Annotated in this window: 45 protein-coding genes, 3 tRNA genes and 1 pseudogene (1 of these 49 running past the window's edge); 33 read left to right on the forward strand and 16 right to left on the reverse strand. The window is 67.2% G+C overall.

Annotation, left to right across the window (positions count from 1 at the left end; translation table 11 throughout):
* Nucleotides 1-2,464 (reverse strand): ribonuclease R (rnr, locus tag N5D91_RS08715; RefSeq protein ID WP_180855156.1); only part of this gene is annotated, 2,464 nt, incomplete at its 3' end.
* A gap of 128 nt (nt 2,465-2,592) precedes the next feature.
* On the opposite strand from rnr, the gene N5D91_RS08720 reads away from it, so the two are divergent.
* Nucleotides 2,593-2,677, forward strand: a tRNA-Leu gene (locus N5D91_RS08720).
* Between the two features lie 204 nt (nt 2,678-2,881).
* Nucleotides 2,882-2,966, forward strand: a tRNA-Leu gene (locus N5D91_RS08725).
* A 56-nt stretch (nt 2,967-3,022) separates the two neighbouring features.
* On the opposite strand, the gene N5D91_RS08730 is transcribed toward N5D91_RS08725, so the two are convergent.
* Nucleotides 3,023-3,769 (reverse strand): sulfite exporter TauE/SafE family protein, encoded by a 747-nt coding sequence (locus tag N5D91_RS08730; RefSeq protein ID WP_180847692.1) that lies wholly within the window; start codon nt 3,767-3,769, stop codon nt 3,023-3,025.
* A gap of 99 nt (nt 3,770-3,868) precedes the next feature.
* On the opposite strand from N5D91_RS08730, the gene N5D91_RS08735 reads away from it, so the two are divergent.
* Together N5D91_RS08735 and N5D91_RS08740 are read left to right on the forward strand one after the other, a co-directional pair.
* Nucleotides 3,869-4,768, forward strand: a complete 900-nt coding sequence (locus N5D91_RS08735; protein WP_180855154.1) for a LysR family transcriptional regulator — start codon at nt 3,869-3,871, stop codon at nt 4,766-4,768.
* 50 nt (nt 4,769-4,818) lie between these two features.
* Nucleotides 4,819-4,903, forward strand: a tRNA-Leu gene (locus tag N5D91_RS08740).
* Nucleotides 4,904-5,077: 174 nt separating this feature from the next.
* Here the strand turns inward: N5D91_RS08740 and emrB are convergent.
* From emrB to emrR, 4 genes are read right to left on the reverse strand one after another with little or no spacing between them, the layout of a single operon-like run.
* Complete coding sequence (gene emrB, locus N5D91_RS08745) at nt 5,078-6,664, reverse strand: multidrug efflux MFS transporter permease subunit EmrB (protein WP_180854224.1); 1,587 nt, start codon at nt 6,662-6,664, stop codon at nt 5,078-5,080.
* Between the two features lie 7 nt (nt 6,665-6,671).
* Nucleotides 6,672-7,850 carry a multidrug efflux MFS transporter periplasmic adaptor subunit EmrA gene (gene emrA, locus N5D91_RS08750; RefSeq protein ID WP_014036529.1) on the reverse strand — a complete coding sequence of 393 codons (1,179 nt, stop codon included), beginning with the start codon at nt 7,848-7,850 and terminating at the stop codon, nt 6,672-6,674.
* Nucleotides 7,851-7,861: 11 nt separating this feature from the next.
* Nucleotides 7,862-9,355: a multidrug efflux transporter outer membrane subunit EmrC gene (gene emrC, locus N5D91_RS08755; RefSeq protein ID WP_164161665.1), complete on the reverse strand. Its 1,494-nt coding sequence runs from the start codon at nt 9,353-9,355 to the stop codon at nt 7,862-7,864.
* On the reverse strand, nt 9,352-9,795 hold the full coding sequence (emrR, locus tag N5D91_RS08760) for a multidrug efflux system transcriptional regulator EmrR (protein ID WP_005415875.1): 444 nt from the start codon (nt 9,793-9,795) through the stop codon (nt 9,352-9,354). Before emrR ends, emrC begins: the two co-directional genes overlap by 4 nt.
* 172 nt (nt 9,796-9,967) lie before the next feature.
* On the opposite strand from emrR, the gene N5D91_RS08765 reads away from it, so the two are divergent.
* Entirely contained in the window at nt 9,968-10,849 is an 882-nt protein-coding gene (locus N5D91_RS08765) for a helix-turn-helix transcriptional regulator (protein ID WP_180847695.1), read from the forward strand.
* Between the two features lie 60 nt (nt 10,850-10,909).
* Nucleotides 10,910-13,153, forward strand: a complete 2,244-nt coding sequence (parC, locus tag N5D91_RS08770) for a DNA topoisomerase IV subunit A (RefSeq protein ID WP_164161664.1) — start codon at nt 10,910-10,912, stop codon at nt 13,151-13,153.
* A gap of 325 nt (nt 13,154-13,478) precedes the next feature.
* Here parC and bfr read toward each other — a convergent pair whose 3' ends face one another.
* Nucleotides 13,479-13,967, reverse strand: coding sequence for a bacterioferritin (gene bfr / locus N5D91_RS08775; protein ID WP_005408763.1), 489 nt, complete (start codon nt 13,965-13,967; stop codon nt 13,479-13,481).
* 123 nt (nt 13,968-14,090) lie between these two features.
* On the opposite strand from bfr, the gene N5D91_RS08780 reads away from it, so the two are divergent.
* On the forward strand, nt 14,091-16,418 hold the full coding sequence (locus N5D91_RS08780; RefSeq protein ID WP_164161663.1) for a penicillin acylase family protein: 2,328 nt from the start codon (nt 14,091-14,093) through the stop codon (nt 16,416-16,418).
* A 78-nt stretch (nt 16,419-16,496) separates the two neighbouring features.
* Here N5D91_RS08780 and N5D91_RS08785 read toward each other — a convergent pair whose 3' ends face one another.
* Both N5D91_RS08785 and asnB read right to left on the reverse strand, forming a co-directional pair.
* Complete coding sequence (locus tag N5D91_RS08785; RefSeq protein ID WP_164161662.1) at nt 16,497-17,885, reverse strand: cation:proton antiporter; 1,389 nt, start codon at nt 17,883-17,885, stop codon at nt 16,497-16,499.
* A gap of 100 nt (nt 17,886-17,985) precedes the next feature.
* On the reverse strand, nt 17,986-19,677 hold the full coding sequence (gene asnB, locus N5D91_RS08790) for an asparagine synthase B (RefSeq protein ID WP_153857030.1): 1,692 nt from the start codon (nt 19,675-19,677) through the stop codon (nt 17,986-17,988).
* A 338-nt stretch (nt 19,678-20,015) separates the two neighbouring features.
* Between asnB and N5D91_RS08795 the strand changes: the two genes are divergently transcribed.
* The gene (locus tag N5D91_RS08795) at nt 20,016-20,894 is read left to right on the forward strand and encodes a tetratricopeptide repeat protein (protein ID WP_110714286.1); all 879 of its coding nucleotides are present in this window, start codon (nt 20,016-20,018) and stop codon (nt 20,892-20,894) included.
* 66 nt (nt 20,895-20,960) lie between these two features.
* On the opposite strand, the gene dapE is transcribed toward N5D91_RS08795, so the two are convergent.
* Genes dapE through map form a run of 6 tightly spaced genes read right to left on the reverse strand, consistent with a single transcriptional unit; the run spans nt 20,961 to nt 27,926 of the window.
* A complete protein-coding gene (dapE, locus tag N5D91_RS08800) occupies nt 20,961-22,097 on the reverse strand; it encodes a succinyl-diaminopimelate desuccinylase (RefSeq protein ID WP_180854222.1) in 1,137 nt (378 codons plus the stop codon).
* A complete protein-coding gene (locus N5D91_RS08805; RefSeq protein WP_170871724.1) occupies nt 22,094-22,465 on the reverse strand; it encodes an arsenate reductase in 372 nt (123 codons plus the stop codon). The genes dapE and N5D91_RS08805 overlap by 4 nt, the downstream gene beginning before the upstream one ends.
* Nucleotides 22,466-22,496: 31 nt before the next feature.
* Complete coding sequence (locus N5D91_RS08810; protein WP_180854221.1) at nt 22,497-23,363, reverse strand: hypothetical protein; 867 nt, start codon at nt 23,361-23,363, stop codon at nt 22,497-22,499.
* Nucleotides 23,364-23,365: 2 nt separating this feature from the next.
* Nucleotides 23,366-24,454: a 2,3,4,5-tetrahydropyridine-2,6-dicarboxylate N-succinyltransferase gene (dapD, locus tag N5D91_RS08815; protein WP_180854220.1), complete on the reverse strand. Its 1,089-nt coding sequence runs from the start codon at nt 24,452-24,454 to the stop codon at nt 23,366-23,368.
* Nucleotides 24,454-27,081, reverse strand: coding sequence for a [protein-PII] uridylyltransferase (locus N5D91_RS08820; protein ID WP_164161657.1), 2,628 nt, complete (start codon nt 27,079-27,081; stop codon nt 24,454-24,456). The genes dapD and N5D91_RS08820 overlap by 1 nt, the downstream gene beginning before the upstream one ends.
* Nucleotides 27,082-27,083: 2 nt before the next feature.
* A complete protein-coding gene (gene map, locus N5D91_RS08825; RefSeq protein WP_080355365.1) occupies nt 27,084-27,926 on the reverse strand; it encodes a type I methionyl aminopeptidase in 843 nt (280 codons plus the stop codon).
* A gap of 173 nt (nt 27,927-28,099) precedes the next feature.
* On the opposite strand from map, the gene N5D91_RS08830 reads away from it, so the two are divergent.
* The 24 genes and pseudogenes from N5D91_RS08830 (at nt 28,100) to N5D91_RS08945 (ending at nt 56,356) form a co-directional block, all read left to right on the forward strand.
* Nucleotides 28,100-28,636 (forward strand): spore coat U domain-containing protein, encoded by a 537-nt coding sequence (locus N5D91_RS08830; RefSeq protein WP_110711716.1) that lies wholly within the window; start codon nt 28,100-28,102, stop codon nt 28,634-28,636.
* Nucleotides 28,636-29,385 carry a molecular chaperone gene (locus N5D91_RS08835; RefSeq protein WP_110711715.1) on the forward strand — a complete coding sequence of 250 codons (750 nt, stop codon included), beginning with the start codon at nt 28,636-28,638 and terminating at the stop codon, nt 29,383-29,385. The genes N5D91_RS08830 and N5D91_RS08835 overlap by 1 nt, the downstream gene beginning before the upstream one ends.
* A 7-nt stretch (nt 29,386-29,392) precedes the next feature.
* Nucleotides 29,393-31,771 (forward strand): fimbria/pilus outer membrane usher protein, encoded by a 2,379-nt coding sequence (locus N5D91_RS08840; protein WP_180854219.1) that lies wholly within the window; start codon nt 29,393-29,395, stop codon nt 31,769-31,771.
* Entirely contained in the window at nt 31,768-32,805 is a 1,038-nt protein-coding gene (locus N5D91_RS08845; RefSeq protein WP_180854218.1) for a spore coat U domain-containing protein, read from the forward strand. The genes N5D91_RS08840 and N5D91_RS08845 overlap by 4 nt, the downstream gene beginning before the upstream one ends.
* Before the next feature lie 231 nt (nt 32,806-33,036).
* Complete coding sequence (locus N5D91_RS08850; RefSeq protein ID WP_110711712.1) at nt 33,037-33,255, forward strand: hypothetical protein; 219 nt, start codon at nt 33,037-33,039, stop codon at nt 33,253-33,255.
* Nucleotides 33,255-33,953, forward strand: a complete 699-nt coding sequence (locus N5D91_RS08855) for a molecular chaperone (RefSeq protein WP_153857023.1) — start codon at nt 33,255-33,257, stop codon at nt 33,951-33,953. The genes N5D91_RS08850 and N5D91_RS08855 overlap by 1 nt, the downstream gene beginning before the upstream one ends.
* Nucleotides 33,954-34,173: 220 nt before the next feature.
* Complete coding sequence (gene rpsB / locus N5D91_RS08860; RefSeq protein ID WP_005408748.1) at nt 34,174-34,980, forward strand: 30S ribosomal protein S2; 807 nt, start codon at nt 34,174-34,176, stop codon at nt 34,978-34,980.
* A 126-nt stretch (nt 34,981-35,106) separates the two neighbouring features.
* A complete protein-coding gene (tsf, locus tag N5D91_RS08865) occupies nt 35,107-35,982 on the forward strand; it encodes a translation elongation factor Ts (protein ID WP_088025411.1) in 876 nt (291 codons plus the stop codon).
* Between the two features lie 236 nt (nt 35,983-36,218).
* A complete protein-coding gene (locus N5D91_RS08870; protein WP_110711709.1) occupies nt 36,219-37,757 on the forward strand; it encodes a GGDEF domain-containing protein in 1,539 nt (512 codons plus the stop codon).
* A 121-nt stretch (nt 37,758-37,878) separates the two neighbouring features.
* Entirely contained in the window at nt 37,879-38,607 is a 729-nt protein-coding gene (pyrH, locus tag N5D91_RS08875; RefSeq protein WP_032127941.1) for a UMP kinase, read from the forward strand.
* A 96-nt stretch (nt 38,608-38,703) separates the two neighbouring features.
* A complete protein-coding gene (frr, locus tag N5D91_RS08880) occupies nt 38,704-39,258 on the forward strand; it encodes a ribosome recycling factor (RefSeq protein ID WP_032127942.1) in 555 nt (184 codons plus the stop codon).
* A gap of 5 nt (nt 39,259-39,263) precedes the next feature.
* Nucleotides 39,264-40,031 (forward strand): polyprenyl diphosphate synthase, encoded by a 768-nt coding sequence (gene uppS / locus N5D91_RS08885; protein WP_032127943.1) that lies wholly within the window; start codon nt 39,264-39,266, stop codon nt 40,029-40,031.
* Nucleotides 40,028-40,864 carry a phosphatidate cytidylyltransferase gene (locus N5D91_RS08890; RefSeq protein WP_010486331.1) on the forward strand — a complete coding sequence of 279 codons (837 nt, stop codon included), beginning with the start codon at nt 40,028-40,030 and terminating at the stop codon, nt 40,862-40,864. Before uppS ends, N5D91_RS08890 begins: the two co-directional genes overlap by 4 nt.
* A 2-nt stretch (nt 40,865-40,866) precedes the next feature.
* Nucleotides 40,867-42,057, forward strand: coding sequence for a 1-deoxy-D-xylulose-5-phosphate reductoisomerase (locus N5D91_RS08895; protein ID WP_049399539.1), 1,191 nt, complete (start codon nt 40,867-40,869; stop codon nt 42,055-42,057).
* 55 nt (nt 42,058-42,112) lie between these two features.
* The gene (gene rseP / locus N5D91_RS08900; RefSeq protein WP_032127946.1) at nt 42,113-43,471 is read left to right on the forward strand and encodes an RIP metalloprotease RseP; all 1,359 of its coding nucleotides are present in this window, start codon (nt 42,113-42,115) and stop codon (nt 43,469-43,471) included.
* A 74-nt stretch (nt 43,472-43,545) separates the two neighbouring features.
* Nucleotides 43,546-45,909, forward strand: coding sequence for an outer membrane protein assembly factor BamA (gene bamA, locus N5D91_RS08905; RefSeq protein WP_164161654.1), 2,364 nt, complete (start codon nt 43,546-43,548; stop codon nt 45,907-45,909).
* A gap of 433 nt (nt 45,910-46,342) precedes the next feature.
* Complete coding sequence (gene lpxD, locus N5D91_RS08910) at nt 46,343-47,365, forward strand: UDP-3-O-(3-hydroxymyristoyl)glucosamine N-acyltransferase (protein ID WP_180854217.1); 1,023 nt, start codon at nt 46,343-46,345, stop codon at nt 47,363-47,365.
* Nucleotides 47,362-47,820 carry a 3-hydroxyacyl-ACP dehydratase FabZ gene (gene fabZ, locus N5D91_RS08915; RefSeq protein WP_005408737.1) on the forward strand — a complete coding sequence of 153 codons (459 nt, stop codon included), beginning with the start codon at nt 47,362-47,364 and terminating at the stop codon, nt 47,818-47,820. Before lpxD ends, fabZ begins: the two co-directional genes overlap by 4 nt.
* Before the next feature lie 16 nt (nt 47,821-47,836).
* A complete protein-coding gene (gene lpxA, locus N5D91_RS08920) occupies nt 47,837-48,628 on the forward strand; it encodes an acyl-ACP--UDP-N-acetylglucosamine O-acyltransferase (protein ID WP_110711704.1) in 792 nt (263 codons plus the stop codon).
* A gap of 92 nt (nt 48,629-48,720) precedes the next feature.
* Nucleotides 48,721-49,884 (forward strand): annotated as a pseudogene (lpxB, locus tag N5D91_RS08925) (lipid-A-disaccharide synthase); the annotation flags it as partial.
* Nucleotides 49,881-50,549 carry a ribonuclease HII gene (locus N5D91_RS08930; protein ID WP_049461544.1) on the forward strand — a complete coding sequence of 223 codons (669 nt, stop codon included), beginning with the start codon at nt 49,881-49,883 and terminating at the stop codon, nt 50,547-50,549. The pseudogene lpxB and the gene N5D91_RS08930, both read left to right, overlap by 4 nt.
* Before the next feature lie 218 nt (nt 50,550-50,767).
* Nucleotides 50,768-54,358 carry a DNA polymerase III subunit alpha gene (gene dnaE, locus N5D91_RS08935; protein WP_110711702.1) on the forward strand — a complete coding sequence of 1,197 codons (3,591 nt, stop codon included), beginning with the start codon at nt 50,768-50,770 and terminating at the stop codon, nt 54,356-54,358.
* Nucleotides 54,359-54,413: 55 nt separating this feature from the next.
* Nucleotides 54,414-55,283, forward strand: a complete 870-nt coding sequence (locus N5D91_RS08940) for a hypothetical protein (protein ID WP_180854216.1) — start codon at nt 54,414-54,416, stop codon at nt 55,281-55,283.
* Between the two features lie 113 nt (nt 55,284-55,396).
* Nucleotides 55,397-56,356: an acetyl-CoA carboxylase carboxyltransferase subunit alpha gene (locus N5D91_RS08945; RefSeq protein WP_110711700.1), complete on the forward strand. Its 960-nt coding sequence runs from the start codon at nt 55,397-55,399 to the stop codon at nt 56,354-56,356.
* 139 nt (nt 56,357-56,495) lie between these two features.
* Here N5D91_RS08945 and N5D91_RS08950 read toward each other — a convergent pair whose 3' ends face one another.
* Nucleotides 56,496-56,951, reverse strand: a complete 456-nt coding sequence (locus tag N5D91_RS08950) for a CopD family protein (protein ID WP_110711699.1) — start codon at nt 56,949-56,951, stop codon at nt 56,496-56,498.
* 153 nt (nt 56,952-57,104) lie between these two features.
* Here N5D91_RS08950 and N5D91_RS08955 point away from each other — a divergent pair, with 153 nt between their 5' ends.
* On the forward strand, nt 57,105-57,671 hold the 5' portion of the coding sequence (locus N5D91_RS08955) for a class I SAM-dependent methyltransferase (RefSeq protein ID WP_032128334.1). Its footprint extends 24 nt past the window's final position; 567 of the gene's 591 nt are visible here — the first part of the coding sequence; its start codon is at nt 57,105-57,107; the stop codon falls past the right edge of the window.

Raw genomic sequence — 57,671 nt, forward strand, 5'->3', positions numbered from 1 at the left:
AATATTTCTCTTTCTTCCGCTTAGCCGGCTTGCCGCGCTCGGGCAGCGGCGGCAGGCCATCGCCCTCATCCTCACCCTTGTGCTCGACCAGGCGGAAGTCGATCTTGCGTTCTTCCATGCTGGCCTTCAGCACCAGGATGCGCACGCGGTCGCCCAGCCGGTAGCTGCTGCCGCGGCGTTCGCCGGTCAGCGTCTTGCGGGTGGCATCGAACTTGTAATAGTCCTGCGGCAGCTGGGTCACATGGACCAGGCCCTGCACCTTCGACTCGTCCAGTTCCACGAACAGGCCGAAGCTGGTCACGCCGCTGATCACGCCGTCGAACTGGCCGCCCACGTGCTTTTCCATCCACGCCGCGCGGTAGCGCTCGTCGACTTCGCGCTCGGCCTCGTCGGCACGACGCTCACGCTCGGAACACTGCAGCGCCAGGGCTGCCATTTCGCGCGCGTTGTAGGTGAACTTGTCCAGCGGCTTGCCGGACAGCGCGTGCTTGATCGCGCGGTGCACAAGCAGGTCAGGGTAGCGACGGATCGGCGAGGTGAAGTGCGCGTACGCCTCCAGCGCCAGGCCGAAGTGACCGTGGTTTTCCGGGCTGTAGATCGCCAGGCTCTGGCTGCGCAGCAGCACCGATTCCAGCAGCGTGGCATCGGGGCGGTCGCGGATCTTCTTCAGCAGCTTGGTGTAATCGCCCGGGCGTACCTTCGACCACGGCGGCAGGCTCAGCTTGAACTCCTTGAGGAATTCCAGCAGGTCGGCGTACTTGGTTTCCGGCGGCTTCTCGTGGATGCGGTACGGCGCCGGCACATGGCGCGACAGCAGGTACCTGGCCGCCTCGACGTTGGCCGCGATCATGCATTCCTCGATCAGCTTGTGTGCGTCGTTGCGCACCAGCATGCCGGCCTGGGTGACTTCACCGCGGTTGTCCAGCACGAAACGTACTTCACTGCTTTCGAACTCGATGGCGCCGCGCTTGGCGCGTGCCTTGGACAGCACCTTGTACAGCTGGTGCAGGCGCTGCACCTGCGGCAGCAGGTCGCCCATCCAGGCCTTGGTATCGGCATCGTCCTCGCCCACCGCCTTCCACACCTGGGTGTAGGTCAGGCGCGCGTGCGAGTTCATCACCGCTTCGTAGAAGCGCGAATGCGTGACCAGGCCGTCGCGGTCGATCTGCATGTCGCAGACAAAGCACATGCGGTCGACCTTCGGCATCAGCGAGCAGATGCCGTTGGACAGTGTCTCCGGCAGCATCGGCACCACGAAGCCCGGGAAGTACACCGAGGTGGCGCGCTTCTGCGCCTCTTCGTCCAGCGGCGTACCGGGGCGCACGTAGTTCGAGACATCGGCGATCGCCACCACCAGGCGGAAACCCTCGGCATTCGGCTCGCAGTACACCGCGTCGTCGAAGTCCTTGGCATCTTCACCGTCGATGGTGACCAGCGGCGTGCTGCGCAGGTCGACGCGGTCGCCGATCATCGCCGGCTCAACCACCAGCGGCACCGAAGCCGCTTCGTCCAGCACGTCCTGCGGGAACTCGAACGGCAGCTCGTGGCCGTGGATGGCGGTCTCCACCACCAGCGACGCGGTCAGCTTGTCGCCGAGCACGGCGATGATGCGGCCGATCGGCGGACGGCGGCTGTCCGGCGCCTGGGTCAGTTCGCAGACCACCAGCTGGCCGTCGCGTGCACCACCGGTCTGGTCCGGCGGCACCTGCACGTTGCGCTGCACGCGCTTGTCGTCGGGCACCACATAGTTGATGCCCATCTCGATGCTGAAGCGGCCGATCAGGCGGGTCATGCCGCGTTCGAGCACGCGGGCGATGCTGCCTTCGCGACGGCCACGGTGATCGATGCCGGTCACGCGGGCCAGCACCTTGTCGCCGTGCATGACCTTGCGCATCTCATATGGCGGCAGGAACAGGTCATCGCCACCTTCGACCGGACGCAGGAAGCCGAACCCTTCCGGGTTGGCGATCACCACGCCGGTGACCAGGTTCAGGGTCTGGATCGGGGCGAAACCGCCGCGACGGTTCTGCACCAGCTGGCCGTCACGGACCATGGCACCGAGCCGGCGCGACAGCGCCTCGGCCCGGTCCGGCGCGGTCAGGCCCAGGCGCGCGCCGAGTTCTTCAGCGGTCTGCGGCCCTTCGCAGCGCTCCAGCAGGGCCAGGATGGCCTCGCGGCTGGCGATGGGCTGTTCGTATTTTTCGGCTTCGCGGGCGGCATAGGGATCGTCGATCACCTTGCCGGTCGGCGGCAGCTTGCGGCCCGGGGCCGGGCCCGGGGCGGCGGCATCGGCGCTGCGGGCCTTGCGGCCACGCGGCGGTGCACCGCCTTCGTTCAATTCGGGGAACCAGCCCGGCAACGGCTTGCCCGGCTTGGTGGTGCGGGCCGTGCCCGCCTTGGCGCCCTTCTTCGGGGCCTGGCTGCGGGAGGTGCTCCCGCCCTTGCTTGGTTTTTTGGTAGTCATCGCCCTACATGGTAGCCGCTGACGGTGTGCATAACGGGTCAGCGGCAGTCTTGAAGGCCTTGCATGAAAAATATTCAGGAAGTCGTTGACAGCCTGCGGATTCATCTTCACAATTGCGCCTCTGGAACGCCCAGGTGGCGGAATTGGTAGACGCACTAGTTTCAGGTACTAGCGGGTAAAACCGTGGAGGTTCGAGTCCTCTCCTGGGCACCAACGAAAAAACTCCTCGCTTCGGCGGGGATTTTTTTTGCCTGCAATTCGGCGCGGGGCGGATCCCTTCCCACAGGAAAAGGCTCTGACACCAACGCGAGCCCCATGGGGTCAGAGCCCGTTTCGCAGGCGAAACGGGATTCGACCCCGGATCTGCAAGAAGTGTTGACACCCCCGTAACAACACCCCATAATCTCGCTCCTCGACGCCCAGGTGGCGGAATTGGTAGACGCACTAGTTTCAGGTACTAGCGGGTAAAACCGTGGAGGTTCGAGTCCTCTCCTGGGCACCACGTCGAGAATGAGAAAAACCCGCGAAAGCGGGTTTTTTCATGCCCGGAATCCGGCATCAGAACAGCGGTCGCAGCACCAGCTCCAACCCGAGCAGCAGCAGGAATCCCAGGAAGCAGACCCGGAACACCCGCGCACTGATGCGCTGCCGGATCACCTGGCCCAGCCACATGCCCAGCAGCGCCGGCAGCACCGCGAGCGCACTCAGCCCCAACTGCTGGATGCCGAATGCGCCGTGCAGCACCAGGCCAGTGGTCAGCGATATCGTCGACACAGTGAACGCCAGTCCCAGCGCCTGCACCAGCTCCTCGCGCTGCAACCCCAGCGACTGCAGGTACGGCACCGCCGGCATCACGAACACGCCGGTGGCCCCGGTCACCACGCCCGACAGCGCACCCACCAGCGGCCCCAGCCAACGCTCGCGACGCTGCGGCACGCGGAACAGCGGCGCGAGCAGCGCATACGCCGCGTAGACCACCAGCGCCACGCCCAAAGCCACGCGCGACCAGGTGCGATCGACCCGCACCAGCAGCGCTGCCGAGCCCAGCGTCACCACTACCACTGCCAGCATCATCGGCCACAGGCGCCGCACGATGTGGCCCAGTGAGGGGCCGGACAACAACTGCCATGCATTGGTGACGAAGGTCGGGATGAACAGCATCGACGCCGCCGCCACCGGCGACAGCGTGCTGCCCAGCAGGCCCATCGCCACCGTCGGCAACCCCATGCCGGTCACGCCCTTGACCACGCCGGCCAGCACGAACACCACCACCAGCAGCACGTAGAAGTACATCGATTCATTCATGCCTTCATTGGATCGAGCTACCGCTCGGCGCACAATGCGGTCTTCCCGGCCTCGCCTTCGGCTGATCCGAAGGCACAGGCGTTGCGATGAGGGCATCACATGCGGATGGATATCGCCGACCTGCGCCTGTTCCTGGCGATTGCCGAGGCGGGCAGCATCACGGCCGGTGCAGCACAGGCAAACCTGGCACTGGCTTCAGCCAGCGAACGCCTGCGCACGATCGAAGCCGATGCCGGCACTGCGCTGCTCAACCGTCATCCGCGCGGCGTCAGCCTGACCGAAGCCGGTGCCGCCCTCGCCCACCATGCACGCTTGATCCTGCAGCAGCAGGCACAGCTGCGCGGTGAACTACAGGCGTTCGCGCAGGGTGCGCGCGGCACCCTGCATCTGTATGCCAACACCGCAGCGCTGACCAACTACCTGCCCTCGCGGCTCGCGCCATGGCTGGCCGAACGCCCGCGCCTGCACGTGGAACTGCTGGAGCGCACCAGCCCTGAAGTCGTGCGTGCGATCAGTGCTGGCCAGGCCGAGGCCGGCATCATCAGCGATGCCGTCGACGCTGCCGGCCTGCAGCAGCATGTGGTCGCCGAAGATCCGCTGGTGATGCTGCTGCCCGAAGACCACCGCTTCGCATCGCGGCGCAGCGTGGCCTTCACCGATGTTGCCGGCGAGACCTTCGTCGCACTGGCCGATGGCAATGCACTGCAGACCTACATCGAGGACCAGGCGCGCGACATCGGGCGGCGCCTGGATGTACGCATCCGCATGAAGACCTTCGAAGGCGTATGCATCATGGTCGGCCACAGCATTGGTGTCGGCATCGTGCCGCGGACCATCGCCCGCCAGCATCGGCGCAGCATGCATACCGTCGCCGTACCGCTCGCCGATGCATGGGCACAGCGCCGCCTGTGTGCCTGTTTTGCCGAGTGGGCGCAGTTGTCATCGGCGATGCGCAGCCTGCTGCTTCACCTGGGCGTACAGCCGCAGAAAAAGGTGTGAAATGTTGTTGACACATCTTCTGTCGCTCCCCATAATTCATCTCCTGAGTCGCCCAGGTGGCGGAATTGGTAGACGCACTAGTTTCAGGTACTAGCGGGTAAAACCGTGGAGGTTCGAGTCCTCTCCTGGGCACCACGACTCAAGATGATCAAACCCGCGAAAGCGGGTTTTTTCGTTTCCGGGGTTTGCAGCGCCAACGCGATGGCGACGCCCATCCACGCATGGATGCACTCCGTCGACGCCTGAGCACACAAACAAAAACCCCGCCTTGCGGCGGGGTCAAAATACAGCACGTGTTTCCAGGGAGTTTCAGTGTCCGCCACCGGCGGCTGCACCCGCACCCGCGCCGAACGGCGGCTTGGCCAGCCACAGGAACGCGATGATCGCCAGGAAGATCCAGCCCAGCAGGAAGAAGATGTCGTTGAAGCCCATCTGCGATGCCTGGTGGTTGATCATGTTGTTCAGTACCGCTGCGCCGTGCTGCAGGTCGCCCTGCCCCATCGCCGTGACCTGGTCCTGCATGCCCGGCTGATAGGCCGAGATATGCTCGGTCAGGTCGGCATGGTGCACCTGGGTGCGCCGCGCCCACAGCCACGTCGTCAGCGACGCTGCGAAACTGCCGCCCAGCGTACGCAGGAACGTGGCCAGGCCGGAGCCCGCCGCGATCTCGCGCCCATCCAGGTCCGACAGCAGGATCTGCAGCACCGGCATGAAGAACAGCGCGACGCCGATACCCATGATCAGCTGCACACCCGCCACATGGTTGTAGTCCACCTGCAGGTTGAAGTTCGAACGCAGGAAGCTGGTCATCGACAACACAATGAACGCAATCGTAGCCAGCATGCGCATGTCGAAGCGCGATGCATACTTGCCCACGAACGGGGTCATGATCACCGGCAGGATGCCGATCGGCGCTGTCGCCAGGCCCGCCCAGATCGCGGTGTAGCCCATGTCACGCTGCAACCACTGCGGAATCAGCAACGCCACGCTGAAGAACGCCGCGTAGGCCACCACCATCGCCAGCGTACCGGCGCGGAAGTTGCGATGCCGGAACAGCTTCAGGTCGACGATCGGATCCTTGTCGGTCAGTTCCCAGATCAGGAACACCGTCAGCGTGACCACGGCCACACACGCCAGCACCACGATCTTCGTCGACGAGAACCAGTCCTCGTCGTTGCCCAGGTCGAGCACCAGCTGCAGCGCACCGACACCGATCACCAGGGTGACCAGGCCGACGTAGTCCATCTTCGGCTTCTCGATGTGCTCCGGGCGCCCCTTCAGCTGGTTGCCCACCACCAGCGCAGCGAAGATGCCCAGCGGCACATTGATCAGGAAGATCCATTCCCAGCTGTAGTTGTCGGTGATCCAGCCACCGAGGATCGGACCGCAGATGGGCGCTACCACCGTGATCATCGCCAGCAGCGCCAAGGCCTGTCCGCGTTTCTCGCGCGGATAGATCGAAACCAGCAGCGACTGCGTGATCGGGTACATCGGGCCGGCCACGAAACCCTGCAGCGCACGCGACAGCACCAGCATGCCCATGCTCTGCGCCAGGCCGCACAGCAGCGAGGTGATGACGAAGGCCAGCGTGGCCCAGACGAACAGCTTGCGTTCGCCGAAGCGGCGGCTGAGCCAGCCGGTCAGCGGCAGCGCGATGGCCGTGCTGACCGCGAACGAGGTGATGACCCAGGTCGCCTGCTGCGAACTGGCGCCGAGGTTACCGGCGATGGTCGGCAGCGAGACGTTGGCGATGGTGGTGTCGAGCACCTGCATGAACGACGCCATCGCCAGGCCCACGGTGCACAGGGCGACGCTGGGCGGCAGGAACCCGGAGGCCGCACCCGGCGCCGCCGGGGCGCCCGGAGCACCGGGCGCGGCTGGAGCTTGTGCGGACATGGCGACCTCAGCCCACCTTCGCCTGCTGCGGCAGGTTGCCCTGGATGATCGTGTGGATCACCTCATCGGCATCATGCAGCTGCTTGGCATACACGTCGGTGTCGAACACCGTGCCCTTGGCCGGGGTGCTCGGCAGCACTTCACCCTTCTGGTCGCGCAGGCTCACTTCCGCCTTCATCGACAGGCCGATGCGCAGCGGGTGTTCGGCCAGCTGCTTGGCATCGATGGCGATGCGCACCGGCACGCGCTGCACGATCTTGATCCAGTTGCCGCTGGCGTTCTGCGCCGGCAGCAGCGAGAACGCCGAGCCGGTGCCCAGGCCCAGGCTCTGGATGCGGCCCTTGTACTTCACGTCACCGGCGTACAGGTCCGACTTCAGCTCCACTTCCTGGCCCAGGCGCATGTGGCGCAGCTGGGTTTCCTTGAAGTTGGCCTCGACCCACATCTGCTCGGTCGGCACCACGGCCATCAGGGCATTGCCCGGCTGCACGCGCTGGCCCACCTGCACCGAACGACGGGCGACGTAGCCGGTGACCGGCGCGACGATGCCGGCGCGGGCGTTGTTGAGGAAGGCCTGGCGCAGCTGCGCAGCAGCGGCCTGCACGTCCGGCTGGGTGGCGATCACGGTGTCGTCGACCAGTGCGCGGTTGCGCTCGACGGTCTCGCGCGAACCGGCCACGGCCGCTTCGGCGGCGGCCAGCTCATCGCGGGCATGGGCCAGTTCTTCGTTGGAGATGGCGCCGGTGGCGGCCAGGTCCTTGCGGCGGGCGAAGTCGTCGCGCACGCGCTTCAGGGTCACCTGGCGGGCGTTCAAGTCCGCCTGCGCGCCTTCCACGCTGCGGTACAGGCCACGGGTCTGGCGCACGGTCTTGGCCAGGTTGGCTTCGGCCTGCTGCAGCGCCACCGACGTGTCGGACGGGTCCAGCTGCACCAGCAGCTGGCCGCGCTCCACGCGCATGCCGTCATCGGCGTTGATGGCGACCACGGTACCGGCCACCAGCGGGGTGATCTGCACCTGGTTGCCCTGCACGTAGGCGTCGTCGGTCTCTTCGAACCAACGGCCGAACATGAAGTACCACAGCGCCAGTGCGGCAAGCAGCAGCACGACGATCACGAACAGGCCGCGCAGCAGGTTGCCGCGGCGGTTGGGGGCGGCCGGGGCCGCGGTGTCTTGGGTCTGGCTCATGGCGGGCGTCTTCAGGAATGCGAGGAATCGGAATGGGAGGCAATCGGTGCGCGGTCGGCGTCAGCGGGCTGGAAACCACCGCCCAGTGCCTTGCTCAGGCGCACCGAGGTCTGCACCTGCTGCGACTGCAGGCCGGCCAGCTGCTGCTGCGATTGCAGCAGGGTGGACTGCGCGGTCAGCACGTCCAGGTAGCTGCCGATGCCGGCGCGGTAGCGCTGCTGGGCCAGGTCGAAGGCCGAACGTGCGGTGTCCACTGCCTGCTGCTGCGCGTGCGCCTGCTGTGCCAGCGAGCGCACCGCGTTGACCTGGTCGGCGACGTCGCGCAGTGCATCGAGCACGGCCTGGTTGTAATTGGCCACCGCCAGGTCGTACTGCGCGTCGGTGTTGGCCAGGTTGGCGCGCAGCTTGCCGCCTTCGAAGATCGGCAGGCTCAGCGCCGGGCCGATGTAGGCGAAGGTGGAGCTGCTCTTCAGCAGGTCACCCACGTTCGGGGCGACCACGCCGGCCAGCGCGGTCAGGTTGAAGCTCGGGTAGAACTTGGTCTTGGCAACCTTGATCTGCTTGTCGGCCGCCTCAACGCGCCAGCGTGCGGCAACGATGTCGGGGCGACGGCCCAGCAGTTCGCTGGGCAGCACGCCCGGCAGCTGCAGCGCCACCGGGTTCAGCGGCTGCGGGCGCTGGATCGACAGGCCTCGGTCCGGACCCTTGCCGACCAGGGCGGCCAGTGCGGTGCGGGCGGCATCGATGCGCTGCTGTGCGGCCAGCACCTGCTGCTGCGCGGCCGGCACGCGGGCCTCGGCCTGGCGCACCTGCAGATCGCTGTCGATGCCGGCGCCGCGGCGCTGGCGGGTCAGCTGCAGCGACTTCTGCGAGCGGGTCAGTTCTTCCTCGGCCACGTCATTGAGCTGCCACGCGTAAGCCAGATCGGCATAGGCCTGGGTAATGCCGGTAGACAGGTTCAGGCGTGCGGCCTGGGCTTCGACGGTGGCGGCATGCGCGCCATCCACGGCGGCTTCCCAGGCGGCGCGCTTGCCGCCCCACAGGTCCACGCCGTAGCTGAAGTCGAAGGCGACCTGGCTGCTGCCGCCATAGCGGCCACCCATCTCGCTGCCGACCATCGACTCGGGCAGGCGCAGGCCGGTATAGCCACCGGACACCGACAGGCTGGGCAGCTCATCGGCCCGTGCGGTGCCGACCTGGGCCTGGGCCTGGCGCAGGCGCGCATCGGCGGCATCCAGGCTCGGGTGGCCCGCCAGGCCCTCGGCGACCAGCGCGTCCAGCTGCGCATCGCCCAGCGCCTTCCACCAGTCCTGCGCCGGGAAGCCGGCGGCGCTCAGGTCGGTGTCGGCCAGGGTGCGTTCGCTGTGCAGGCTGTCCACGTCAAGCACGTGGCCCTGCGGATTGAGGCCACGACTGCTGGCGCAGGCGGCCAGGGCCAGGGCCAGCGCTGATACCAGCAGCGCGCGCCCGGACCGGCGAAGAGTGGAATGCGGGATCGGGTTCATGGGGTCGTCAGTGAATCGCGGATTCGGGTAAGGAGGGACAGCAGCAGCGTGCGCTCATCGGCAGAAAGATCGCGTAGCGCGTAATCCATCACCGCGTCGCCGCGCAGCTTCAACCGCGCCCACAGCGCGCGGCCTTCATCGGTCAGCACGATCTGCAGTGCGCGCCGGTCCTGCGCATGCGGTTCGCGGCGGACGCAGCCCAGGGCTTCCAGCTTGTCCAGCAGGCGGGTCACCGCGCTGGGCACCTGGTCGATGGCCTGGGCCAGCTCGTTGGCAGTACACGGGGCCATGTTGGAAAGCACCTTCAGCCCGATGTAGTGAGTGAAGCCGATACCCAGATCTTCTTCAGCCATGGACGCATCGAGTTGGCGGACCAGGCCGTCGCGCACCTGGCGCAGCAGCAGGCCGAAGCTGGGGGGAGTGGTTGCAGGACAGATCATGGGGGAGCATTCTCTTCCAAAAAAAATATTTCTCAATGGAAATATTCGATCTGGCATCGAATGCTGTGTTGCAGCAGCGGGCTGGATCAATGAAGGCGCCTACCTTAATGATCTGGTCAGGTGGCCCGGTAGTACAATCCAGCCAATGGATGACACATTTCAGCCAGTGGACATGATGAACAAGGCAGAAATTCAGGTTCCCAAGCGCCTGCTCAGGGATGACGCACTGGACTGGTTCGAGCGCAATGACGGCCCGCCGGTCATCGCCTTCCGCTTCGACAGCCAGCAGGGGCTGGCCCGTGAGGTGGACTGGCACCACCATCAGCGTGCCCAGCTGATCTGCGTCGAACGCGGCCTGTTGACCACCCGCACCTCGCACGGCACCTGGTCGCTGGCGCCGGGCTCGGCCGGCTGGATGCCGCCGCTGGAGCCGCATACGGTCACCCTCGACGGCCCGCTGCGCGGCTGGGGCATGGCGCTGGCCGCACCGGCCTGCGCCACCCTGCCCGCCGACCCCTGCGTACTGGGCCTGTCCAAGCTGGCGCAGGCGCTGGCCGACCGCATCTGCGAGTGGCCGCTCGGCTATGACACCACGCCCGAGCGGCAGCACATCATTGACGTACTGCTGGATGAGATCCGCACCGCGCCGCGCCAGCGCATGCATCTACCGATGCCACACGACCGGCGCCTGCTGAAGATCGCCTCGCAGCTGCTGGCCGACCCCTCCGACGAACGCAGCCTGGCCGAATGGGCGCATTGGGCCGGCCTCTCGCCGCGCAGCCTGACCCGTCACTTCCGCGACGAGACCACCCTCAGCTTCGCCCAGTGGCGACAGCAGGCCCGCCTGTCCGAGGCCCTGCGCCAGCTGACCGACGGCCGCAGCGTGGCCGACATCGCCCACGCGCTGGGCTTCAGCAGCGCCAGCGCCTTCGTCACCGTGTTCCGCCGCCACTTCGGGCTGCCACCGGGGCGCTACCTGGCACGGGCCGGACACGGCCTGGAAACCGGGCTGGACCCTGCACGTGGCTTGGCATCCCCCGCCGCATCCGGATAATCACAGGATTGCGAGCGGCGACCGCCGTCGCCGCCTCCCGACAACAGGTAACAACGCCGCATGACCGAACTTGCCCGCCCCGTGTTCCACGGATTCGAACAACTGCCGCTGCGCGAGTACGCCGAACGCGCCTACCTCGACTACTCGATGTACGTGGTCCTGGACCGCGCCCTGCCGTTCATCGGCGACGGCCTGAAGCCGGTGCAGCGCCGCATCATCTATTCGATGAGCGAGCTGGGCCTGAATGCCGCGTCCAAGCCGAAGAAGTCCGCGCGCACCGTCGGTGACGTCATCGGTAAGTACCACCCGCACGGCGACAGCGCGTGCTACGAGGCGCTGGTGCTGATGGCGCAGCCGTTCTCGTACCGTTACCCGCTGATCGAGGGCCAGGGCAACTTCGGCTCCAGCGACGACCCGAAGTCGTTCGCGGCGATGCGTTACACCGAATCCAAGCTGACCCCGATCGCCGAGGTGCTGCTGGGCGAACTGGGCCAGGGCACCACCGACTGGGCACCGAACTTCGACGGCACCCTGCAGGAACCGACCTGGATGCCGGCACGCCTGCCGCACCTGCTGCTGAACGGCACCACCGGCATCGCCGTGGGCATGGCCACCGACGTGCCGCCGCACAATCTCAACGAGATTGTCAGCGCGCTGCTGCACCTGCTGGACAACCCCGAGGCCAGCGTGCGCGATCTGTGCGAGCACGTGCAGGGCCCGGACTATCCGTCCAGCGCCGAGATCATCACCGCAGCCAACGACCTGCGCACGATGTACGAGACCGGCAACGGCAGCGTGCGTGCGCGTGCGACCTTCACCAAGGAAGCCAACAACATCGTGGTCACCGCGCTGCCGTTCCAGGTGTCGCCGTCGAAGGTGATCGAGCAGATCGCCGCGCAGATGCGCGCCAAGAAGCTGCCGTGGCTGGAAGACATCCGCGACGAATCCGACCACGCCAACCCGGTGCGCGTGGTGCTGGTGCCGCGCTCCAACCGCGTCGACGCCGACCAGCTGATGGGCCACCTGTTCGCGACCACGGACCTGGAGCGCAGCTACCGCGTCAACCTCAACGTGATCGGGCTGGACGGCCGTCCGCAGGTGAAGAACCTGAAGATGCTGCTCAGCGAATGGCTGACCTTCCGCAGCAACACCGTCACCCGCCGCCTGCAGCACCGCCTGCAGAAGGTCGAGCGCCGCCTGCACCTGTTGGAAGGCCTGCTGGTCGCGTTCCTCAACCTGGACGAGGTGATCCACATCATCCGTACCGAGGACGAACCGAAGGCGGCGCTGATCGCGCGCTTCGGCCTGTCCGACGACCAGGCCGAGTACATCCTGGAAACCAAGCTGAAGCAGCTGGCCCGCCTGGAGGAGATGAAGATCCGCGGCGAGCAGGACGAGCTGGCCAAGGAGCGCGAGAAGATCCTCGGCATCCTCGACAGCAAGGCCAAGCTGAAGAAGCTGATCCGCGACGAACTGACCGCCGATGCCAAGAAGTTCGGCGACGCACGCCGTTCGCCGCTGGTGCAGCGCCAGGCCGCGCAGGCCATCGACGAGACCGAGCTGGTGCCGAGCGAGCCGATGACCGTCGTGCTGTCGGAGAAGGGCTGGATCCGCGCCGCCAAGGGCCACGACGTCGATGCGTCCGCCCTGTCCTACCGTGATGGTGACGCCCTGCAGGGCGCAGTGCGTGCGCGCAGCACGCAGCAGGTCGCGTTCCTCGACAGCGAGGGCCGCGCCTACTCGACGCCGGTGCATACCCTGCCTTCGGCGCGCGGCAATGGTGAACCGTTGACCGGCCGCTTCTCGCCGGCAGCGGGCACCAGCTTCGTCACCCTGGCCAGTGCCGAGCCGGATGCCCGCTTCGTGCTGGCCTCCACCCACGGCTACGGCTTCGTCACCCGCTTCGAGAACCTGATCGGCCGCAACAAGGCCGGCAAGGCGATGCTGAACCTGTCGGCGGGTTCGTCGGTGCTGACCCCGTCGGTGGTCGCCAACGTCGCCACCGACCGCATCGTGGCAGTGACCAGCTCCGGCAACCTGCTGGCGATCGCCGCCAACGACCTGCCGGAACTGGACAAGGGCAAGGGCAACAAGATCATCGAGATCCCGAAGGCCAAGCTCGCCACCGAACGCGTGGTGGCCATCGTGGCGATCAGCCCGGGGCAGACCCTGCAGGTCCGCGCCGGCCAGCGCACCATGGGCCTGAAGTTCAACGAGCTCGACGCCTACCTCGGCGCCCGCGCCACCCGCGGCCACCTGCTGCCGCGCGGCTGGCAGAAGGTGGAAGGGTTGTCGGTGGAGTGAGGGTGCGGGGTCGGATCCCTTTCCATGGGAAAGGGCTCTGACCCATTCAACATGGCGAGGGGTCAGAGCCGTTTTCGTCGAAAACGGATCCGACCCCGGACACGAAAAAGCCGGGGCATTCCCCGGCTTTTTCGTTGTCGGCTGGCGGGCGGTGGAGCGGCTGGCGGGCGAAGGCTGGCTGGCGATGCTCCGGTGCTGGCGGGCGACAGAACGCTGTGCTTCTTCTGGTAGAGCCGACCGCTGGTCGGCTGCTTTTTGCAGAGCAGCCGACCAGCGGTCGGCTCTACCGGGTGGTCACCGGGCATGGCCCGGCGCCACCTGCGGCTCAGTGCGCCGGAGCGCCGTTGCCGTCGATCTTGCTCAGCTGGTACAGCTCCAAGCCGATGCGCTTGATCAGGCCCAGCTGCTGCTCCAGCCACCAGGCGTGGTCTTCTTCGGTGTCCTTCAGCTGTGCAAGCAGGATGTCGCGGCTCACGTAGTCACCCTTCTCCTCGCACAGCTTCATGCCGGCGGCGAGATTGTTCCGAACCGCGTATTCAGTATCGAGATCCTTCTGCAGCATCTCCTCCACGGTCTTGCCCGGCTCGGTGGCATGCGGGCGCATGTCCGGGTCACCGCCGAGGAACAGGATCCGGCGCAGCAGCGCATCGGCGTGCTGGGTTTCCTCTTCCATCTCGTGGTTCAGGCGTTCGTACAGCGCGAACAGGCCCTGGTCCTCGTAGCGGCGGGAATGGATGAAGTACTGGTCGCGGGCAGCAAGCTCGCCGCGCAGCAGTTCCTTCAGGCAGGCGATGACGTCCGGGTTGCCTTTCATGGGGGGCTCCTGTGAATCGATGTGACATAGGGTGCCGCATTTCAAAATACGGTGATCTAATCGGAATCAGTCGCAGTTGCGCCTGCGGCTACAATCAGCCCACGAGTTCGGAAAGGACGTGCGATGCGACGTACATGGCGTTGGGTGCTGGGCGTGTTGATCGCCATCGCGCTGGTCACCGTCCTGGTGCTATGGCTGCTGCTGCGCGGCAGCCTGGCCGACCTGGACGGCGAGCATGCGCTGCCGGGGCTGGCCAAGCCGGTCACCATCGAGCGCGATGCGCTGGGCGTGGTCACCATTACCGCCGGCAGCCAGGCCGACGCGATGCGTGCGCTCGGCCGCGTACACGCGCAGGAACGTTATTTCGAGATGGACCTGATGCGCCGCAGTGCCGCCGGCGAGCTGTCGGCGCTGTTCGGGCCGAAGGCCATCGATGCTGACAAGCGCATGCGCGTGCATCGCCTGCGCGCACGCACCGAGGCGAATCTGCAGGCCGCACTGGGCGACAACGGCGAGGCGGTGCGCGCCTACGTGGATGGCGTCAACGAGGGCCTGGCCGATCTCTCCGTGCGCCCGTGGGCCTACCTGCTGCTGCGGCAATCGCCACAACCGTGGCAGGCCAGCGACAGCGTGCTGGCCGGGCTGGCCATGTACGCCGACCTGCAGGACCCGAACAACCAGACCGAGCTTGCACTGAGCCGCATCCGCGCAGTGGTGCCGCCGGCGCTGTACGCGCTGATCGCCCACGACGGCACCGAATGGGATGCACCGCTGTTCGGCGAACCCACCGGCAACGCCGCCCTGCCCGATGCCAGCCAGCTCGATCTGCGCACTTTGAAGGGGAAAACGGGCACTGAGCAGGAAGAGGCCGACGTCATCGGCAGCAACAACTTCGCGGTGGCCGGTGCACTTACCGCCGACGGCCGCGCGATCGTCGCCGACGACATGCACCTGGGCCTGCGTGCACCCGGCCTGTGGTTCCGCGTGCGCCTGCGCTACCCCGACCCGCAGGCCGCCGGCGGCCAGGTCGATGTCACCGGCTTCTCGCTGCCCGGCCTGCCGGCCGTGATCGTCGGCAGCAACGGCCACGTCGCCTGGGGCTTCACCAACAGCTACATCGACACGGCGGACTACCGCACGGAACCGGCCAACGCCGCGATGACCGTGCACGAAGAACGCATCGCCGTGGCTGGCCAGGCCGACGTGCTGTTCCCGGTACGCGAAACCGCCTGGGGGCCGATCCTGCATACCCATGCCGATGGCAGTGGCGATGCGCTGCGCTGGGTCGCACACCTGCCCGGCGCCGTGCGCCTGGACTTCGCTGACCTGGCCCGCGCCGGCGATCTGGATGGCGCCCTGCACTTCGCCGACCGCGCCGGCATTCCCGCGCAGAACCTGGTGGTCGGCGACCGCAGCGGCCGCATTGCCTGGCGGCTGATCGGTGCCCGCCCTGACCGCGGCCCCGGCTGTGCGCCGGCCGGCTTCACTGCCGCCAACAACCAGGACTGCGCACCGTGGCCGATCCGCAGCGATGCCTCGCCGGCACTGATCGATCCCCCCAACCATCGCCTGTGGACCGCCAACGGTCGCGTCCTCGACGGCGAGGCACTGGCCAGCGTCGGCAACGGCGGCTATGACCTTGGTGCCCGGGCGCGGCAGATCCGCGACCTGCTGGCAATCCAGGACCGCTTCGACGAACACGACCTGCTGGCGATCCAGCTCGATGATCGCGCCGTGTTTCTGCAGCGCTGGTGGGCGTTGCTGCATGACGTCATCGAACGCAGTGACGACCCTGCACTGAAGCGCTTGAAGGCGGTCAGCCATCAATGGGGCGGCCGGGCCTCGGCCAGCTCGGTCAGCTACCGGGTGGTGCGCGCGTTCCGCACGCAGGTGATGGATACCCTGTCCGATGCACTGCTGGCGCCGGCCAACGCGCAGCTGGGCGATGACTATCTGGACCCGCGCCTGGCACAACTGGAAGGCGTGGCCTGGCCGATGCTGCAGCAACGCCCCGCCAACCTGTTGCCACCGGCCTACGACAGCTGGGACGCGCTGCTGCTTGATGCCGCACGCCGCACCGAGAGCGAGCTGGCCAAGCAGGGCCCACTGGCCCAGCGCACCTGGGGCGAACGCAATACCGCGGCGATCTGTCATCCCATCGCGCGGGCACTGCCGGACATCGCCAAGCGCTGGCTGTGCATGCCGGCCGACCGCCTGCCCGGCGACCGCGACATGCCGCGCGTGCAGACGCCGAACTTCGGCGCCTCCGAGCGCATGGTGGTCTCGCCCGGCCACGAGGCCGACGGCATCGTGCACATGCCCGGCGGCCAGAGCGGCCATCCGCTGTCTCCCTACTGGGGCGCCGGCCACGAAGACTGGGTGCATGGGCGGCCGACACCGTTCCTGCCCGGCAAGGCGCAGCACACGATGACGCTGGTGCCGGCCCGTTGACGGCCGGGGTCAGATCCCTTTTCCAGAGGAAAAGGGATCTGACCCCACCTCCACTCCTGCGTGGATGCCGTCCAGCACTCAGCCCCTGCGCCGCTCGATCAGGTTCAGCAGCGGCCCGGTCATCGCCGTGGTCACCAGCGCCATGATCACCAGCACCGCGAACAGGCGGTCGCCGAGCAGGCCCAGCTCGTAACCCAGGTTGAGCACGATCAGCTCCATCAGGCCACGGGTGTTCATCAGTGCGCCCAGCCGCCATGCCTCGCGCGTGGGCATGCCGGCACTGCGCGCGGCACTGAAGGTGCCCAGCAGCTTGCCCGTCGTGGCCACCGCGATCACCACCACGCACAACACGATGTCGCTGGCCTGCAGCGCATCGGCGCGCATGCGCAGGCCAGTCATGGCGAAGAACAGTGGCAGTAGCAGGGTCACCGCGAACGGTTCGACGCGGGCCATCAGCAGGTCGCGCAACTGCGCGTTGGACGATACCGCGACGCCCGCAGCGAATGCACCGAACAGTGCGTGGATGCCCAGCATCTCGGTGACCAGCGCACTGGCCAGCGACAACAGCAGGATGCCCAGCAGCCAACGTCCCTCACGGCCCGGCGCGATCTGCTGGCGGGCAAACCACGGCTTCACCAGCCCCAGCATCAGCGCCACGAACACGACCACGCACAGCAGGTTGAGGCTGGCCGGCAACCAGCCGCTGGCCTGGGCAGCGGCCACGATCAGCGCCAGCAGGCACCAGGCGGTGGCATCGCCCAATGCCGCGCAGGCGATCGCGGTCTGACCCAATGGCGTCTGTGTGATGCCGCGATCGGCAAGGATGCGCAGCAGCACGGGGAACGCGGTGATGCTCATGGAGATGCCGACGAACAACGCGAATGCGGTGAAGCCCACACCCTGTGGGCCGTGCTGCGGATACAGCCAGATCGCGAGGGCCACGCCGAGAACGAACGGCACTGCAATGCCGGCATGGCTGACCGTGAAGGCGAAGCGCCGGCGGCCACGCAGCGCCGCCAGGTCCAGCTCGGCACCGGCCACCAGCAGGAACATCAGCACGCCCAGCTGGCTGAGCATGCCCAGCGGCCCCAGCGAGCTGGCCGGGAACAACGCACCATGCAGTTGCGGCAGCAGGCTGCCGAGCACCAGCGGCCCCATCATCAGGCCAGCGGCCATCTCGCCGATCACCGCCGGTTGTCCCAAGCGCTTGAGCAGCGCACCCGCGCCCTTGGCCACCAGCAGCAGCACCAGCAGCTGCAGAAGGAACAGGCCCAGCGGAGACGTCAGGTGCTGAGCCCAGCCGCCTTCAGCGGCGGCGGTGGCACGGGCAACCGCCGCAGGCGCCGCCGGCCCGGCATATCGCGCCAGCAGCACGCCGGCCAGCAACGGCACCCCGGCCCAGGCCAGGTAGCGCCATCCCCACTTGATCGGCGGCGCCCGGCCCCCGGTCTGTACGTCCATGAACATTCCCCAATGTGCAGGGGGCGATGATACGGAAAAGGGGACGGAGGGGATTAAGTCGTTTGTGCCACAAACGACTTAATCCCCTCCGTCCCCTTTTTGGCGCTTAGGCCAGTGCCTGCGCGTGCACCCCGGCGATCGCGCGACCCGACGGATCTGCTGCTGCAGCGAAGCTGGCATCCCAGGCAATGGCGGCCGGCGACGAACAGGCGATCGACTTGCCACCCGGGACGGTTTCGGCGGCCGCACGGCTGGGGAAGAACTGCTCGAACAGGTGGCGGTAGTAGTACGCCTCCTTGGTCTGCGGCGGGTTGTGCGGGAAGCGCTTGTCAGCCGCCGCCAGTACGCGGTCGCTCACCTGTGCTTCGGCATGCGCCTTCAGCCCATCGATCCAGCCGTAGCCGACGCCATCGCTGAACTGTTCCTTCTGCCGCCACAGGATGCTGTCCGGCAGGTAGCCGTCGAACGCCTCGCGCAGCACCGCCTTCTCGATGCGGCGGCCACCAAAGCCGGCACCGACCATCTTGTGCGCGGCATCGAAGCGCATCGCCACATCGAGGAACTCACGGTCGAGGAACGGCACGCGCGGCTCCACGCCCCAGGCCATCATCGACTTGTTGGCGCGCAGGCAATCGTAGTTGTGCAGGGCGTCGAGCTTGCGCACCAGCTCATCGTGGAATTCACGCGCATCCGGTGCCTTGTGGAAGTACAGGTAGCCACCGAAGATCTCGTCGCTGCCCTCGCCGGAGAGCACCATTTTCACGCCCATCGCCTTGATCCGCCGTGCCAGCAGGAACATCGGCGTCGAGGCGCGGATGGTGGTGACGTCATAGGTTTCGATGTGGCGGATCACTTCCGGCAGCGCGTCGAGGCCTTCCTCGAAGGTGTATTCGAAGCCGTGATGCACGGTGCCAAGAGCCTCGGCAGCGATCGCCGCAGCAGCAAGATCCGGCGAACCCTTCAAGCCGATCGCGAACGAATGCAGGCGCGGCCACCAGGCTTCGGTCTGCCCGCCATCCTCGATGCGCCGACGCGCATAGCGCGCGGCAACGGCCGCCACCAGTGACGAATCCAGGCCACCGGACAGCAGCACGCCATACGGCACGTCACTCATCAGCTGTCGCTCCACCGCGTGCTCGAAGGCCTGGCGCAGTTCGGCCAGGTCGGCCTGGCGGCCCTGAACGTCGGCGTAGTCGCGCCACGGCTGCTGGTAATAACGCACCAGCTCACCGCTGGCGCTGTCGAAGTAGTGACCCGGCGGGAACTGCGCGACGTCGGCACAGGTGTCGACCAGCGCCTTCATTTCCGACGCCACGCGCAGGCGTCCCTGGGCATCATGGCCCCAGTACAGCGGCACCACGCCGACCGGGTCACGCGCCACCAGCACGCGCCCGCTGTCACGGTCCCACAGCGCGAAGGCGAAGATGCCGTTGAGCTGCTCCAGCCACTGCGCCGGCGATCCGCCCTGGCGGTACAGTGCGTTGATCACCTCGCAGTCCGAGCCGGTCTGGAAGTCGTAGGTGGTGGTCAGCGCCGCCTTCAATGCCTGGTGGTTGTAGATCTCGCCGTTCACCGCCAGCGCCAGCTGGCCATCGGCCGACAGCAGCGGCTGCGAACCACCGGCCGGATCGACGATGGCCAGCCGCTCGTGGACCAGCAGCGCACCTTCGTCGAGGTACACGCCGCTCCAGTCCGGGCCACGGTGGCGCTGGCGCTGCGACAGTTCCAGCGCGTGGCGGCGCAGAGCGGGAAGATCGTCACCGGCCTGCAGGCCGAAGATTCCGAAGATCGAACACATGGGGGAGCTCCTGTTGGGGGATTTCACGGGTGGGAAGGTGTTCGACCGGCCATCCAGGCCCGGGTGGGGCTGCGCCCGGGCACAAAAAAACCCGCATCGGCTGATGCGGGTTTTCTGGTGTCCGGGCGTGTGTTGCTGTCTATCTACCCAGGGCGCAGTCCCGCATCGGCCGCGCACGATTATTCGCGCGCAGATTATTGCGGTTGTTGTTATTGACGGCGGTGGCCAGGCGGATCGACATGGCATCGACCCTACCGCGGTTTCCAGCACGGCGCAACCGTTGCGTTGGCAACCACTCCCGAAGCGCATAATGGCCCGCCCTGGAACGTGTAATGGAAATGCAACACCGCAATGGACGCACCGGAGCGCTGGCCGCCCTGCTCTGCCTGGGCCTGGCGGCCTGCCAGACCCTGCCTCCGCCTTCCACGCTGCCGCTGGCGCAGCAGCAGGCACTGGAGCAACGCGGCACGGACGGCAGCTTCGACGGTGCCTGGGACACCGCGCAGACCTTCGAACGTTTCAACGATCCGCGCGCCGTCGCCTACTACGAGCGTGCTGCCGCGATCACGCCCTGGACCTTCCGCAACAGCAAAGCGGAAGAAGCACTGGGCCGGATCTGGACCTCCGGCACGCTGCAGCATGCCGACAGCCCCCACATCAATCCGGCTCCGGTGCTGCGCGCCTCCTGGCAACGCGGTGAACGTGCGTATCTGGCGGCGGCCAACCACGGCAATCCCTATGCGTTCTACGGGCTCGCCAAGGCCTATCGCCAGCGAGGCGACGCGCAGCAGGCGCTGCGCTGGGACCTGCGCGGAATGATCTACAAGCGCTACCCGAGTTCATCGTCGCGACTGCCGGAGGCGGTGGCGGCACAGGGTGACACCGTGCATCCGCGGGTGGCGCAGATCCAGCGTCGTGCCGAGCACGGCGACGCCGAAGCGCAGGTCGACCTGGGCGCGCTGCTGGAAAAGGGCGTGGGACTGCCGCGCGATCCGGTGCGTGCGCTGCAGCTGTACCAGCGCGCCGGTGAGAAGGGCAATGTGTTCGGCCAGTACTTCGCCGGTCTGCTGCTGGGCCGCAGTGCGCCGGGTGTGGAGAAAGACACCGACGCGGCGGCGCACTGGTTCGCCAGGGCCGAGGCGCAACACTTCTACATGGCCGCGCCGAGTTACTGGAAGAAAGCGGTCGAGCCGCCGTTCTTCATTTTTTCAGAGTAGAGAAGCGGCCCCGGCGGGAGGCGTGCCGACCAACGGTCGGCACCCACCCTCGCGGAATTCATTCCGTCATGGGGTTCCCACCAGCAGCCGTTCCACCAGGCGCTGGTACAGCCCCGGCAACGCTTCCAGATCGTCCACGCGTACGTTCTCATCCACCTGGTGGATGCTGGCGTTGACCGGCCCCACTTCGATGCACTGCGCACCCAGCGGCGCGATGAAGCGTGCATCGGACGTGCCACCGCCGGTGCTTTCTTCCGGCGCACGGCCGATGTGCTCGGCCAGCACCGCACGTGCGGTGGCGCGCAGCGTGCCTTCCGGGGTATAGAAAGGCTCACCGCTGCGGTGCCACTTCAGCGTGTACTGCAGGCCATGCTGCTCCAGCACTGCGGTGATCTCCGCCTCCAGCTTCGGCGCATTCCAGTGCGGGTTGTAGCGGATATTGAAATCCACTTCGAGTTCGCCGGGAATCACGTTGTTGGCACCGGTGCCGGCGTGGATGTTGGAAATCTGCAGGCTGGTCGGCGGGAAGCTCTCGTAGCCGTCGTCCCAGCGTCGCGCACTCAGTTCGGCCAAGGCCGGAGCGGCCTGGTGGATCGGGTTGCGTGCCTTCTCCGGATACGCCACGTGGCCCTGTACGCCCTGCACCCGCAGCTTGGCCGACAGGCTGCCACGACGGCCGACCCGCAGCAGATCACCCAGCGTGGCCGTCGACGACGGTTCACCGGTAATGCACCAGTCGATGCGCTGGCCGCGTGCGGCGAACAGGCGTGCGACATGGCGCACGCCGTCGATGGCATCGCCTTCCTCGTCGCTGGTCAGCAGCACCGCCAGCGTGCCCGGGTGATCGGGATGTGCAGCGACAAACTGCTCGGCGGCGACCACGAACGCGGCGACACTGCCCTTCATGTCGGCGGCGCCGCGGCCGTAGAGCACGCCCTCACGGATCTGCGGCGTGAACGGATCGCTGGCCCAGGCCTCGCGCGGGCCGGGCGGCACCACGTCGGTGTGGCCCAGCAACACCAGTACCGGCGCGCCCTGGCCGTGGGTCGCCCACAGATTGTCGACGTCACCCAGGCGCAGGTGATCGCAATGGAATCCGGCCTGCTTCAGGCGTGCCGCCAGCAGTGCCTGGCAGCCGGCATCGTCCGGTGTCACCGAAGGCCGTGCGATCAGCTCACAGGTCAAGTCGAGGACAGCGCTCATGCGTCGCCCACGCCGAAGCGTGCCTTGAAGCCGTTATCACTGAAACCCTGGCTGACCGCGCCGTCGGCGGTGACCACCAGCGGGCGCTTGATCAGCTGCGGATACTCGCGCAGCAACAGCTTCCATTCGGCCTCGGAATCGGCAGCCTTGCGGTTGTCCGGCAACTGCCGCCAGGTGGTGGACGACTTGTTCACCATCGCGGCCAGGCCACCCAGCTGCGCCGCCCATGCCAGCAGCGTTTCCGGGCTGGGTTTGTTGTCGCGGTAGTCGACGAAGGTGTAAGGCACGCCGAAGCGGTCCAGCCACTTGGTCGCCTTCTTGCAGGTATCGCAGTTCTTCAAACCGTAGACAGTGGTGCTCATGGCCATCTGTGATGCTGGAAAACAGAGGGCCAGAATCTCACAACAGGCGCTCGGACACGACCCGGAACGGCACCCGTGGCAGCCGGAAGGCCAGCCCCTCGTGCAGCGCCACGCCCATCGCCTGCAGCCGCGGACACTGCAGTTCGCCGATCAGGCGCAGGGGCTGCAGGCTGTCGACCTCGACCGGCAGCGCGATGCGGGTGCTGGCCCAGCGCTGGTCGCAGGTACGGGCGATGGCCTCGTCCTGGCAGGAGAGGAAGCGCAGCAGGGCCTGGTGGCCGCCGAAGGCCGCCGCCCACCCGGCATCGTCCCAGCCCGCAGCGGCCTGCCACTGCAGGTGCAGCGCCGGGGCACTGCCCTGCCCGCCTTCGATCAGGGTGTACCCTCCGCCATCGGCACGCACCACATGCTCGAAGCGAGTGGACAGATGCGGCTGCATGGCATCGCTGAAGGCACGCGCGCCGGCCACGAAGGGCAGCTGATCCATCACGTTGCGGTCGAACAGCACCACCGGTGTCCCGTCCGGATCGTCGTCACGATGCAGGTACCAGCGCCAGTTGCTCTGCCTCGGAGACGGCATCAGGGAACGCAGCGGCCCAGCCAGCGCGGGCCCGAAGTGGCCGTGACGGTAGCTGAGGATGGTGTAAGGCGTGCGTCCGGCATGGACCACATAGTGATGGCCTGGTGGTGGCATCGGCGCGTGGCGCACGTCGACCCACCAGCTCACGTAGACCACGTCGCGCACGTCACTGACCAGCGCCGGCATCGGCCAGCGCCGCGACAGTGCGCGGCGCAGCCGGGTCCAGCGCGGGGCGTGCAGCAGGCGCGGCAGCATCCGCCCGAACAGGGTGTCGGACGGATGCCGGTAGATCGCGGACTGCGCCAGGTCCTCCGGCGCAGCCACCTTCAGTCGGCCAGGCCGCGCAGCAGGTCGTTGACGCTGGTCTTGCTGCGGGTCTTGGCATCGACCTGCTTGACGATCACCGCGCAGTACAGCGAGTGGGTACCGTCCTTGCTCGGCAGCGAACCGGACACCACCACGCTGTACGGCGGGATGTAGCCGTAGCTGATCTCGCCGGTGGCGCGGTTGTAGATGCGGGTGCTCTGGCTGAGGAACACGCCCATGCCGATCACGCTGTGGTGGCCGACCACCACGCCTTCCACCACTTCCGAGCGCGCACCGATGAAGCAGTGGTCCTCGATGATGGTCGGGCTGGCCTGCAGCGGCTCCAGCACGCCGCCGATGCCGGCGCCGCCGGACAGGTGGCAGTGCTGGCCGATCTGCGCGCAGGAACCGACGGTGGCCCAGGTATCGACCATGGTGCCTTCGCCGACATAGGCGCCGATGTTGGTGAAGCTCGGCATCAGCACCACGTCCTTGCCGAAGTAGGTGCCGCGGCGGGCGATCGCGCCCGGCACCACGCGCACGCCGCCACGGCGGAACTTCGCTTCGTCATAGCCGGCGAAGCGCGATTCGACCTTGTCCCAGAACGGCGCCGGGCGCGCATCGACCACGGCCATGTCGTTGACGCGGAAGTACAGCAGCACCGCCTTCTTCAGCCACTCGTTGACCTTCCAGCCACCGTGGCCGTCCGGCTCGGCGACGCGGAATTCGCCGCTTTCCAGGCCATCGATCACCCGGTTGACCAGCGGCTTGGTCGAACCTTCCAGTTCGTGCAGGGTCAGCGTGGCGCGGCGCTCGAAGGCGCTCTCGATGCCGAACTTCAGTTCTTCCACGCCCGGCGCGGCCGGCTTGCGCAGCGACTTGCGGGCGATGGTTTCGGCGCGTGCGGCTTCGGCACTCTTGGCCGGGGCCTTCTTGGGTGCCGCCATCTTCTTCGCCGGGGCCTTTACCGCTGCGGCTTTCTTCGGCGCGGCAGCCTTCTTCGCGGCCGGCACGGCGGCAGTTTGACCAGCCTTCGGCTGTTGTGGAGCTTTCTTGGCCGCTGCGCTCTTGGCGGTGGCAGCAGTCTTCTTAACAGGCTTGGTGGCCATCAGGCGGGGTCTCCGGCGTTTCGATCAGGGTCCAGGCAGGCCAGCATCGCGTCATGCAACTGCTGCCGGGCAGGTTCAGTCAGGGGGAGGTCGTGTTCGTCACTGATCACGAAGGTGTCTTCGGCGCGTTCGCCGAACGTGGCAATGCGCGCATCATGCACGCGCAGGCCCTGGTTGCGCAGCACGAACGCCACGTCGGCCAGCAGGCCGGGGCGGTCAGGAGCGACCAGGGCAAAACGGGTCGCGCCGGGTTCATCGCGGAACTCGATGCGGGGGGCGAAACGGAAATGGCGCAGCTGCCGTGGCACCACCCGGCGCGACGGCCGCAGGCGGGTCAGGTCGCCACTGAGCGCTTCGCGCAGCGCCGCCTCCAGATTGGCGCTGCTGCCATCGGCAAAGCTGTCGGCCGGGTTCACTTCGAAGGTATCGAAGATGGTGTCGGCAGGGCCGTCCAGCACGCGTGCGCGATGGATGCCATAGCCCTTGCGGTCCAGGGTCATGGCGATCGCTGCGAACAGGCCATCACGGTCCGGGGAGTGCACGAACACCTCCAGCGCCGGGTCGTCGACGCTGATCCGGCGTACCTTCACCAGTGTGTGGCCCTGCTTCACCGGCACCAGCGCGGCGGTCTGCCAGGCCAGCTGCTCCGGGCGCAGGCGGATGAAGCCTTCGTCGGGCATCACTGCGAACTGGCGGTCGATGGTGGCATCGTCGTACCCCTGTTCGCGCACCAGTGCGCGCACGCTGTCGCGCGCCTCGGCCACGCGCTCGGCCGCGGGTACCGGATGCTCGAGCCCTTCGCGCAGCGCGCGCCGGGTGGCGAAATACAGATCGGCCAGCAGGCGGTCCTTCCACGCGTTCCACAGCTTCGGACTGGTGCCGGCGATATCAGCGCAGGTCAGCAGGTACAGATAGTCGAGGCGGTCGCGGCTGCCCACCAGGGTGGCGAAGCGATGGATCACCACCGGGTCGGCGATGTCCTGCTTCTGCGCGGTCACCGACATGCGCAGGTGCTGTTCGACCAGCCACGCCACCAGTTCGGTATCGGACGTGCTCAGCGCATGCGCCTGGCAGAACGCGCGCGCGTCCACCGCGCCCAGCTCCGAGTGGTCGCCGCCACGGCCCTTGGCGATGTCATGGAACAGGCCGGCCAGCAGCAGCAGCTCCGGCTTGCGCAGGCGCGGCCACACTTCATGCGCGATCGAAAAGCGCTCGTCGGCACGGCTGCTGGCGAACTGGCCGATGTTGCGCAGGACCATCAGCGTGTGCTGGTCGACGGTGTAGACATGGAACAGGTCGAACTGCATGCGCCCGCTGACCTGGGCGAACGCGGGAATCCACTGGCCAAGCACGCCCAGCCGCGCCATGCGCGAGAGCGTATCGACCGGGCGCTGGCCGCGCAGCAGCGCCAGGAACTGCTCGCGTGCATCGGCATCAGCCTGGTCGTAGGCCGGCAGCAGTGGCAGCGCTTCGGCCAGCGCACGCGCGGTCAGCGAATGCAGGCCGCGCACCTGCGGATTGTTGGCCCAGCTGGCGAACAGCGCGAACACCTGGCCGATGTCGCCGCGCGGCCAGTCGGCTTCGTTGGCCGCCAGGTAACCACGGCGCAGGGAGAAACCCACGGTCAACGGCTCCGGCTGCGCCTCGCCATCGAACTGTTCCTCGAAACGCTGCAGCAGGCGGTCGCTGATCCGGCGCACCACCAGGGCGGCGCGGTAGAACCCCTGCATCATCTTCTCGACGCCGAGATTCTCGGCATCGTCTTCGAAGCCCAGGCGCGCGGCCAGGGTCTTCTGGTAATCGAAACGCAGGCGCTCTTCCGGACGGCGTGCCACCAGGTGCAGGCCGAAGCGCAGCCGCGCCAGCACCGCACGTTCGCGCTTCAGTGCTGCTGCTTCGTCGGCGCCCAGATGGCCGAGCCCGACCAGCGCCTCCAGGTCACGCACGCCGAATGCGCGCAGCGCCATCCAGCCCAGCGTATTGAGATCGCGCAGGCCGCCCGGGCCATCCTTCAGGTCCGGCTCCAGGTTGTCGGCGGTATCGCCGAAACGCTGGTGGCGGTTGCGCAGCTCCTCCAGCTTGGCCAGGAAGAACGCACGTGCCGGCCACAGCTCGCGGTCGTCGATGGCCTCGCGCAGCGCGCGGCGTGCCGCATCATCGGCCAGGATCGGGCGCGCCTCGATCAGCGCGGTCAGCACGGTCTGGTCAGCCGCCGCCTCGCGGCACTGCGCCGCCGAACGCACGGCATGGCTCACTGCAAGCCCGCAATCCCACAGCAGCGCGAACAAACGCGCCAGTTCCGCCTCGTGGGCAAGCTGCACGGCAGGATCACCGAACACCAGCAGGTCGATGTCCGAACGCGGGAACAGTTCACCGCGTCCGTACCCACCCACCGCGAACAGTGAAAGGCCACTGTCGGCCGGCAGGCAACGCTGCCAGGCCAGGCGGATCAGATGGTCGGCGGCACGCGCGCGCAGCGCCAGCAGGCGCTCGATGTTGTCGCCCTGGTCGAAGCGGCGGTACAGCCGCGCGTCGGCCTGCTGCAGCGCCTGTCGCGCGGCAGCAGCCCAGTCCGGGTCGTTGAGCGACGCGGCCGGCGTGTCCAGCAGCGAACCCGCCGGCAGCATCGTCAGGAGACCTGTGACTCGCCCGGCGACAGCGTCAGCACGTCAACGCCGGTTTCGGTGACCGCGATCATGTGCTCCCACTGTGCCGACAACTTGCGGTCCTTGGTCACCACGGTCCAGCCATCCGGCAGCACCTTGTTGTAACGGGTGCCCTCGTTGATCATCGGCTCGATGGTGAAGGTCATGCCCGGCTGCAGCACCAGGCCCTGGCCCGGACGGCCGTAATGCACCACCTGCGGCTCATCGTGGTAGACCTTGCCGATGCCGTGGCCGCAGTACTCGCGCACCACGCTGAAACGCTCGCCTTCGGCATAGCTCTGGATGGCATGGCCGATGTCACCCAGGGTGGCGCCCGGACGCACCGCGCGGATGCCGCGCCACATCGCTTCGTAGGTGGTTTCCACCAGGCGGCGGGCCATCACCGAAGGCGTGCCGACGAAGTACATGCGGCTGGTGTCGCCGTGCCAGCCATCCTTGATGACGGTGACGTCGATATTGATGATGTCGCCATCCTTGAGCACCTTCCCTTCGCTGGGGATGCCATGGCAGATGACGTTGTTGACCGAGGTGCACACGGTCTTCGGGAAGCCGCGGTAGCCGACGTTGGCCGGAACGGCGCCCTGCACGTTCACGATGTGGTCGTGGCAGATGCGGTCCAGTTCCTCGGTGGTGACACCGGGCTTGACGTGGGGGGTGACGATGTCGAGCACTTCGCTGGCCATGCGGCCGGCGATTCGCATCATCTCGATTTCCTGCGGGGTTTTCAGATTCACGCTCATGGCCCCCATTATCGCCGATCCGGCCACAATCTGAACGAACGCCACCCAACTGGCGATCCGGGCCATGCACGGTTCCGGCAAGGAAAGTGAAAGCGTGATCGCCGCCCCCCTTTCGCCTCCCTGTTTATCACGGAATACAGACACTTACGCCTCCTAAGCTGGGGTCACCGTCGCCGAAGCGGTGCCGAACGTGCCGCCTTCGCCTTGTTCAACGGACCTTCGGGTCAGGGAGGTTGTCCATGCGATTCCCGCTTCGTTCCCTGCGTGCGTGGCGCCTGTTGGCCCTGCTGATGGCTGGCCCAGCGCTGGCCCAGGCCGCCGACACCACCACCTTCAACGTCACCCTGGTGGTCACCAAGGCCTGCACCATCACCGCCGCTGCGGCAACCAACGTCGACTTCGGCACTGCGGCCTCGACCACGGCGACCCCCACCCTGGGCCAGGGCACGGTCACCGCGCAGTGCTCGGCCCTGACCCCGTACACGATTTCACTGAATGCGGGTGCCAATGCAGGCACTGCCAATGACGTCACCACCCGCCGGATGAAGAACACCAACGCCGCGGTGACCGCCAACAACTTCGTGGGCTACCAGCTGTACCAGGATGCCGCGCACACCCTGGTCTGGGGTTCCACCTCCGGCACCAACACGCAGGCCGGCATCGGCACCGGCTTGGCCGTGCCTTACATCGTCTACGGCCAGATCCTCAACCTGAGCACCAACAACCCGGCCACCGGTAACTACCTGGATACGGTCACCGCCACGATCACCTATTGATGGAGCACGCCCGCATGGCCGGACCCCGCCCGTGGCGCGCCACCGGCGTGGCGCTGCTCGCCCTGTGCCTGCTGGCGACCTCTACGGCAGGCGCCACCAGCCTGCAGGTCGCCCCCACCAGCCTGCAGCTGGAAGCCCGCCAGCGTGCCGGCGAGCTGTGGCTGACCAACAGCGGCACCTCACCGGTGAAGCTGCAGGTACGCGTCTTCCGCTGGGTGCAGCAGGGTGGCCAGGAGCAACTGCTGCCCACCGATGAACTGATGGCCTCCCCGCCGATGCAGGAGCTGGCGGCGGGCCAGCAGCAGCTGGTGCGGGTGATGCGCCCGACCCGGGAGCCCCCGGCGGCACAGCAGTACTACCGCCTGATCGTGGACGAGGTGCCGGACCTGGCCACCCGTGCCGAGGGCATGCAGTTCGTCCTGCGCTACTCGATCCCGGTATTCGTGCAGCCCGCGTCCGGCAAGCTCGCCCCGCAGCTGCAGGCGCGCCTGGTGACGCTGGGCGATGGCCGCAACGGCGTCGAGGTGGCCAATTCGGGCAACAGCTATGCACAGATTGCCGACCTCGCACTCGGTAGCGCCAAGCGCCCGCGCATCGTGCACCCCGGCCTGCTGGGCTATGTGCTGCCCGGCCAGGTGATGCGCTGGCCGATCGAGCGCATGGCGATCGACCGCGACAACGACCAGATCACGGCCAAGCTCAATGGCGAGTCGGAACAGACCCCGCTATCGCCACCACCGGCTCGCTGAGGCGTTGATGGGCGCGCTGCTGGCTGCCCTGGCTCCTGCGGCGACCGAAGCCGCCGATGTGTCCGGTGCCGCGGCCACGGGAGCCGCCGACGTATCAGGAATCTCCGCCGATGCGATCCTGCCGCCCCCCACCCCGCTGACCGCCAGCCAGACGCTGTATCTGGACGTATCGCTCAACAGCACGCCGCGCGGCCTGCTGCCGTTCGTCGAAAACCGTGGCCGCCTGCAGGCCAGCCCCGACGTCCTGCGCCAGCTCGGCTTCAATGCCAGCGGCGATGCACCGGTCTACCTGGACCAGATCAGCGGCGCGGTGGTGCGCTATGACGCGCACATGCAGACCCTGGCGCTGGACGTGCCGCTGGACCAGCTGACCCTGCCGACCACCGTACTCAGCCGCCCACAGACGCGTGCACCTGCCGGCAGCGCCTCACCCGGCGTGCTGCTCAACTACGACATCTACGGCAGCCGGGTGGACACGCTCGGCAACCTCAGCCTGAGCTCGGAGCTGCGCCTGTTCGGCATCGGCAACGGCACCTTCGAGAACACCGCGATCAGCCGTCGCTACCAGCAGCCCGGTGATCGTCGCTGGCGCGGTGAAAGCGTGCGCCTGGATACGCGCTGGAGCCTGGATTTCCCCGACCAGGCGATGACGCTGGAGGTCGGCGATTTCTACAGCGGCTTCGTCGACTGGACCCGGCCGGTACGCCTGGGTGGCCTGCAGATCGGTCGTAACTACGGCCTGCAGCCCTATCGTGTACTGACCCCCACGCCCAGTTTCCTCGGCCAGGCGGTGGTGCCGTCCACGGTCGAGCTATACGTCGATGGTCTGCGCCAGTACAGCGGCCAGGTCCCGGTCGGCCCGTTCCAGTTGGCGGCACAGCCGGGCATCAGCGGCACCGGCAGCGCACAGGTGGTGGTGACCGATGCGTTCGGCCGCATGCAGACCCTGGATTTCAGCTTCTATGGCACCCAGCAGCTGCTGGCCAAGGGCCTGTCGGACTGGTCCGCCGGCATCGGCCACCTGCGTGAGGACTTCGGCCAACGCTCCTTCGCCTACGACGACCGCACCGTGGCAAGTGCCAGCTGGCGCGGTGGCATCAGTGACACGTTCACCGGCGAGGCTCATGCCGAAGGCGGTGGTGGCCTGGCCCAGGCCGGCATCGGCGGCTGGTGGCTGCTGGGTGGCGCCGGCGTGTTCAACGCCGCCTATGCGCACAGCAGCTACCAGGGCCTGCAGGGTGGCCAGTGGGCGCTGGGTTACAGCTGGAACAACCGCCGCCTCAACGTCAACCTGCGCAGCGTGCGCAGCCACGGCGACTACCGTGACCTCGGGGCATTGCAGGGCAACCTGCCACCCAGCATCAGCGAACAGGCCACGGTCGGCGCGGATCTGCTTCGGCTGGGCACGCTCAGCGCCAGCTACCTGCGCCTGCGCTACCCGGATGGCGAGGACAACCGCTATGCCAGCCTGTTCTGGTCGCGCACCTGGAGCCAGCGCTGGTCGGCCTACCTGTCGGTGAACCAGAACCTGGACCGCAGCGACGACCGCAGCATCTACCTGTCGGTGACCGCCAGTCTCGGCAACAACCGCCAGGCCAGCCTGTCCAGCCAGCGCAACGGCGACAGCCAGAGCTGGGTGGCCGACGTGACCCAGCCGGTGCCCGGTGACGGCAGCGCAGGCGGCATCGGCTGGCGCGCGCAGGTGCGCCATGGCGAGGACGGCAATGGCGGGCTGGCCGAAGTCGGTATCCTCAATGACGTCGGCCGTTACTCGTTCGGCGCCTCGCGCCAGGGCGGGCTCAACTATGCCTACGGCAGCGCCAGTGGCAGCCTGGTCTGGATGGGCGGGCATGCCTTCGCCACCCGCGAGGTCTCCGATGCGTTCGCGGTGATCAGCACCAATGGTGTCGGTGGCGTGCCGGTGCGGCTGGAGAACCGCCTGATCGGCGTCACCGATGATCGCGGCCTGCTGCTGGTCAGTCCGTTGCTGTCCTGGCAGCGCAACCGGGTCTCGATCGACACCCTCGACCTGCCCGAGGACATGCGTGCCGACCGCATCGAGGACTGGGTGACACCACGACAGCGCGCAGGTGCGCATGTGACGTTCCAGCTGCGCTCGCGGCCCTCGCTCAGCCTGACCCTGCTGGCAATGGACGGACAGCCGCTGGAGGTTGGCAGCGAGGTGCAGCTGCCCGATGGCCGCCAGGCGACGGTCGGCTATGACGGCCTGCTGTACCTGGAGGACGTGGCCGCCGGCAGCACGCTGTACATCACTACCAGCCGCGGCCAGTGCCGGGTGAAGGTACCCGAGCAGCCCAAGGTAGTGGCGTCCGGCGCCCGACCGAAGCCGGCACCGCTGCCGTGCATCCCGGAGGTGGCGCCATGAGAGTGCTGCTGCTCGGCATGCTGCTGTTCGCCGGCCTGCTCGCGGCACTACCGGCCCAGGCGACAGCGGTCTGCACGGCAACCGCGAACCCGACCCTGCCGTTCGGCAACATCAACAGCAACGCTCCCGGCCCTACGGCGGCGACGCTGAACATCACGGTGACCTGCACCACCGCCGCACTGAGCCTGCTGGCCACCACCGGCGTCCGCGTCTGCGTGGGTGTCGGCGCAGGCAGTGGCGGCGGCAGCAGCTCCACCTTCCGCACGATGTCCACTTCCACCAGCGACACCATGAATTTCCAGCTGTACAACAATGCCAGCTTCGGCCAGGTCACCGGGCTGGTTCCGCACGGCACGCCACCGGCACAGGAGCTGACCATGAGCTACAACGTACCGCTGCTGACCGGCGGCAGCGGCGCGCAGTCCGTACAGCTGTTCGGACAGATCCCGGCCAACCAGGTCCTGGCATCGGGTGCGTACAGCAGCACCTTCAGCGGCGCCAGCGTAGTGCTCACCTGGGCCTGGAACGAAGTGCTGCTCGGCACCGCCACCATCCCCGCCACCTGCAATGGCGGCGCCACCGGTACAAACAGTGCGAGTGCAGCCTTCAGCTTCACCGCCACCGCCAATGTGTTGCCGCAATGCGGCAGCTACGTCACCACCAACATGGACTTCGGCAACGTCACCGGCGGCATTCCCGCCAACATCGACCGGACCGCCACGCTCACGCTGACCTGCCTGAAGAACACCGCCTACCAGATCAGCCTCAACAACGGCCAGAACAATCCTGCTGCCTCCACCACCCGGCGCATGGCCACCACCATTGGCAGCGGCACCTACTACCTCCCCTATGAGCTGTACCGCGATGCCGCTCGCAGCCTGCGCTGGGGCAATACCCTCAACGTCGATACCGTTGGCGGCACCGGAAGTGGCAGCGCGCAGCAGCTGACCATCCATGGCCGGGTAGCGCCCGTCACCGGCCAGCCCCCGGCGGGTACCTACAATGATCTGGTGCAGGTGACGATCACTTACTGACCTGTGTGCCGACCAACGGTCGGCATCCACCGGGATGGGTTTGGAATGGTCGGCACCCATCGGGGTGGGTTTCGGTAGATCCACGCCATGCGTGGATGCGCGCATCACTCCTGCGCCAGGACCAGTCGACTGGCAGTCGACCCTACAGATCCGGCCGATCCGGCCGATACCGCGCAACGGGTCCTACAGCACGGTGGATGGCAGGTGGTTCGCGCACTTCTGATCGGGGCGATGCTGGTCGCCAGCACGCCGGCATGGGCCGAACCCGGCAGCACCTCCCTGCAGATCCGGCTGACCGTGGTCGAGGGCTGCAGCGGCGATGGCGGCAACACCCGATGCACGGCACCGCACCAGCGCAGCGACACGCCCGAGCTTCCGCAGCAGATCCACGACCTCGCGCCGCCGGCCGACAGCGACGACGCGGCGCCTGCCGTGACCGTCATCTACTGATGCGCATCCTGCTGAGCCTGCTGGCACTGCTGCTGGCACTGCCCGCGGCGGCGCTGGACCTGGTGCCGACCACCCTGCAGCTGCCCGCCGAAGGCGGTCACGGCGAACTGTGGCTGTACAACCCTGGCCCCCACCGCTGGCAGGGCCAGGTACGGATCCTGGCCTGGGAACAGCAGACCGACGCGGAAGAGCTGCGTGCCAGCGACCAGGTCCTGGCCAGCCCCACCCGGCTCGATATCCCGCCCGGCACCCGCCAGCGCATCTGGCTGCTGCCACGCCAACCCACACCCGTGGCCGCCGAACAGGCCTACCGGGTCGTGCTCGCCCCCAGCATCCCCGGCCTGCCGCGCTACTCGCTGCCCCTGTTTCGGGGCAAGCCCGGGCCGTTGGCCCAGCCACGGCTGCGCGCCTGGACTGAGTTCAAACCGTCGCAACCTTCGCTGCGACTGAGCAACACAGGGACACTGCACGCTCGCCTGCAGGACCTCACCTTCGTCGCCAATGATGGTCGCCGTACCGTGCTGCTGCCGGGTCTGGCCGGCTATGTCCTGGCTGGCCGGGAGCGCCACTGGGCCCTGCCGGCCCGTGCCGACGGCTACATCGATGGCCATTTCCAGGCCCGGCTGCCGGACGGCCGCATGATCGACCTGACCGCGCCGGACCCGGCAATTGCAGCAAGCGCGCCGAGCGGGCTATAATCGACCGGATTCCTGCCGCCTGCGTGCGCGGGAACCCGTCCACACCGGACGTCACCGGTGAATCCACACCTGCTGCCCCCATCCGTGCCGGGGTGCTCCGCAAGGAGTTCGGCCACGGAGGCAACAGGGAAGCCCAACCCCGGAACCGATCGCGCTTCCACGCGTCCCGCATACCTATCCCCGCGGGCGGAATCGCTGGTTCCATATCAGGAGTATTGCAATGCCCCAGGTCACCATGCGTCAGATGCTGGAAGCCGGCGTCCACTTCGGCCACCAGACCCGCTACTGGAACCCGAAGATGGCTCCGTACATCTTCGGCGCCCGCGGCAAGATCCACATCATCAACCTGGAAAAGACCGTCCCGCTGTTCAACGATGCGATGAACTTCATCTCGTCGGTTGCCCAGAAGCGCGGCACCGTCCTGTTCCTGGGCACCAAGCGCAGCGCCCGCGAAACCATCAAGGAAGAAGCCGAGCGTTGCGGCATGCCGTTCATGAACCAGCGCTGGCTGGGCGGCACCCTGACCAACTTCCGTACCGTCAAGCAGTCGGTTGCCCGCCTGAAGGAACTGGAAGCCGGTGAAACCGACGGCACCTTCGAGAAGCTGGTCAAGCACGAAGTGCTGGGCCTGCGTCGCGAGCGCGACAAGCTGGAAGCCTCGCTGGGCGGCATCAAGGACATGAACCGCCTGCCGGACGCCATCTTCGTGATCGACATCGGCCACGAAGACATCGCGATCAAGGAAGCCAAGAAGCTGGGCATCCCGGTCATCGCCGTGGTCGACACCAACTACAACCCGGAACTGGTTGATTACGCCATCCCGGGCAACGACGACGCCATCCGCGCTGTGCAGCTGTACGCCCGCGCCGCTGCCGACGCCGTGCTGGAAGGCAAGGCTGCTGCTCCGCACGCCGCTTCGGTGCGTGAGGAAGAGTTCGCCGAAGCCGCTGCTGAAGGCGAAGAGAAGCCGGCCCGCCGCGCTCCGGCCAAGAAGGCTGCCAAGAAGGGCGACGACGCCCAGGCCTGATCCAGGCCCCGGGGTGGACGCCCGGCGTCCACCCTCCCTGCGCGCAGCCTTTGGCGCGTGACAGGACCGTGTCACACGGGCCGGCCACCATGCCGGCCCAACCCCTTTCTTTCGTGAGGTAATCCCGTGGAAATCACTGCTTCCCTGGTCAAGGAACTGCGCGAGCGCACCGGCGCCGGCATGATGGAATGCAAGAAGGCTCTCACCGAAGCCAACGGCGACATCGACGCTGCTGCTGAAGCCATGCGCAAGTCCGGCGCTGCCAAGGCCGACAAGAAGGCTGACCGCGTGGCCGCCGAAGGCCGTCTGGGCCTGGCCCAGGACGGCGGCAAGGCCGTGCTGGTCGAAGTCAACTCGGAAACCGACTTCGTCGCCAACGATGACAACTTCAAGTCCTTCGTCAACGCCGTCGCCGCCGCTGCCCTGGCATCGGGCGCCACCGACGTCGAAGCCGTGAAGGCTGCCAAGCTGGCCGATGGCCGCACCGTTGAAGAAGCCCGCGCCACCGCCGTGCAGACCCTGGGTGAGAACATCCAGATCCGTCGCATGGTCAAGGTCGACACCACCGGCAACGTCGGTGCGTACGTCCACACCAACGGCAAGGTCGGCGTGCTGGTCGATCTGATCGGCGGCGACGTCGAGCTGGCCCGTGGCCTGGCCATGCACGTGGCTGCCCTGAAGCCGCCGCACAACAAGGCTGCGGACGTTCCGGCCGACTTCGTCGAGAAGGAAAAGGAAATCGAGCTGGCCAAGATGTCCGAAAAGGACAAGGCCAAGCCGGCCGAGATCCTGGAAAAGATCATCAGCGGCAAGATCAACAAGATCGTCAGCGACGTGACCCTGTACGGCCAGACCTACGTGCTGGGCGACACCACCGTCGAGCAGGTGGTCAAGGCCGCTGGCGCCGACGTGGCAGGCTTCAAGCTGCTGATCGTCGGCGAAGGCATCGAGAAGGTGGTGGAAGACTACGCCGCCGAAGTTGCCAAGGCGATGCAGGTCTGATTGCAGCCTTCCGGCTGTGAAGCGACCAGAAGGAGCCGCGGGAAACCGCGGCTCTTTTTTTATGCCGGTGGGCCCGTGGGTGCGCACCGTTGGTGCCCACACCCACACCTTTGCGTTGCGCGCGAATCAAGCCGATACTCGGCGCAGGGAATCCACAATCGCATAGCAGGAACGAAAATCGCGGACTGTGATGCATTCCTAGGTATTCTTGTCCTAATGGAATTGAACGACCCGACATGCCTCCCGAGCTGACAGCTGCCCTGGCGCTCTGCCGCAACCTGCCTTCGCCACCCGGTATTGCCCTGCGCATCATCGAGCTGGCCCAGGACCCGGAAGCGGACATCGCCACCGCCGCCGACATCATCGCCATCGACATGGCGCTGAGCGCTCGCATGCTGCGCATCGCCAATTCGCCGCTGTATGCCAGCCGCCGCCGCATCGAGAACCTCGGCCAGGCGCTGACCATGCTCGGCCTGAATGCCACGATCAGCCTTGCCCTCGGCTTCACCGTCACCCAGGGCCTGACCGCTGGCGGCGGTGCCGACCACGACCTGCGCCAGCGTGCGTGGAAGCGCAGCATCCTCAGCGCCCTGGCCGCCAGCCAGCTGGGCCAGGCCCGCGGCCTGCGCCGACTGGAGGAACTGATGCTGGCCGGCCTGCTGCAGGACCTGGGCGTGCTGTGCCTGGCCCAGGCCGAATCGGAGCGCTACCTGCCACTGCTGCGCGAAGCCCGTGACAACACGGATCTGGTTGCCCGCGAGCGCGAGGAACTGGGCTGCAGCCATGCCGATGTCGGCGCCTGGGTGGCCGAGCAGTGGGGCCTGCCCCGCTACCTGGTGGAAAGCATCAGCCACAGCGAGGACGAGGGCGCTGCCGAATCGCCGTTCCAGGCCTGTGTGCAGCTGTCCGGTGCGGTCGCCGACATCTGGCTGGACGACGACGCCGACGCCGCGCGCGAGCGTGCCCTGCATCAGGTCCACGACCGCCTGGAACTGGACAGCGCTCGTTTCGATCAGGTACTCACCCGCATCAGCGAAGCCCTGCCGGACATCGCCAGCCTGTTCGAGGCGGGCCTGAACTCGCCCTTGCGGGTGCGCGAGCTGATCGACCACGCGCAGGAACTGGCCACCCTGCGCAACCTGCGCGAACTGCAGGATGCAGACCAGGCACGCCGGCGCGCCGACGAATTCGAGGCCCGGGCCAAGCGCCTGGCCGACCAGGCCCACCGCGACGCCCTGACCGGCGTACTCAACCGCCGCCAGCTGGAAGCGGTCCTGGAGCAGGAGTTCCTGCGCGCCGGCCGGCAAGGCTGGCCGCTGTCGGTGGCCTTCATCGACCTGGACGACTTCAAGAAGATCAACGATGCCCACGGCCACCTGACCGGCGACGAGGTGCTGCGCGCCTTCGCCGGCAAGCTGCAGGGCCAGCTGCGCAACAGCGATACCGTGGCCCGCTTCGGCGGCGAGGAATTCGTCGCACTGCTGCCCAACACCAGCGAAAGCGTGGCCCTGGACGTGATCCGCCGGGTGCTGGCCAACATCGTCGCCACGCCGATGGCCGAGCTGGAGGGCGGACCGCTGTTCGTCACGTTCTCCGCCGGCGTGGCCACCCAGGGCGGCTACGAGCGCTTTGCCGACGTGCAGGACCTGCTGCGCGCAGCCGACGATGTGCTGTACCGATCCAAGAACCTGGGCCGCAACCGGGTGATTGCCCGCTCCCCCGGCGCCCTCGGCCACGACGAGCTTTCAGCCACCGCCGGCGCCGAACTGGGCTGAACGGGACGCCCCGCGTGGCCGGGGCGGATGGCAGGATTTCGCGCCGCAGTGCACAAAACACTTTGGCCCGACGCCGCATGCGCGTAGAATCGCCCGCGATTTCCACGCACCCGAGGTCCCTATGTCCAAGCTCGCCTATCGCCGCATCCTTCTGAAACTGTCCGGGGAGGCGCTGATGGGAGATGAGGACTACGGCATCGACCCGAAGATCATCAATCGCCTGGCCCGTGAGGTCATCGAAGCCCAGCAGGCCGGTGCCGAAGTGGCGCTGGTGATCGGCGGCGGCAACATCTTCCGCGGCGCCGGCCTGGCCGCTGGCGGCATGGACCGGGTCACCGGCGACCAGATGGGCATGCTGGCCACGGTCATCAACGCCCTGGCCATGCAGGACGCCCTGGAAAAGCTGGGCGCCAAGGCCCGCGTGATGAGCGCGATCAAGATCAACGACGTGTGCGAGGACTACATCCGCCGTCGCGCCATCCGCCACCTGGAAAAGGGCCGCCTGGTGATTTTCGCCGCCGGCGTCGGCAGCCCGTTCTTCACCACCGACTCCGGCGCCGCGCTGCGTGCGATCGAGATCGGTGCCGACCTGCTGCTGAAGGCCACCAAGGTCGATGGCGTGTACGACAAGGACCCGAACAAGCACAGCGACGCGGTCCGTTTCGACAGCCTGAGCTACGACGAAGTGATCCGCCGCGGCCTGGAAGTGATGGATACCGCGGCCTTCGCACTGGCCCGTGACAGCGACCTGCCGATGCGCGTGTTCGACATGGGCCAGCCGGGCGAGCTGCTGAAGATCCTCAGCGGCGCGAACATCGGCACCCTGGTCCAGGGCCGCGACCCGGCCTGAGCCTGAGCGCCAGGCGAGCTCCGGGCCGATTCTGGCCCGGCAGCGTCCCGTATTCGCCTATAATCGCCCGATTCCAGTTACACCCAGGACCGGGCGATGCTCAACGACATCAAGAACAACGCGCAGACGCGCATGGCCAAGAGCATCGACGCTCTGAAGCACACCCTCACCTCGATCCGCACCGGCCGCGCCACCCCGGCCCTGCTGGACCGCGTCACGGTCAGCGCCTATGGCAACGCCAGCACCCCGCTGAACCAGGTCGCATCGATCTCCAACGCCGACGCCCACTCGCTGCTGGTCACGCCGTTCGACAAGAGCATGATCAAGGAGATCGAAAAGGGTCTCTACAACGCCGAGTTCACCCCGAACACCCTGGGCACCGCGATCCGCATCAACATGCCGCCGCCGACCGAAGAGCGCCGCAAGGAGCTGGCCAAGCAGGTGCAGAAGGAAGGCGAAGGCGCCAAGATCGCGATCCGCAACATCCGTCAGGACGCGAACAAGGAAATCGCCAAGCTGGTCAAGGACAAGGCGATCAGCGAAGACGAGAAGAAGCGCGGTGAGGACGACATCCAGAAGTTGACCGACACCAACATCAAGGACGTCGACAAGGTCGTTGCCGACAAGGAAAAAGAACTGCTGTCGGTCTGAAGTCGATGCCTTCAGTCCCGCCTCCGTTGCCGGCCGCCCTGCCCCGCCACATTGCCATCATCATGGATGGCAATGGGCGCTGGGCACAGCAGCGCCGTCGTCCGCGCGTGATCGGCCACCGGGCCGGCGCGCGTGCGGTCAACCGCACCATCGAGCGCTGCCTTGAGCTGGGCATTCCGGCGCTGACCCTGTTCGCGTTTTCCAGCGAGAACTGGGGCCGGCCGCAGGAAGAAGTCGATGCGTTGATGAAGCTGTTCCTCGGCGCGCTCGACCGCGAAGTGGACGAGCTGCATCGGCGTGGCGTGCGCGTGCGCTTCATCGGCGAGCGCGAACGCTTCGGTGCCGGGCTGGTCAGCCGCATGCAGCTGGCCGAGCAGCGCACCGCAGACAACACCACCCTGACCCTGTCGATCGCCGCCAGCTACGGTGGCCGCCAGGACATCGCCCGTGCCGCGCGCGCGCTGGCCGCTGAAGTCGCCGCCGGCCGCCTGCTGCCCGAACAGATCGACGAATCGCTGCTGGGCAGCCAGGTCGCCCTGGCCGACCTGCCGCCACCGGACCTGTTCATCCGCACCGGTGGCGACACCCGCATCAGCAACTTCCTGCTGTGGCAGCTGGCGTACACCGAGCTGTGGTTCACCGAGGCACTGTGGCCAGACTTCGATCCCGCCCTGCTGCAGCAGGCGCTGGACGCCTACGGCAGCCGTGAGCGTCGTTTCGGCCTGACCAGCGCCCAGATCGCCGCACTGGCCACCGAGACTTCCAGCCCATGACCAAGACCCGAGTCCTTGCCGCGCTGATCATGGCGCCGGTCGCCATTGCCGCGATCCTGCTGCTGCCGACCCAATGGCTGGCAGCGGCGGCCGCTGCGGTGCTGCTGATCGGCCTGTGGGAGTGGCTGAAGCTGGCCGGCATTGAAGACACCCTGGCGCGCACCGTGCTACTGGTACTGAACCTGCTGCTGATGGTGCTGCTGGTGTGGGCCGATGGCAGCACGCTGGTGCTGTTCCAGATCACCACATTGGCCGGTGTTGCCTGGTGGTTGGCGGCGCTGGTCTGGCTGCGCTTCTTCAATTTCGGCGCGCAGCCGTCGGCACCCTCGCGCATCGTGAAGATGCTAGCCGGTACGCTGGCCATCGTCCCGGCCTGGGCCGCGCTGGTGCTGATCCATGCCGGCGGCGATCCGCCGGGCAAGCAGGGCCACCTGTGGCTGCTGGCTGCGCTGGCACTGGTCTGGGCGGCCGATTCGGGCGCCTATTTCGCCGGCCGTCACTTCGGCAAGCACAAGCTGGCCCCGCGCATCAGCCCCAACAAGACCTGGGAAGGCCTGTTCGGCGGCCTGCTGGCCGGTGTCGCCGTGGCCGTCGGCCTGGGCTGGCTGGCCGGCATCGATACCGCACACCTGCCGGGCCTGCTGATCACTTCGGTGGTGGCCGTATTCGCCTCGGTGCTGGGTGATCTGTTCGAAAGCCTGATCAAGCGCCACGCCGGCGCCAAGGACTCGGGCCACCTGATTCCGGGCCATGGTGGCGTACTCGACCGTGTCGACGGCGTCCTGGCTGCAGTGCCGGTGTTCGCACTCGGCAAGGAAATCTTCGGGTTCTGACCATGAATGCTGTCGCAGACCTGCGCCGGGTCGCCGTATTCGGCGCCACCGGCTCGATCGGTGCCTCCACGCTGGACGTGATCGCCCGCCACCCGCAGCGCTACCAGGCCACCGTGCTGGCCGCCGGTCGTCAGGTGCAGGCGTTGCTGGCACTGTGCCGCCAGCACCGGCCCGCGCACGCGGTGATCGCCGACGAATCGCTGTTCGCTGAGCTGCGCGATGGCCTGCGCGATGCCGGACTGGCCACCGAGGCGCATGCCGGCCATGCCGCGCTGGACCAGCTGGCCGCCAGCGATGCCTGCGACACCGTGGTCGCCGCCATCGTCGGTGCGGCCGGGCTGTCTTCCACCCTGGCCGCCGCCGCCGCGGGCAAGCGCATCCTGCTGGCCAACAAGGAATCGCTGGTGCTGGCCGGTGAGCTGCTGACCCGCACCGCAGAACGCGCCGGCGCCGAGATCATCCCGATCGACAGCGAACACAGCGCGATCTTCCAGTGCCTGCGCTCGCGCGATGCCAGCGTCGATGGCGCCGGCGTGCGCCGCATCCTGCTGACCGCCTCCGGCGGCCCGTTCCGTGGCCGCAGCCGCGCCGAACTGGCCCAGGTCACCCCGGCCCAGGCCGTTGCCCACCCGAAGTGGTCGATGGGGCCGAAGATCTCGGTCGATTCGGCGACGTTGATGAACAAGGGCCTGGAAGTGATCGAGGCCCACCACCTGTTCGGCATCCCCGGTGAGCGCATCGAAGTGCTGGTGCACCCGCAGAGCCTGGTCCACTCGCTGGTCGAGTTCGTGGACGGCTCGACCCTGGCGCAGATGGGCCTGCCGGACATGCGCACCACACTGGCCGTTGGCCTGGGCTGGCCACAACGCATTGAATCGGGCGTATCCGGGCTGGATCTGCTGGCCCAGGGCCGGCTCGATTTCGAGGCCCCGGACACCGACGCCTTCCCCTGCCTGGCCCTGGCCTGGCAGGCGATGCAGGCCGGCGGCACCGCCCCGGCGGTGCTGAACGCTGCCAATGAAGAGGCGGTTTCAGCGTTTCTTCAGGGCCGGATCGGTTTCCTGACCATCCCGGAGCTGGTTGCTAACGCTCTTTCAACACTGCCGACCCAGCCAGCCGATACACTGGAGGTCCTGTTGTCCGCCGACCAGCGGGCACGCCAGCTGACCCTGAACGCCATCGACGCCGCCTGAACGACCGCCTCGCCCCGCATGACGACGCCGCCCCTGCCCGCCACTGTGAGCCTGCATGACTGACTTCATCGGATCGGTCTGGTGGATGATTGTCAGCCTCGGGCTGCTGGTCACGTTCCACGAGTTCGGGCATTACTGGGTCGGACGCCTGTGCGGGGTCAAGATCCTGCGCTTCTCGGTCGGCTTCGGCCGGCCGCTGTGGTCGCGCCGGGACAGGCACGGCACCGAGTTCGCCATCGCCGCCATCCCGCTGGGCGGTTATGTGAAGTTCCTGGACGAGCGCGAGGTCGAAGTGCACCCGCACGAGCGCGGCCAGGCCTTCAACCACAAGACCGTCTGGCAGCGCATCGCCATCGTCGCCGCCGGACCGATCGCCAACCTGCTGCTGTGCATCCTGCTGCTGTGGGCGATGTTCGTGATCGGCAAGCAGGATTATTCGCCGACCATCGGCCGTGTCAGCGGCATCGCCGCCAGCGCCGGCCTGACCAGCGGCGACCGCGTGCTGCGCGTGGACGAGCGCCCGGTGGTCACCCTCGGCGAGGCCAGCATGGCGCTGACCGCCGCCGCGATGGACCGCCGCGACGTGAAGCTGGAAGTGCTGGACCCGGCCGACCAGGTGCGCGTGCGCAGCCTGCCGCTGTCGCAGCTGCCCCCCGGCTTCGATGAACGGCGCGTGCCGATCCTGGCTGGCCTGTACTGGCAGTCGTGGCTGCAACCGGCGCTGGTCGAGTCACTCACCGCAGACTCCGTGGTGGCCGGGCAGCTGCAGCCGGGCGATCTGATCGTAGCGATCGACGGCCAGCGCATCGACGGCGCCGACCAGGTCATCGGCGAGATCCAGACGCTGGGCCGCGCCGGCGGCCCGGGCATGATCGAGGTCCTGCGGGGCGGCGAGCGCCTGGCGCTGGAAGTCACCCCGCGCCAGGGCAAGGATTCAAAGGGCGAGCCGATCTGGCAGATCGGCGTGCAGTTCCCGACCTCGTTCAGCCCTCCCTACGACACCCTGCTGCGCTATGGCCCGCTCGACGCGGTCACCGTGGCCGTGCGCGAAACCGGCCGCCTGGCGGCCGATTCGCTGGGCATGATGGGCCGCATCGTCACCGGCAAAGCCTCGCTGCAGAACGTTTCCGGACCCGTCACCATCGCCCGGGTAGCCAACATCTCGGCCAAACGCGGCCTGGACTGGTTCCTGCAGTTCCTTGCCCTGCTGTCACTCAGCCTGTGCATCATCAACCTGTTGCCGATCCCGATCTTGGACGGCGGCCACCTGCTGTATTACCTTATCGAGTTGGTCAAGGGCAGCCCGCTGAGCGAGCGTGCCATCGCCGCCGGCCAGTACATCGGCCTGGCGTTGCTGGCCGGGCTGATGGGGTTGGCGTTCTACAACGACATCCTCGGCCTGGTCCCGCGATGAACTTTTCCACGTTGTTGCCGTCTACAGCGTCGGCATCCCGCACCAATGAAATCGACCTTCCTACCGGACGTGACATGACGCGACTCCCCAATCGCCGCCTGCTGGCCCTCGCCCTCGCCGCCGTCACCGGCGCTCCCGCCCTGGCCCAGGCAGCCGAGCCCTTCACTGTCAGCGACATCCGCGTGGATGGCCTGCAGCGCATCAGCTCGGGCACGGTATTCACCTACCTGCCGGTGGAACGTGGCGAGACCATCACCGACAACAAGGTCGGCGAGACCATCCGCGCCCTGTACAAGACCGGCTTCTTCGAAGACGTGCAGCTGGACCGCCAGGGCAGCATCCTGGTGGTGACCGTCAAGGAACGCCCGGCGATCAACAAGCTGACCGTCACCGGCAACAAGGACATCAAGTCCGAGCAGCTGCTCAAGGGCCTGTCCGACATCGGCCTGACCGAGGGCGGCACCTTCGACCGCCTGAGCCTGGACCGCGTGACCCAGGAGCTTCGCCGCCAGTACAACGACCGCGGCAAGTACACCGTCGAGATCACCCCGACCGTGAGCCCGCTGGACCGCAACCGCGTGGACATCGCGATCGCCATCAAGGAAGGCAAGGCGGCCAAGATCCGTCACGTCAACCTGGTCGGCACCGAGAAGTTCGAGAGCAAGGACATCCTGGAAACCTGGGAGTCCAAGGAGCACAACTGGGCGTCGTGGTACCGCCGTGATGACCAGTACTCCAAGGAAAAGCTGTCCGGCGACCTGGAAAAGCTCAATTCCTGGTACCTGGACCGCGGCTATGTCGACTTCAGCATCGACTCGACCCAGGTGTCGATCAGCCCCGACAAGCGCGACATGTTCCTCACCGCCGGCGTGACCGAGGGTGCCCAGTACAAGATCTCCGAGATCAAGGTCAGCGGCGACACCATCCTTCCGCAGGAGGACGTCGAGCGCATGGTGATCCAGAAGCCGGGCGACACGTTCTCGCGTGCGCTGCTGGAGTTCAGCTCGGACACCATCACCAATTCGCTGTCCAACATCGGCTACGCGTTCGCCAAGGTGAACCCGATCCCGACCACCAACCGCCCTGACCAGACCGTGGCGATCAACATGCAGGTCGTTCCGGGCCCGCGCGTGTCGGTGCGCCGCATCCTGTTCCGCGGCAATACCCGCACGTCCGACGAAGTGATGCGTCGCGAAATGCGCCAGTTCGAGAACAGCTGGTACTCGCAGGCCGCGATCGACCGCTCCAAGATCCGCCTGCAGCGCCTGGGTTACTTCGAGTCGGTCGACGTCGAGACTCCGGCCGTCAGCGGCAGCAACGACCAGGTCGACGTCGTCTACAACGTCAAGGAAACCACCTCCGGCAGCTTCGTGTTCGGCCTGGGCTATTCGCAGTCCTACGGCATGACCACCTCGGTACAGCTGTCGCAGAACAACTTCCTCGGCGGCGGCAACCGCGTGTCGGTCGAAGCCTCGCGCAGCAGCTACCTGCAACGCTATGGCTTCAGCTACACCAACCCGTACTTCACCGATGACGGCGTGTCGCTGGGCTACAACCTGTCCTGGCGCGAGCTGGACTACTCCGACTTCAACACCGCGCAGTACAACAGCACGAACGGTTCGGCGCAGGTGGTGTTCGGCGTGCCGATCACCGAGACCGATACCGTCTCGCTGATGTTCGGCATCGACAGCAACCAGATCACCACCTACCAGGGCTCGACCCCGCAGTCGATCATCGACTACATCAACGTACTGGGCAGCAAGACCTTCCATGCATGGCGCACGGAGCTGGGCTGGGCACGCGACTCGCGCAACGACTACTTCATGCCGACCCGTGGTACCTACCAGCGCGTTGGCCTGGAAACGACGCTGCCGGGCTCGACCATCGAGTACTACAAGCTGAACTACCAGATCAGCAAGTACTGGCCGATCATGCCGTCGCTGGTCATCAACACCCGCGCCGAAGTGGGTTACGGCGACAGCTATGGCAGCGACAAGACCGCGATGGTGCCTGACGAGGCCGGCAACCTGCGTTCGGTCACAGCCAAGGGCCTGCCGTTCTACGAGAACTTCTACGCAGGTGGCACCAACTCGGTGCGCGGCTTCGAGGACAACACCCTCGGCCCGCGCGAAGTGACCCGCGGTTATCCGGAAGGCCAGCCGCTGGGTGGTTCGCTGAAGACCGTCGGTTCGGTCGAAGCCTACTTCCCGCGCCTGTTCGACAGCCCGTCGGCACGCGTGTCGGCCTTCGTCGACTTCGGCAACGTCTACACCGGCGTGGACAACTTCAAGGCCAACGAACTGCGCGTGTCCACCGGTGTGGCCCTGCTGTGGCGCGCCCCGGTCGGCCCGATCTCGATCAGCTACGCCTTCCCGCTGAAGAAGGAAGACGGCGACAAGATCGAGCGGCTGCAATTCACGTTCGGTGGCCAGTTCTGAGGAACAACGTTCCTCAGAACTGATCCACCTCCGGTGAATTGCCCGCGCATTTCACCTATCCCCCGCGCCGCTGGCGCGCCCCCCTTAACAAAGGGGGGCTCTCCACCAGACGGGGTACGAAGCGCCGGGCATTGCCCGGCGTTTTCGTTTGGCCTGGATGCCGGAAGCGCCCGCTCTGCTTTTGATCTTTTCTGTTTTTCCGTGGCTGGCACTCGCGCCACGCCGTCGGAGGTCGGACGGGGTGGGGCTGCGGGGGTGTGAGCCGCATGGATGCGGCGACCAAGGCTACATGGACGTACTTGCGCCGTCCCCCGCAGCCCCGCCCCGTCCGACCCAGCCCATGACACTGGCTGTGCCGGCCGCGAGGGGCCCTGCCGTTGGCTGCATGACCGCCCCGCATGACCGCAATGGCGTCACACGTTAAACTCCCGCCGTGAATACTCCCACCTACACCGCCCAGCAACTCGCCGAGCAGTTCGGCCTGCAGGTCCATGGCGACCCCGCCACCGCCATCCATGGCGTGGCCACCCTCGCCCATGCCGGTCCTGGCCAGCTGACCTTCCTCGCCAACCCGCGCTACCGCGCCCAGCTGGCCGACAGCCAGGCCTCGCTGGTGGTCCTGCGTGCCGACGACGCCGAGGCCGCTCCGGGCGCCGCGCTCGTGGCCAAGGACCCGTACACCACCTTCGCCAAGATCGCCGCGCTGTTCGACATCGCGCCGACACGGCCACCCGGCATCCACCCCAGCGCCGTGATCGATCCCAGCGCCCAGGTCGCCGCCAGCGCGCATATCGGCCCGTTCGTCTCCGTCGGCGCACGCAGCGTGGTCGGCGAGAACTGCATCATCGGCACCGGCAGCGTGATCGGCGAAGACTGCAGCCTGGACAGCGGCTGCGAGCTGATCGCGCGGGTCACCCTGGTTACCCGGGTCAAGCTTGGCAAGCGCGTGCGCGTGCATCCCGGCGCCGTGCTCGGCGCCGATGGCTTCGGCCTGGCGATGGACGCCGGCAAGTGGATCAAGGTGCCGCAGCTGGGCGGTGTGCGCATCGGCGACGATTGCGAGATCGGCGCCAATACCTGCGTCGACCGCGGTGCGCTGGAAGACACCGTGCTGGACGAAGACGTGCGCCTGGACAACCTGGTGCAGATCGCGCACAACGTGCAGATCGGCGCGCATTCGGCCATCGCCGGTTGCACCGGCATCGCCGGCAGCGCCAGGATCGGCCGCTACTGCCTGCTCGGCGGCCACGTCGGCGTGGTCGGCCACCTCGAGATCTGCGACAAGGTCGTGATCACCGGCAAGTCCGTGGTCCGCAATTCCATCCATGAGCCGGGCGAGTACTCGTCCGGCACCCCGTTGACCGACAACCGCACGTGGCGCAAGAACGCCGCGCGCTTCAAGCAGCTGGACGCATTGGCTCGCCGCGTCCTGGCCGCTGGCAAGGAGAAAGAATGAACGACACGCTGCAGCTTCCTATCGACGTCTGCCAGATCCAGGAACTGCTCCCGCACCGTTACCCGTTCCTGCTGGTGGACCGGGTGCTTGAACTCGACATCGACGCCAAGCGCATCCTGGCGCAGAAGAACGTCAGCATCAACGAGCCGTTCTTCCAGGGCCACTTCCCGGGCCGCCCGATCATGCCCGGCGTGCTGATCATCGAAGCGCTGGCGCAGGCCGGTGGCGTGATGACCCAGCTGACGCTCGGCCGCGATGCGCAGTCCAAGCTGTTCTACATGGTCAAGGTGGAAAATGCCCGCTTCAACAAGCAGGTCGTCCCCGGCGACGTGCTGATGCTGGATGTGCAGATGAAGCGCCTGATCCGCAACATGGGCTGGTACTACGGCGAAGCCAAGGTCAACGGTGAAGTCGTTGCCTCGGCCGAAGTCATGTGCGCCGGCGCCAAGGGCTGATCCACTGGAGGCAGGAATGACTGACAACACACCGCGGATCCACCCGACCGCCGTCATCGATCCGGCCGCGCGCCTGGCCGATGACGTCCAGGTGGGCGCCTTCACCCTGATCGGGGCCGATGTGGAAATCGGCGCCGGCACAGTGGTCGGCCCCCATTGCAGCATCCACGGCCCGACCAGGATCGGCCGTGACAACCGCTTCATCGGCCACGCCGCGATCGGTGGCGAGCCGCAGGACAAGAAGTTTGCCGGCGAGCGCACCGAACTGGTGATCGGCGACCGCAACGTGTTCCGCGAGTTCGTCACCCTGAACCGTGGCACCGGCGGCGGCGGCGGCATCACCACGATCGGCAACGACAACTGGATGCTGGCCTACACGCACGTGGCGCACGACTGCCATGTCGGCAACTTCTGCGTGTTCTCCAACAACACCACCCTGGCCGGCCACGTCACCGTGGGCGACTACGTGATCATCAGCGGCTTCGCCGGTGCCCACCAGTTCTGCCGCATCGGTGCCCACGCATTCCTCGGCATGGGCGCGCTGACCAACGGCGACGTTCCGCCGTTCACCATGGTCGGCACCGATTCGCTGGGCCGCCCGCGCGGCATCAACAGCGAAGGCCTGAAGCGTCGTGGTTTCGACGCCGAGCGCATCTCCGCCATCAAGCGCGCCTACCGCACCCTGTACGTGGCGGGCCTGCCGCTGGCCGAAGCCAAGGTGCAGCTGACCGAACAGGCACGCGACAGCGATGACGTGAAGGCCATGCTGGACTTCATCGAGCACGCCGAGAGGCCCCTGCTGCGATGAGCAGCACGACCGGCCAGGCGCCGGCCGGCGCCGCCGTGATTCCGCTGGCCTCGATGGCCGGCAGCGTCCCCGCGCAGCGGGTGCTCAGCGAGCGCCCGTTGCGGATCGCACTGGTGGCCGGTGAGGCCTCCGGTGATCTGCTGGGTGCGGGCCTGGTGCGCGAGCTGAAGGCACGCTTTCCGAATGCCGAATTCGCCGGCATCGGTGGCGATGCCATGCGCAGCGCCGGCTGCCTGACCTGGCACGATGCCAGCGAGCTGGCGGTGATGGGCCTGACCGAAGTACTGCGCCACCTGCCACGCCTGCTGAAACTGCGTTCCGCGTTTCGCCAGCGTGCACTGGAATGGCAGCCGGACGTGTTCATCGGCATCGACGCGCCCGACTTCAACCTGGGCATCGAACGCTGGCTGAAGCAGCGCGGCGTGCGCACCGTGCATTACGTGAGCCCCTCGGTCTGGGCCTGGCGCGAGAAGCGCGCCGAGAAGATCGGCAGCAGCGCTGACCTGGTGCTGTGCCTGTTCCCGATGGAACCCCCGATCTATGCCAAGCACGGCATCGACGCACGCTTCGTTGGCCATCCGATGGCCGATGACATCCCCCTGCAGGGCAACCGCGAGGAAGCGCGCGCAGCGCTTGGCCTGCCGACGTCGGCCAAGGTGCTGGCGGTGCTGCCAGGCAGCCGCCTGGGTGAAATCTCGCGCCTCGGTGAACCGTTCTTCGAGGCCGCCTGGCAGGTCTCCGAGCGCATCCCCGGCCTGCACGTGGTAGTGCCTGCCGCCAACCCCGCCTGCAAGCGCCTGATCGAAGAGCAGCTGTCACGCTCGGCGTTGCCGGTCGCGTACTCGCATGTGCTGGACGGCCAGGCGCGCAACGCGATGATCGCTGCCGACGTGGTGGTGCTGGCCTCCGGCACCGCAACCCTGGAAGCCATGCTGGTGAAGCGGCCGATGGTGGTTGGTTACCGCGTCAACGAACTGACCTACCGCCTGGTCAAGGCGCTGGGCCTGATCAAGGTCGACCGCTTTGCCCTGCCCAACATCCTGGCCGGCCAGGACCTGGCGCCGGAGCTGATGCAGCACGACTGCACCCCGGACAAGCTGGCCGCCGCCATCCAGCAATGGTTCGACCATCCGCAACGGGTGACCGACCTGCAGGATACCTACGCGCGCCTGCATGAGCGCCTGCGCCGCAATGCGTCGGCACGTGCCGCCGACGCCGTCGGCGAGCTGCTGATGCGCGACCAGGCCCAGGCATGAGCCGCCGCCACGCCGCAGCGGCCAGCCTGACCCTGTTCGATGGCGCGGCGGTGGTCGAACCGGAGCGCCTGGTCGCCGGCGTCGACGAAGCCGGTCGTGGCCCGCTGGCCGGGCCGGTCGCGGTGGCGGCCGTGGTGTTCGACCCGGCACGGCCGCGGATCAACGGCCTGGACGATTCCAAGCAGCTGACCGCGGCGCGCCGCGAGCAGCTGCATGACCGCATCATCGAGCGGGCCCTGGCCTGGCATGTGGTGCTGGTGGACGTGGACACCATCGACCGTCTGAACATCTACCAGGCCACCCTGCAGGGCATGCGCGACGTGGTCGCAGCGGTCGCCCACGTGGCCGGCTTCGCGCGCATCGATGGCAACGTGGTGCCCAAGGGGCTGGTACTGCCGGCGCAGGCGCTGGTCGGCGGCGATGGCATCGACCGCGCGATCATGGCCGCCTCGATCCTGGCCAAGGTCTCGCGCGACCGCTACATGCAGGAGGTGCATGCCCGCCACCCGCAGTACGGCTTCGAGCAGCACAAGGGCTATGGCACCCCGGCCCACCTGGCCGCCCTGCGCGAGCACGGCCCCTGCGTGGAGCACCGGCGCAGCTTCGCCCCGGTGCGCGAGTGCCTGGAAACAGCGCCAGCCCCCGCGATCACAGCCATCGCTTGAACAACGGCTGCCGGGTATCGTCCGGCGCTTTCACGGCAATGTGAACGCCTCCGCTGGCGCCGGGCCATGCCCGGCGACATTCGCGCAATCGGCGCACCGTCAAGTCCTTGTCGCTTCCCCCTGCCCTCGCTACCCTGACCGGGCACTCCAGCGCATCCCGACCCCGGCGACGATCTTCCGTCAGCACCCGGGGCCCGCGCGCTCCAACCTGGTCCGGCATGTCCAACTCCCGCTTCGTACATCTCCACGTCCACACCGAGTTCTCGCTGGCGGACTCGACCATCCGCGTGCCGGCCAAGCCCGACCAGGCGGACCCGAAGAAGGCCAAGCAGGCCAACCTGCTGTCGCGCTCGGTCGAACTCGGCATGCCCGCGCTGGCGGTAACCGACCTCAACAACCTGTTCGCCCTGGTCAAGTTCTACAAGGCCGCCGAAGGCGTGGGCATCAAGCCGATCGCCGGCGCCGATGTGCTGATCGCCGAGGAAGGCCAGGACCCGTGGCGGATGACCCTGCTGTGCCGCGATCGCGAGGGCTACCTGAGCCTGTCGCGGTTGCTGACCCGCGCCTGGATGGAAGGTCATCGCCCGGAAGGCGGCGTGGCCGTGCACCCGGACTGGCTGAAGGCCGGCAATGCCAACCTGTTCGCGCTGGCCGGCCGGCAGAGCCTGGCCGGGCGCCTGGCGCTGGACGGAAAGCATGAGCTGGCTGAGCAGCAGCTGGCCGACTGGCAGCGCGTGTTCGGCGATGGCCTGCACCTGGAGCTGACCCGCACCGGCCGCGAGGGCGAGGAAACCTTCAACCAGTTCGCGCTGATGGCCGCCGGCCAGCGCGGGTTGCCGGTGGTGGCCAGCAATGACGTGCGCTTCCTGTCGCCATCGGATTTCAGCGCGCACGAAGCGCGCGTGTGCATTTCCACCGGCCGCGTGCTGGACGACCCCAAGCGCCCACGCGAATACAGCGACCAGCAGTACCTGAAGTCGGCCGAGGAGATGTGCGCGCTGTTCGCCGACATTCCCGATGCGATCGACAACACGCTGGCGCTGGCCGAGCGCTGCAACATCGAGATGCGGCTGGGCACCTACTTCCTGCCCAACTACCCGGTGCCGGACGACGAGACCCTGGACACCTGGATCCAGAAGATGTCGCGCGACGGCCTGGAAGAGCGCCTGGAGAAGAATCCGCTGGCGCCGGGCAAGACCCGCGAAGAGTACTTCGAGCGCCTGGAATTCGAGCTCAACACCATCATCAAGATGGGCTTCCCGGGCTACTTCCTGATCGTGGCCGACTTCATCCAGTGGGGCAAGAACCAGGGCATTCCGATCGGTCCCGGCCGTGGTTCGGGTGCCGGTTCGCTGGTGGCGTGGGCGCTGAAGATCACCGATCTGGACCCGCTGCCGTACAACCTGCTGTTCGAGCGCTTCCTGAACCCGGAACGCGTGTCGATGCCCGACTTCGACATCGACTTCTGCATGGACCGCCGCGATGAAGTGATCGACTACGTCGCACGCAAGTACGGGCGCGAGCGCGTCAGCCAGATCATCACCTACGGCACCATGGCCGCCAAGGCGGTGGTGCGCGACTCCGGCCGCGTGCTCGGTTTCCCGTACGGCCTGGTCGACGGCGTCTCCAAGCTGATCCCCAACATCCTCGGCATCCACCTGAAGGATGCGCTGGGCAAGGGCAAGGAAGGCCCGAGCTCGGAAATGGCCTCGGCCGAACTGATCCAGCGCTACGAGACCGAGGACGATGTCCGCGACCTGATCGATCTGGCGCTGCAGCTGGAAGACCTGACCCGCAACGCCGGCAAGCACGCCGGTGGCGTGGTGATCGGTCCCGAGCCGCTGAGCGAGTTCTGCCCGCTGTACGCCGAACACGACGAGAACGGACTCGGCAAGAACCCGGTCACCCAGTTCGACAAGAACGACGTGGAAGAAGTGGGCCTGGTGAAGTTCGACTTCCTTGGCCTGCGCACGCTGACCATCATCGACTGGGCGGTGAAGGCGATCAACAAGCGCCATGAGCGCGCCGGCATCCCGCCGGTGGACATCGCCGCGATCCCGCTGGACGACACGCCCACCTACAAGGACATCTTCGCCAACGGCAATACCGGCGCGGTGTTCCAGTTCGAATCCTCGGGCATGCGCCGCCTGCTGAAGGACGCGCGCCCCGACCGTTTCGAAGACCTGATCGCGCTGGTGTCGCTGTACCGACCCGGCCCGATGGACCTGATTCCCTCCTTCAACGCGCGTAAGCACGGCCAGGAAGAAATCATCTATCCCGATCCGCGCACCGAAGCGATCCTGAAGGACACCTACGGCATCATGGTGTACCAGGAGCAGGTGATGCAGATGGCGCAGATCGTCGGCGGCTACTCGCTGGGCGGCGCTGACCTGCTGCGCCGCGCGATGGGCAAGAAGGTGCCGGCGGAAATGGCCAAGCACCGCGAGATCTTCCGCGAAGGTGCGGCCAAGGATGGTGTGGACGAAGCCAAGGCCGATGCGATCTTCGACCTGATGGAGAAGTTCGCCGGTTACGGCTTCAACAAGTCCCACGCCGCTGCATATGCACTGGTCAGCTACCAGACCGCGTGGCTGAAGCGCCACTACCCCGCCGAGTTCATGGCGGCCACGCTGTCTTCCGACCTCGACAACACCGACAAGGTGGTCGGCTTCCTCGACGAGGTGCGCAATCTCGGCCTGACCGTGCTGCCGCCGAAGGTGAACCAATCGGCCTTCATGTTCGAGGCGGTGACGCCGGACACCATCCAGTACGGTCTGGGCGCAATCAAGGGCGTCGGCCAGGGTGCCTGCGAAGCGGTGGTCGACGAACGCCTGAAGGGCGGCGAGTACAAGGACCTGCTCGACTTCTGTACCCGCGTCGGTTCGGCCAAGCTCAACCGGCGCACGCTGGAAGCGATGATCAACTGCGGCGCACTGGACGAACTCGGCCATAACCGCGCCTCGCTGATGCTGCAGCTGCCGGAGGTGATCAAGGCCACCGACCAGATGGCGCGCGAACGTGCGTCGGGCCAGAACTCGCTGTTCGGCGGCCCCGACCCGAGCGCGACCACGATCCAGCTGGACCTGCCTGAAGCTGAGGAATGGCCGCTGCTCCAGCGCCTGAACGGCGAGCGCGACACGCTGGGCTTCTACCTCAGCGGCCATCCGTTCGACCCGTGGCGCGACGATGTGCGCGACCTGGTCGGCAACGACCTGGGCTCGGTGGAGAAGATCTGGAGCGCCAACAGTGGCGGCGGTGGTGGCGGTGAGAAGCGCTGGCGCCCGGAAGTGCAGACCGTGCTGGCCGGCCAGGTGGTCGGCGTGCGCCGCAAGGGCGAGAGCCAGATCTTCATCCAGCTCGAGGATGGCCGCGGCCGCGTCGAGTGCAGCGCATTCTCCGACGCGATGGCCGAGTTCGGCCACCTGATGACCAAGGACCGCATCCTGGTGGTCAAGGGCGGCCTGCGCGAGGACGAATTCAACGGCGGCTTCGCGCTGCGCATCCGCCAGTGCTGGGACTTCGACGAAGTCTGCGCCAACTACGCCACGCGCCTGTCGCTGCGCCTGGACCTGCGCCAGCAGCGCCCGGTCTGGGAGCGCATCGATGCGCTGCTCGACCGCCATCGCCCGGGGCGAACGCCACTGCGCCTGGACCTGCTGCTGAAGGGACCGCACGGCGGTGTCGCCGGCATGCTCGATGTCTCCGGGCAGAGCGCGGTACGCATCGACTCCAAGCTGATGGAGGCGCTGCGCGCCGACCCGGCCGTGCGCACCCTGAAGGTGCGCTACAGCCCGCCGTGGGCCAGTTGAGTCGGGCGCCCTCGTGTTCCTGTTTCCCCGTTCCAAGTATCAAGGACGATTGCCGATGAAGACCCTGCTGTTCCCGTTCGCTGCCGCACTGGTCCTGGCCGCCTGCTCCCCGTCGAAGATCGAGTTCCAGATCGACAACCCGACCGACACGCCGCTGGCGTTGAGCATCGACGGGCAGGACCTGCCGGTGGCCGCGCAGGGCTCGCGCCCGGTCTCGCTGGCCATCGGCGAGCACCGCCTGCACACCGACAAGCTCGGCGACGTGCGCTTCATCGTCTACGTCGACGGTCGTGGCGGCCTGATCAATCCGACCCTCAGCGAGTACGTGATCGCCCGCGAGGTCTATGTCACCGACGAGAGCAAGCTGAAGAACTTCGGCGTCGGCAACAAGGGCATCGAACTTGGCGGGGTCGACTTCGAAGGTCCGTTCGAGAAGCGCCACGAACTGTTCATCGACAAGACCTGGACCTACGGCGTGCGCGAACCGTTCCCGAAGGAAAAGGTGGTCGCCCACGTCGATTCCAGCGGCGGGCAGATCGTGGCCAAGGTATTCACCGCGCCGGATTTCATCGCCTACGTGGAAGAAGGCATGGGTGAACCCGGCGCGTTCAAGCGCGAGCAGCCCGCCGGCTACGTGGCGCCGGCATTCAGCCTGGAACCGGCCCCGGCCAGCCTGCCGGCGCTGGTGCCGGCCTTCGAGGCGCATGCCGCGCCGCTGCGCGAGGTCTATGCGCGCTGGCTGAAGGCCACCACCGCCGAAGAACAGAAGGCCCTGCGCAAGCAGGACTTCGGCGCGCAGATGGCCTTCACCTCGGCCACTGCCACCCTCGGCGGCAACCTGGGCCGGGAGGCCAACGAGGCCTACAACGACTTCGTCTCCCAGCGCAGCCAGCTGATGGGCCGCAGCGCCCTGGTGGTGCCCTGAGCTGACTGGCGCCCCCTGCCCGGCTGCGCTACCGTCGCCTTCCAGACGAAGGCGTACGGGTGGTTTGCACGCATTCGGCTAGAATTCCCCTCTTCTTTACACGACGGCTTCCGATGAATCCGAACTACCTCGACTTCGAGCAACCCATCGCCGACCTGGAAGCCAAGATCCAGGAACTGCGCAACGCCAGTGCCGGGCCGGCGGTCAATGTCGAGGCGGAAGTGCACGCGCTGCAGGACAAGCTGCGCATGCGCACCGCGCAGATCTTCCGCAACCTGACCTCGTGGCAGGTGCTGCAGCTGGCCCGTCATCCGTCGCGCCCGTACACCGCCGACTACATCCGCATCATCTGCGATGAGTTCCAGGAGCTGGCAGGCGACCGCGCCTTCGCCGACGACAAGGCCATCATGGGTGGCCTGGCCCGCATCAACGGCCGCGCGGTGATGGTGATCGGCCACCAGAAGGGCCGTGACACCAAGGAAAAGATCAAGCGCAACTTCGGCATGCCCAAGCCGGAGGGCTACCGCAAGGCCCTGCGCCTGATGAAGATGGCCGAGCGCTTCGGCCTGCCGGTGCTGACCCTGATCGACACCGCCGGCGCCTGGCCGGGCATCGATGCCGAATCGCGTGGCCAGTCCGAAGCGATCGCACGCAACCTGATCGAGATGGCCGAACTGAAGGTGCCGATCATCTGCACCGTGATCGGTGAAGGCGGCTCCGGCGGCGCGCTGGCGCTGGGCGTGGGCGACCGCACCGTGATGCTGGAGTACTCGGTGTACTCGACCATCACCCCGGAAGGCTGCGCCTCGATCCTGTGGAAGGACGCCGGCAAGGCCAAGGATGCCGCCGAGCAGCTGGGCCTGACCGCCCCGCGCCTGAAGAGTCTGGGCCTGGTCGACAAGGTCGTGCGCGAGCCGACCGGTGGCGCCCACCGCAACCCGACGCAGATGGCCAAGCGCCTGAAGGCCGTGCTGCTGAACGAACTGGATGCGCTGGAAAAGCTGTCCACCGAGCAGCTGCTGGAGCAGCGCTACACCCGCCTGCGCAGCTACGGCACGTACGAAGCGGCCTAAGCCCGGTAGTGCCGGCCGCTGGCCGGCAACACGCAGGTGATTGCAGAAACGAAAGAGCCGGGCAGATGCCCGGCTCTTTCGTTTGCGCCCTGGCGGCATCCACGCATGGCGTGGATCTACCGGGTACAGATGACCCCACTCAGAACGGCTTGGCCAGCACCAGCCACACGATCGGAATGAACGCCAGCAGCGGGATCTCGTTGATCCAGCGCAACGCGCGCGACGACGGCAGCGCCCTGCCCTTGGACGCACCCTTCAGCAACCGCCCGATCCAGATGAAATACGCCAGCAGCACCACCACCAGCCCCAGTTTGGCATGCAGCCAACCGGCGCCGCCGGGCGCGACCATGGTCGGGAAATCCGGAATGACCTTGTAGCCCAGCCACAGCACCAGACCCAGCAGGAACGCCAGGCCGAACATCGAGTGGCCGAAGCGGTACAGGCGCAGGCCCATCAGCTGCAGGCGCTCGGTCACCGCCGGCTGGCCTGCAGTCTCGGCCAGATTCACCAGGATGCGCGGCAGGTAGAACACCGTGGCCATCCACGCCACCACGAACACGATGTGGAAGGTCTTGACCCAGTAGTAGCTCTGCATGCGCTCGCTCCGGCGGCTGGCGTAGGTTGGCCGTCATTCTCGCATGACGTGAACGGGCCACCCCACGCGCCAGCGCCGCGACACATCGACGCATGGCGCGCCGCAACACCGTACGATAGGCACCGCTTTCCCGATCCTGACCGCACGCCGCCCATGGACAAGACCTACGACGCCGCCTATTTCCAACGCTGGTACCGCCGTGCCGACATCGGCGGCAGCGCCCGCCTGGCGCGCAAGGTCGCGTTGGCCGTGGCCAGCGCCGAGTACTACCTGGAGCGGCCGATCCGCAGCGTGCTGGATATCGGCTGCGGCGAAGGCGCCTGGCGTGCGCCGCTGCTGAAGCTGCGTCCGAAGGTCGAATACCTCGGCTTCGACAGCAGCGAGTACGCTGTGCGCCGCTACGGCCGCACCCGCAACCTGCACCTGGCCCGCTTCGGTGATTTCGCCTGGCTGCGGCCCTGCGCCCCGGTCGACCTGCTGATCTGCTCGGACGTGATGCACTACGTGCCCGACCGTGAGCTGCGTGCCGGACTGGCCGGCGTGGCGGAGCTGACCGGCGGCGTGGCCTTCCTGGAGACCTTCGCCGCCGAGGACGCGTTCGAGGGCGACCACGAGGGTTTCCAGGCCCGCCCGGCGCGCTGGTACCGGCGGACGCTGGCCCGGCACGGTCTGCAGCCGGTAGGGTCGCATTGCTGGCTCGGTCCCGCCCTGGCAGGCGAT

It is taken from the genome of Stenotrophomonas sp. GD03794 (assembly GCF_029842145.1).
GTDB classification, from domain to species: Bacteria; Pseudomonadota; Gammaproteobacteria; order Xanthomonadales; family Xanthomonadaceae; genus Stenotrophomonas; species Stenotrophomonas riyadhensis.

What these genes read in the sequence shown, in the direction of transcription:
- dapE (WP_180854222.1), bottom strand. Translation starts at nt 22,097, where the DNA reads ATGAGCGCTGTCCTCGACTTGACCTGTGAGCTGATCGCACGGCCTTCG.
- N5D91_RS08830 (WP_110711716.1), top strand. Translation starts at nt 28,100, where the DNA reads ATGCGATTCCCGCTTCGTTCCCTGCGTGCGTGGCGCCTGTTGGCCCTG.
- N5D91_RS08795 (WP_110714286.1), top strand. Translation starts at nt 20,016, where the DNA reads ATGCAACACCGCAATGGACGCACCGGAGCGCTGGCCGCCCTGCTCTGC.
- N5D91_RS08780 (WP_164161663.1), top strand. Translation starts at nt 14,091, where the DNA reads ATGCGACGTACATGGCGTTGGGTGCTGGGCGTGTTGATCGCCATCGCG.
- N5D91_RS08895 (WP_049399539.1), top strand. Translation starts at nt 40,867, where the DNA reads ATGAATGCTGTCGCAGACCTGCGCCGGGTCGCCGTATTCGGCGCCACC.
- fabZ (WP_005408737.1), top strand. Translation starts at nt 47,362, where the DNA reads ATGAACGACACGCTGCAGCTTCCTATCGACGTCTGCCAGATCCAGGAA.
- N5D91_RS08840 (WP_180854219.1), top strand. Translation starts at nt 29,393, where the DNA reads ATGGGCGCGCTGCTGGCTGCCCTGGCTCCTGCGGCGACCGAAGCCGCC.
- N5D91_RS08950 (WP_110711699.1), bottom strand. Translation starts at nt 56,951, where the DNA reads ATGCAGAGCTACTACTGGGTCAAGACCTTCCACATCGTGTTCGTGGTG.
- N5D91_RS08890 (WP_010486331.1), top strand. Translation starts at nt 40,028, where the DNA reads ATGACCAAGACCCGAGTCCTTGCCGCGCTGATCATGGCGCCGGTCGCC.
- map (WP_080355365.1), bottom strand. Translation starts at nt 27,926, where the DNA reads ATGGCCCGGATCGCCAGTTGGGTGGCGTTCGTTCAGATTGTGGCCGGA.
- N5D91_RS08805 (WP_170871724.1), bottom strand. Translation starts at nt 22,465, where the DNA reads ATGGCCATGAGCACCACTGTCTACGGTTTGAAGAACTGCGATACCTGC.
- bamA (WP_164161654.1), top strand. Translation starts at nt 43,546, where the DNA reads ATGACGCGACTCCCCAATCGCCGCCTGCTGGCCCTCGCCCTCGCCGCC.
- rseP (WP_032127946.1), top strand. Translation starts at nt 42,113, where the DNA reads ATGACTGACTTCATCGGATCGGTCTGGTGGATGATTGTCAGCCTCGGG.
- dnaE (WP_110711702.1), top strand. Translation starts at nt 50,768, where the DNA reads ATGTCCAACTCCCGCTTCGTACATCTCCACGTCCACACCGAGTTCTCG.
- N5D91_RS08835 (WP_110711715.1), top strand. Translation starts at nt 28,636, where the DNA reads ATGGAGCACGCCCGCATGGCCGGACCCCGCCCGTGGCGCGCCACCGGC.
- emrB (WP_180854224.1), bottom strand. Translation starts at nt 6,664, where the DNA reads ATGTCCGCACAAGCTCCAGCCGCGCCCGGTGCTCCGGGCGCCCCGGCG.
- dapD (WP_180854220.1), bottom strand. Translation starts at nt 24,454, where the DNA reads ATGGCCACCAAGCCTGTTAAGAAGACTGCTGCCACCGCCAAGAGCGCA.
- N5D91_RS08730 (WP_180847692.1), bottom strand. Translation starts at nt 3,769, where the DNA reads ATGAATGAATCGATGTACTTCTACGTGCTGCTGGTGGTGGTGTTCGTG.
- N5D91_RS08945 (WP_110711700.1), top strand. Translation starts at nt 55,397, where the DNA reads ATGAATCCGAACTACCTCGACTTCGAGCAACCCATCGCCGACCTGGAA.
- N5D91_RS08930 (WP_049461544.1), top strand. Translation starts at nt 49,881, where the DNA reads ATGAGCCGCCGCCACGCCGCAGCGGCCAGCCTGACCCTGTTCGATGGC.
- emrC (WP_164161665.1), bottom strand. Translation starts at nt 9,355, where the DNA reads ATGAACCCGATCCCGCATTCCACTCTTCGCCGGTCCGGGCGCGCGCTG.
- emrR (WP_005415875.1), bottom strand. Translation starts at nt 9,795, where the DNA reads ATGATCTGTCCTGCAACCACTCCCCCCAGCTTCGGCCTGCTGCTGCGC.
- uppS (WP_032127943.1), top strand. Translation starts at nt 39,264, where the DNA reads ATGCCTTCAGTCCCGCCTCCGTTGCCGGCCGCCCTGCCCCGCCACATT.
- N5D91_RS08785 (WP_164161662.1), bottom strand. Translation starts at nt 17,885, where the DNA reads ATGTTCATGGACGTACAGACCGGGGGCCGGGCGCCGCCGATCAAGTGG.
- rpsB (WP_005408748.1), top strand. Translation starts at nt 34,174, where the DNA reads ATGCCCCAGGTCACCATGCGTCAGATGCTGGAAGCCGGCGTCCACTTC.
- pyrH (WP_032127941.1), top strand. Translation starts at nt 37,879, where the DNA reads ATGTCCAAGCTCGCCTATCGCCGCATCCTTCTGAAACTGTCCGGGGAG.
- N5D91_RS08820 (WP_164161657.1), bottom strand. Translation starts at nt 27,081, where the DNA reads ATGCTGCCGGCGGGTTCGCTGCTGGACACGCCGGCCGCGTCGCTCAAC.
- asnB (WP_153857030.1), bottom strand. Translation starts at nt 19,677, where the DNA reads ATGTGTTCGATCTTCGGAATCTTCGGCCTGCAGGCCGGTGACGATCTT.
- N5D91_RS08870 (WP_110711709.1), top strand. Translation starts at nt 36,219, where the DNA reads ATGCCTCCCGAGCTGACAGCTGCCCTGGCGCTCTGCCGCAACCTGCCT.
- N5D91_RS08845 (WP_180854218.1), top strand. Translation starts at nt 31,768, where the DNA reads ATGAGAGTGCTGCTGCTCGGCATGCTGCTGTTCGCCGGCCTGCTCGCG.
- frr (WP_032127942.1), top strand. Translation starts at nt 38,704, where the DNA reads ATGCTCAACGACATCAAGAACAACGCGCAGACGCGCATGGCCAAGAGC.
- N5D91_RS08765 (WP_180847695.1), top strand. Translation starts at nt 9,968, where the DNA reads ATGATGAACAAGGCAGAAATTCAGGTTCCCAAGCGCCTGCTCAGGGAT.
- N5D91_RS08855 (WP_153857023.1), top strand. Translation starts at nt 33,255, where the DNA reads ATGCGCATCCTGCTGAGCCTGCTGGCACTGCTGCTGGCACTGCCCGCG.
- N5D91_RS08940 (WP_180854216.1), top strand. Translation starts at nt 54,414, where the DNA reads ATGAAGACCCTGCTGTTCCCGTTCGCTGCCGCACTGGTCCTGGCCGCC.
- emrA (WP_014036529.1), bottom strand. Translation starts at nt 7,850, where the DNA reads ATGAGCCAGACCCAAGACACCGCGGCCCCGGCCGCCCCCAACCGCCGC.
- N5D91_RS08735 (WP_180855154.1), top strand. Translation starts at nt 3,869, where the DNA reads ATGCGGATGGATATCGCCGACCTGCGCCTGTTCCTGGCGATTGCCGAG.
- N5D91_RS08850 (WP_110711712.1), top strand. Translation starts at nt 33,037, where the DNA reads ATGCTGGTCGCCAGCACGCCGGCATGGGCCGAACCCGGCAGCACCTCC.
- parC (WP_164161664.1), top strand. Translation starts at nt 10,910, where the DNA reads ATGACCGAACTTGCCCGCCCCGTGTTCCACGGATTCGAACAACTGCCG.
- bfr (WP_005408763.1), bottom strand. Translation starts at nt 13,967, where the DNA reads ATGAAAGGCAACCCGGACGTCATCGCCTGCCTGAAGGAACTGCTGCGC.
- lpxA (WP_110711704.1), top strand. Translation starts at nt 47,837, where the DNA reads ATGACTGACAACACACCGCGGATCCACCCGACCGCCGTCATCGATCCG.